This is a genomic window from Pseudomonas sp. YQ_6, assembly GCF_043103245.1.
GTDB lineage: Bacteria > Pseudomonadota > Gammaproteobacteria > Pseudomonadales > Pseudomonadaceae > Aquipseudomonas > Aquipseudomonas alloputida.
Map to the genome: position 1 here is coordinate 169,473 of NZ_JBICJR010000061.1, position 57,272 is coordinate 226,744.

Below are 57,272 nucleotides of genomic sequence, written 5' to 3' on the forward strand. Positions count from 1 at the left end.
GAGCCGGACGCCCGCTACCAGAGCGCGCGCGCCCTTGCAGTGGACTTGGCTCACTGCCAGCGGCAGTGGGCCGCCCACAAATCCATGGCACCCCTCACCCCAGGCTGCGCCGACCCGGTAGCGCACGGCCACGCGCGCCTGTTTGGCCGCAGCGCCGAGCAAAAGGCTATCACCCTGCTGCTCAAGGCCCTGCATCGCGACAGCAAACCACAAGCCCTGATCATCAACGGCGCTGCTGGCATGGGCAAATCGAGCCTGGTCGAAGCGGCTCTCAAGGACAACGCCGAAGGTTACTGGGCCGTCGGCAAGTGCAACAGCCACACCCAAGCAGTGCCCTACACGCCCTGGATCGAAGTACTCGGTGCCCTGACTACCCAGTTGCTGGCCAAGAACAGTCAGGACCTCGTCACCCTGCGCCGCGAAATCCAGCGCCGTATCAAAGGTCATGGTCGTCTGCTCGGCAAGCTGGCCCCGGACCTGCAACTTATTCTCGGCCCTCTGCCCCAATTACCCGCCAAGCCCACGCGCCTTGTGTTGCAGAAGGAACTGCACGCGATCATTGAATTCCTGCAGGTTTTCAGCCGACCTGGCCAACCGCTGGTGCTGTTCTTCGACGACCTGCAATGGGCCGACGACGCCACCCGGCACCTGTTGGCCCAACTGCTGGCTGAAGCGCCGGCCAACCTGCTGCTGATTTTCACCCGGTGCAACGATACGCCCACCACCAGCGCACCGCTGGCCATACCCGCAGCGGTGCGCAGCACCACGCTGAACCTGCGGCCGCTGGCCGTTGGAGCGGTGGCCGAGCTGATTGGCGAGCGCTTCCATGTTGCCCCCGAGGCCGCATTTCAACTGGCCGAACGGGTGCATGGCAAGACGGCGGGCAACCCGTTTTTCATCAACCAGATCCTCAGGGCCATGGTCGAAGACCAGCTGTTCATCTTCGACACCCAGGCCATGCGCTGGTCATGGTGCCTGCAGGCCGTGGCCCGGCACTGCTACTCCGACAATGTCGCCGACCTGATGGTCCACCGCCTGGAGCGCCTGCCGGCACCGCAACGCGACCTTTTGCGGGCCGTCAGCGCGGCAGGCAGCCACTGCGATGAACACCTGCTTCGGCTAGTGCTCGCCCAACCGCCAGGCGAACCCTTGAAAGCCTTGATTGGCGCCGGCTTCCTGCAACCGGGCCAGAACGGCCTGGGCTTTACTCATGACCGGGTGATGGAGGCCGCTTATGCACTCACGCCCGTGCACCAGCGCGCCTCGCTGCATGCACGTATCGCCCTGGCCATGCGCCGGGCTTGGCCAGGCCACATGCACGAGGTGCTGTTCGAGCTCGCCAGCCAGCTACAACGCGCCACCCCATGCGGGTTTGCAGCGGATGACTGCGAAGCGTTCCTGCGGCTTTTACGCGAAGCCGCATCACGCGCACGCGACGCCGGCACCTTCGAGCAGGCCGCTGGCTACCTGCACACCGCCGAGCAGTTGCTGCAGCACAGCGCCACGCTGGAAAGCCGCGCCACGCATGGCTTTGCCATCGCCTGCATGGCGACGGAGTGCGACATGCAACTGTCACGAACGCTCGCGGCCGAGGCCCGCCTCACTGAATGCCGCCAGCGTGCTCGCTCGGTGTTGGACCAGGCACGGGCGTGCCGGCTGCAGGCACTGCTGTACACCTTGCGAGGTGACTATCAGGCGGCCATCGACAGCGCCCTGGCCGGCCTGGACTTACTGGGTATCAGCCCGGTGCGGGGCCTCGACTGGCAACAGGTCAAGGCCAGTCATGCCCATGTGCAGGCGTTGATCGAACAGAAGGACCGGCATTGCCTGGAGTCACTGCCGCGCACCGACTCGGAGGAAGTGACGGTTGCCATCAGCCTGCTGGCCACTCTGTCATCATCATTCTTCGTGAAGGACGACATCAGCTTCCTGCACCTGGCCAAGCTCATGGAGTTGTCGCTACTGCACGGCGTTGCCCCTGGCAGCACCTACGGCATGGCCTGGTACGGCGTGATGATTGCCGAGCGTTTTGGCGCTTACCATGATGGCCATGCCTGTTGCCTGGCCGCGCTCAAGCTGATCGAACGGCACGGTTTCGACGCTGATCTAACCAGCGCGCTGCTGGCCCTGGACCAGGTCAGCGCCTGGACCTCGCCCATGGAATTCGCCCGACGTACCGCGCTGGACGCGGTCGACTCGACGCGCCTGAGCGGTGACCTGGCGATGAGCTGCTATGCCTGCAACCACCTGGTTTCAGATTCGCTGTTCATGGGCCGCTACCTGCCGGACGTGGTCGAGGAAGTGGCGCAAGGCCTGGCCACTGTGCGTCGCCACGGCTACGGCGATATCGAGCAGATCCTGCTGGCCCAGCAAGCGTTCGTCGCCAACCTGAGCGGCACGCCCTGCCCCGCCCCGGCCACCGCCTCGAAGTCGCCCACCACGCGGTTCTTCCAACACCTGTTCGCCGCCATGTGCGCCTTCTACATGGGCAATATCCCGAAGGCCATGCGCGACCTGGCATTGGCCGGCGACAATACCTGGGCCGCACCCGCGCACATCAACCTGGCCGACTATCACCTGTTCCGCGGCCTGGCCCTGGGCAGCCCCGAGGCCCACGGCAGCCTTGTCGACAAGCTGCGCGAGCTGCAGGCCCTGCGCGAGCGCTTCAGCCGCTGGGCCGGCTTCAACCCGGCCACCTTCCGCAGCAAGCAGTTGCTGATCGAGGGCGTCATCGCCAAGCTCGAAGGCGACGGCCTGGCCGCGATCCGCTGCTTCGACCAGGCGCAAATCGCCGCCACCGCTGCCGGCTTCATCCACGAGCAGGCGCTGGCCCATGAACAGCTGGCTGAGGTGTGCATCCCCAGCGGCCTGATCTCGGGCGCCAACCTGCACCTACGCATTGCCCGCGACTGCTTCCACATCTGGGGCGCGACCGGCAAGGTGCACCAGCTAGAGACGTTGCATCCGTTTTTGCGCACCCAGCCGATTCAGGAGACCTATCGCGCCACCCACCAGGCCAGGCTGGACCTCGAAGCCGGCATCGAAGCCGCGCGGGCGCTGTCCGAGGAAGTGCTGCTCGAAGGCCTGATCGAAACCCTGATGGGCCACCTGACCCAGCACTCCGGTGCCGACCATGGCGCGCTGCTGATTGTGAGCGGCGCCGAATTCCAGATGGCCGCCCTGGCCTACATCGACGATGCCGGGCTGCACGTGAGCATGGACAACTGCCAGAAGTTCATGACCCAGGCACCGTTGTCGGTCATCAACACCACCATGCGCACCCGCAAACCGCTGGTGCTCAACGATGCCCTCAGTGAGTGCCCGGAGGCCTTCCGCCAACAGCTGCAGGCGCGCAACGCCCGCTCGGTGCTGTGCCTGCCGCTGGTTATCCAGGGCGTGCTGATCGGCCTGGTGTACCTGGAAAACCGCCTCGTGCCGAACCTGTTCGGCAGTCAGCGCCTGGCCATGCTGGAAATCCTCGCCTCGCAGGCAGCCGTGTCGCTACAAACGGCCAAGTTCTACACGCGCCTGGCCGAGGAAAACCAGATCCGCACCCAGATGGAGGCTGAGTTGCGCCGCTCGCGTGCGGAACTGGCGCGCAGTGCGCACTTGCAGGCGATGAATGAGCTGTCAGCGTCCATCGCCCACGAGATCAGCCAGCCGCTCCTGGGCATCGCCTCCAATGCCGCGGCCAGCCTGCGCTGGCTGAAACGCGCCAAACCCGACCTGGAAGAAGCGATTGCCGGCCTGGAAGACATCCGCAACGACAGCGAACGGGCCGGCAACATCGTGCGGGCGCTGCGGTCCCTGGCCAAGCAGTCACCCATGCAACTCAAGGCGGTGAAGCTGGACGAGTTGATCCGCGAGGTGGTGCGCCTGACCTCGGCCGACGCCGCCAAGGGCAAGGTGGATGTGCAGACACGGTTGAAGGCCGGGGTGTGCGTGACAGCCGACCCGGTGCAGTTGCAGCAGTTGGTGTTCAACCTGATTACCAATGCCCTGGAAGCGTTGGCGGGGTATCGCTGTGACGGGGTGCTGAAGATTACGTCGGCGGTAGTCGAGGACGAGGTGGAGATCTGCGTGGACGACAACGGGCCGGGGATCGCGGCGGACGAGCGTGAGCGCGTATTCGATGCGTTTCATACCACCAAGACCGGTGGCATGGGGATGGGCTTGGCGATCTGCAGTTCGGTCGCTCAGGCCCACGGCGGGCAGCTGCAGGCGCTGGTGTCGCAGTTGGGTGGATGCCGGATTCGTTTCAGTCTGCCTGTGAGTCACGCATAGCCTGTGCCGGCCTCTTCGCGGTTTTACCCGCGAAGAGGCCGATTCAGGTTTACATCAACGGGAGGCCAGCGCTGCGTAGCTGTTCATTAGGTTGCGATAGTTGGGGATACGCTGCGACAGCAGGTTACCCAGCCCTTCGATGTCGTTGCGCCAGTCGCGGTGCAGTTCGCAGGCCACCGAGAACCAGTTCATCATCTGTGCACCCGCCTGGGTCATGCGTACCCAAGCTGCTTGCTGCACGGTTTCGTTGAAGGTACCCGAGGCATCGGTCACCACGAACACTTCAAAACCTTCCGCCAGCGCCGACAGGGTCGGGAAGGCCACGCACACATCGGTCACCACACCGGCGATGATCAGTTGCTTGCGGCCCGTGGCCTTGATTGCCTTGACGAAGTCTTCGTTGTCCCAGGCGTTGATCTGGCCGGGACGGGCAATGTACGGCGCATCCGGGAACATCTCTTTCAGCTCAGGCACCAGCGGGCCATTCGGGCCTTGCTCGAAGCTGGTGGTGAGGATGGTCGGCAGGCCAAAGAACTTGGCCAGGTCGCCCAGGGCCAGCACGTTGTTCTTGAATTCGTTGGGCGAAAAATCCTGCACCAGCGAGATCAGACCGGTCTGGTGGTCGACCAGCAGCACCACGGCGTCGTCTTTGTTCAGGCGCTTGTAATCGGGTTGGCTCATGGGGTGACTCCTTGGGTTGGGATAACGGGCCGGCACTGTCCGCAGGGGGTTATACCGGTGGATAGCTTCGGCTTAAGAAAGTACCTGCGCCTGCCGCCAGGCCTTGGGTGGCTGGCCGACCAGGCGGCTGAAAGCGCGGGTGAAATGGGCCTGGTCACAAAAGCCGCATTCCAGGCTCACGTGGGTGATAGGCGCCTCGGTGGCAAGCAAGCGCTTGGCCTTTTCCATGCGCGCCAGCAGGCGCCAGGCCTGCGGCGAAAGGCCGGTGTTGACTTTGAAGGCGCGGGAAAAATGGCTGCGGGTAAGGTTGCATACCGCGGCGATCTCGATGATCGACAACGGGCTATGCAACATCAGCTCCTTGGCCCGGCGCAGCCGCGCGGGCGTGAGTGCGCCGGGGGTTTGCAGCGGCGCTTCGGGCGTCCCAGGGTACATGGCGACTCTCCTGTTCAATACGGAAAGTCTCGCCCCCGGCACATGACGAAGTCCTGAGCCAAACCTGAATTGTTGTTAATTGTGTGCTGCTGGCCCTGGGCGTTTTGCCGATACCTTAAGATGCGTTTCGTATTCAGCTTCTGGCCGCTACCCGCGGCCGGCATTCAAGGCGAAAGAGGTATGCAGGAAAAACCCGCCCACCGCACCGTGGCCATGGTGCTGTTCAATGATGTGCTACTGCTGGATGTCACCGGTCCCATGGATGCATTCGCCATCGCCAACCGGTTCTTGCCTGCAGCACGGCAATATCGGCTGCTGACCTTGGCCGAGGGGCAAGCAGTGGTACGCGGCTCATGCGGCCTGAAGGTAGTGGCCGACCGGCGCCTGGAAGACTTGCCGGAGGCCGTCGACCTGTTGCTGGTGCCGGGCGGCCCTGGGGCCTATGACATCGCCCTGCCAGGGATCGAGCGCTGGCTGCCCAAGGCCGTGCGCCAGGCAAAGCGCTTCGGTGCCATCTGCACCGGGGTGTTCCTGCTGGGGCGGGCCGGGTTACTGAATGGCTATCGCTGCACCACCCACTGGAACTACGTGGAGCGCCTGGCACAGGCTTTTCCCGAAGCCAAGGTGGAGACCGAGCAGATTTACGTGATGGACCGCTGCCTGATCACCTCGGGCGGTATCACTGCAGGGATCGACCTGGCACTGGCGGTGGTCGCCGAGGACCATGGCAAGGCGCTGGCCCTGGAAGTAGCCAAGGTACTGCTGGTTGCCCGCCACCGTCAGGGCGGGCAGACACCCTACGGGCCGCTGCTGGCTGCGGTACCGCGCGATGACTCGCCGATTGCCCGGGTGCAAGCTTATATCGTCGATCACATCGAGCAGGCGTTCACCGTGCAGAAAATGGCCGAACTGGTGGCCATGAGCGGGCGTAACTTTGCCCGGACGTTTCTGCGCGAGGTGGGCATTACGCCGCTGCAGTACCTGCAGAATGCGCGCATCGATCGTGCACGCAAGCTGCTCGAATGCGGTGACCTGCCGATGAAGGTGGTGGCGGCGCAGTGCGGGTTTGGCAGTGACCGACACATGCGCAAGGTATTCTTTGAGCGAATTGGCATGACGCCGGCGCAGTATCGGGCACAGTTTGGTGGCGGTGAACAGTCGGATTAGCGCTGCCTTCTTCGCGGGCGCGCCCGCTCCCACAGAGATAGCACAGGCCTTGAGCCCAGGTAAGCGCCGGCACCGATTGTCACCCTGAACAGGACAATGTTTCTTCCCGTGAGATGATTGTCTGACGCCACCCTACCCCTCAGAATTGGCCGTCAAACTGTTCGAACGCTGCCCCGGCAGCTCATGGAGTAAGAGCCAATGCCACACGAAGGCAGCCTTCTACAAACCGCGGTGATCTTCCTGCTTGCCGCCGTCCTCGCCGTCCCCCTGGCCAAGCGCCTGCAACTGGGTGCCGTGCTCGGCTACCTGCTCGCCGGTGTGGTCATCGGCCCGCAAGCACTTGGCCTGATCCGCGACACAGAAAGCGTGGCGCACATTTCCGAACTGGGCGTGGTCTTGCTGCTGTTCATCATCGGGCTGGAACTGTCGCCCAAACGCTTGTGGCTGATGCGCAAGTCCGTCTTTGGTGTCGGCACTGCCCAAGTGGTGCTAACCGGCGCAGTAATCGGCGCCATCGCCTTGTTCGGCTTCAGCCAGACGCTACCAGCAGCCATCGTGCTCGGTCTGGGCCTGGCGCTTTCGTCCACCGCCCTTGGCCTGCAGAGCCTGGCCGAGAGCAAGCAGCTCAATGCACCGCACGGCCGTCTGGCGTTCGCCATCCTGTTGTTCCAGGATATCGCCGCGATTCCGCTGATCGCCTTGGTACCGCTGCTGGCCGCCACTGGCCCGGACACCAGCCAAGGCGACAGCCTGCAACACGGCCTGAAGGTATTCGCCAGCATCGCCGTGGTGATCATCGGCGGTCGCTACCTGTTGCGCCCGGTGTTCCGCACCGTGGCTCGCACCGGCCTGCCGGAAGTGTCTACTGCCACCGCACTGCTGGTGGTGATCGGCACCGCCTGGCTGATGGAAGAAGCGGGTATCTCCATGGCCCTTGGCGCTTTCCTCGCCGGCCTGCTGCTGGCCGACTCGGAATACCGTCACGAGCTTGAGTCGCAGATCGAACCCTTCAAGGGCTTGCTGTTGGGGCTGTTCTTCATCAGCGTGGGCATGGGCGCCAACCTGCACCTGCTGCTGGAAATGCCGCTGGTGGTGCTGGGCCTGACCCTGTTGCTGGTGGCCGTGAAACTGCTGTTGCTGATAGGCGTCGGCCGTTTGGTAGGTGGCCTGAACAGCGCCAGCGCCCTGCGCCTGGGCATGGTGTTGGCGGCCGGTGGCGAATTCGCCTTCGTGGTGTTCAAGCTGGGCAAGGACCAAGGCCTGTTCGATACCCAGACCTACGACCTGCTGCTGATGACCATTACCCTGTCGATGGCCATCACCCCGCTGCTGATGCTGGGTTGCGCCCGCGCCCTCAAACGCCCGCAACCGGCGCGTGAAGTGCCCGAGCAATACAAACAGATCCAGACGGATACACCGCGGGTGGTGATCGTCGGCATGGGCCGCATGGGCCAGATCGTCGCGCGCATCCTGCGGGCGCAGAAGATCCCGTTCGTTGCCCTGGAAACCTCGGTGGACACCATCGAGATGACCCGCATGTTCGAACAGGTACCAGTGTTCTACGGCGACCCGCTGCGCCCGGAGGTGTTGCACGCCGCCAAGGTGGGTGAAGCGGAGTATTTCATCATCACCATTGATGACCCTGAAGCCGCCATTCATACCGCCGCACGGGTGAAGCGCCTGTACCCACACCTGAAGGTGCTGGCCCGGGCGCGCAACCGCCAGCATGTGCACAAACTGGCGGATGTGGGCGCGGAGCCGATTCGCGAGACGTTCTACTCCAGCCTGGAAATGACCCGCCGGGCACTGGTGGGGTTGGGCCTGAGCGATGAACAGGCGGCGGACCGCATTGCACGGTTTACCCAGCATGACGAAGAGGTGCTGGAGGCCCAGGGGCAAGTGCGTGATGACCGGGCCAAGGTGATGCAGACGGCCAAGGAGGCGCGGGTGGAGCTGGAGCGGTTGTTTGATTCGGATGCAAACTGAGGCCTTTTGGCGCATGCCTTGAGGGTTGTAGTGCCTGTGAGATCGGGCGCCGCCCGCGCGGCGCTTCGCGGGTAAACCCGCTCCTACGTTTGTTTCGGGCCAGTTATTCCTGTGGGACGCGCACGCGAGCCCCCCTGGCGCACGCCTCGATATCGCGTCGTACAAACAAGGCAGTCGCGCGCGCCTGGCACAGGAGGGACTGGCCAGAAACAAACGTAGGAGCGGGTTTACCCGCGAAGCGCCGCGCGGGCGGCGCTCGATCTCATGGGCGCCCAAAAACTATCGCCAGGCACCTGGAAGCCATCCTGCAATTTCCTGACGTTCACCTCGCCGCCATTACGCGAACACACAAAAGCCATCACAAAATCGTCTAATTCTCAGCTGGGTCCTACTTCCCCGCGAACCATTTCCTACGTTCACGCCAATCCCAAGGAATTATCCTACACACCGTGTCGACGCCCGTCTGATTGTCCAGGGAAGGCCTGCTCTCTAGGCTGACCGGGTCGCTGTCGGTTCAGCGATCGGGTGTGGAAACCCGGCAGGTAATCGGAATGGCAGTTGTCATGGCAGCTGCACGCGGGAGGCCGAATGGCCTGCCGGGGTTCCGATAGCCCGGCTTTCCACCCCGCGTGCAGCCGCCACCCTTCGCGTGGAAACGGATGGTGCCGGCCAACCTCTATCGGAGTTTGGCTATGAAAAAGATTGTCCCCGATCCACCCCTCCCCAACACCACACAACGCTCTTTCAGCCGCTGCGATGCCGGCCATCCCCCATTGTTCACCGTAAACCCCGGCGTTTCCGCCCACGATGCCCTGGTGCATGTCGCCCAATACCTGCGCGGTGCCTACGACTGTGGCTACAAAGCCTTGGAGCATCTGGATGACACAGGCGAGAGCCTGTTCTGGAGCAACCTGAACGCACTCGAAATGGCAGAAGGGTTGGTTGAGGCATTGCTGGATGGGATTGAGTCACAGCCCATGAACTGAGTCGCCTGTATCGGCCTCTTCGCGGGTGAACCCGCTCCCACAGAGTCCTCGTCGACACGGGTGTCAGTACCAACCACAGAAAAGGGCCACTGTTTCCAGTGGCCCATCAGATGCTCGATATTCATATGCACACCTCAAGCCGGGGTGTGGAGGTCTCACCCTACACTGATGATTCAGCCATCGATGGGGTTCCTGATCCAGTTACTGCCGCTGAATGACAACTGGCTTCGCGCTCGGGTGAAACGCTAACAATGCCGCCAATACAGGTCAACGACTGGAACAAAGCGCAACAAAAAAACCGGCTCCCTACAGAGAGAGCCGGCCTTTGTGCGCGTTGCTGATGGTTGATTACTTACCCGCAGTCAGCGCGTTATAGCTGGTCATCAGATTGCGATAATCCGGAATGTGGTTGGAGCAAAGTGCAGCCAGCCCTTCGACATCGTTGCGCCAGTCGCGGTGCAGCTCGCAGGCCACGCCGAACCAGGTCATCAGTTGGGCACCCGCCTGGCTCATGCGGTCATGCGCGGCATCACGGGTCATCTCATTGAAGGTGCCGGAAGCATCGGTCACCACGAACACCTCAAATTCTTCCTCCAAGGCCGCCAGCGCCGGGAACGCCACGCAAACCTCGGTCACAACACCTGCAATGATCAGCTGCTTCTTGCCGGTCGCCTTCACCGCCTTGACGAAGTCCTCGTTGTCCCAGGCGTTGATCTGGCCAGGGCGGGCAATGTACGGCGCGTCCGGGAACAGGGCTTTCAGTTCCGGCACCAGCGGGCCGTTGGGGCCTTGCTCGAAGCTGGTGGTGAGGATGGTCGGCAGGTTGAAGAACTTGGCCAGGTCAGCCAGCGCCAGCACGTTGTTCTTGAACTTGTCCGGCTCGATATCGCGCACCAGCGACAGCAGGCCAGCCTGGTGGTCGACCAGCAGTACGGCAGCGTCGTCTTTGTTCAGGCGGTTGTAGGTGAATTTGCTCATGGTCTGTGCTCCTAAGGGTTATGAATTTTTCAGCAATCCGGGGTGTTTCGCGTTGATGGGCACAGATTAAAATCATCACCTTTGCGGCGGTAGTTAGCAGAATCTGGCTTTAGCGTTCTGATTTATGAACGATGGATTTGTAGGGGGCTGTGCCGGCCCTCTTCGCGGCTAAAGCCGCTCCTACAAGCGAAGAGGCCGGTACAGGCAACCAAATACCCGGAGACCGATCATTGGAAGACCTCAACTCCCTCTACTACTTCACCCAGGTCGTCGAACATGGCGGCTTCGCCCCGGCCGGGCGGGCGCTGGACATGCCCAAGTCGAAGCTCAGCCGGCGAATCGCCGACCTTGAAGACCGCCTGGGTGTGCGGCTGTTGAACCGCACAAGCCGTCACTGCTCGCTGACCGAAATCGGCCAGGCCTATTACAACCGCTGCCTGGCCATGCGCGTGGAGGCCGAGGGCGCGGCGGAAATCATCGAGCGCAACCGCAGCGAACCGCGCGGCTTGGTACGCATCAGCTGCCCGACCACCCTGCTCAACTCCTGGGTCGGGCCGATGCTGACCCGCTACATGCTCAAGTACCCGCAGGTGGAGCTGTTCATCGAAAGTACCAACCGCCGTGTCGACCTGTTGCACGAGGGCTTCGACATCGCCCTGCGGGTGCGCTTTCCGCCACTGGAGAACACTGACATGGTGATGAAGGTGCTGAGCAACAGCACCCAGTGCCTGGTCGGCCAGCCTCAATACCTGGCGCAACTGCCCAAAGGGTTTGACCCACAGCTGCTGGGCACACTACCCAGCGTGCATTGGGGCAGTGCCCAGCGCGAGTACCAGTGGGAACTGTTCCAGGGTGAAGACAACAGCCGCAGCATCGTCATCCCGCATACACCACGCATGGTGACTGATGACCTGTTTGCCTTGCGCCACTTCGTGGTAGCCGGAGTGGGGATCGCACACTTGCCGCGGGTGGCGGTGCGTGAGGACCTGGCGGCGGGACGTCTGGTTGAGCTGATTCCGGACTGGCACCCGCGTTGCGGCATCGTGCATGCGATCTTCCCATCGCGACGTGGGTTGCTGCCTTCGGTGCGAGCGCTGATCGATCATCTGGCTGAGGAGTTCGCCATCAGCGACATGGCGTGAGTGCCCGGCTGGCTGAGCCGGCCTCTTCGCGGGTATGCCCGCTCCCGCAGGTATTGCACAAGGCTCGGGGCCGGTGGTGGCCCTGTAGGAGCGGCTTTAGCCGCGAAAGGGCCGGTACAGGTAATGCAAATACCCACCCAGCACACCCTTACAAGACCTTCGGTCTACTCTTCTTCCACACTCCCGGATCATCCCCCGGAGCCCCTCATGATCCGCGCCACACACGGACCAGGCCGCGTCCTGCTCGCCACCCTCGCCCTCTGGCCGGCGCTGAGCCACGCCGAAGCGCCCGGCTGGTCGCTGCTCAGCCGCAACTATTTTCTGCACAGTGACTTCCGCTCGCCCTCCGGCAGCGGCCAGAACTACCGCCAGGAATGGGCCCAAGGCTTCATCGGCGAGGTGCGTTCCGGCTTCACCGAAGGCACTGTCGGCGTCGGCATCGATGCACATGGCTTTCTTGGCCTCAAGCTCGATGGCGGCCGCGGCCATAGCGGCACCGGCCTGCTGCCACGCGACAGCGATGGCCGCGCCGAGTCCGAGTACTCCAGCGCCGGTGCCGCGCTCAAAATGCAGTTAGGCAACACCCAACTGCGCTATGGCGAGATGATGGTGGAAACACCGGTGTTCGACACCGGAGACAAACGCCTGCACCCGGAATACGCCACCGGCTGGTGGGTGGAAAACACCGACCAGCCCGACTGGCGCCTGCAGGCCGGGCGTTTTACTGCCTTCAACAACCAGGACAACAGCTCCACCCACGACGATTTCAGCGGCTACGGCGCGACCACCCACAACCGGGCCATCAGCCTGGCCGGTGCCACCTTCGCGCCCAACGGGCCGTTCGGCGCCGCACTGTATGCCGGACAGCTGGAAAACACCTGGCGCCAGACCTATCTCAACCTGAACCTGGCCGAGGGCAACTGGCGCCTGGACGGCAACCTGTACAAAACCCACGACACCGGCAACGCCAGCGCCGGGGCGATCGACACCCTCGCCTATAGCCTGCTGGCCAAGTACAGCTTCGGCGCCCAGGCGCTGAGCCTGGCCTACCAGAAGGTCGAGGGCGACACCCCGTTCGACTTCGTCGGCGGCGACTCCATCTACCTGGCCAACGCGATCAAGTACGCCGACTTCAACGGCCCTGGCGAGCACTCGTGGCAACTGCGCTATGACCTGAACTTCGCCACCCTCGGCGCACCTGGCCTGAGCCTGATGGGCCGCTATGTCAGCGGCCGCGGCATCGACGGCAGCCATGCGCCTGCGGGCGGCGCCTATGTGAACCAGTACGGCGACGGCGGCAAGCACTGGGAGCGCGACATCGACCTGAAATACGTGGTGCAGTCGGGGGCTGCCAGGGACCTGAGCCTGTCGCTCTCCCACGTCAGTCACCGCGCCAACCAGGCCCAGGCGGGCGATGATATCGACCGCATCTACCTGATCATCGAATACCCACTCAAAGGCAGCTTCTGACATGAGCACATCCCCTTCAGGTGCCTGGAGCCCGTTGCGTAACACCACCTTCCGCATGCTGTGGATCGCCACCATCGCCTCCAACATCGGCACCTGGATGCACGAGGTAGGCGCCGGCTGGCTGATGACCACGCTGTCGGCCAGCCCGCTGCACGTGGCGTTGATCCAGGTAGCCGGCTCGCTGCCGATGTTCTTCCTGGCCCTGCCGGCCGGCGCAGCGGCGGACATCGTCGACAAACGCCGCTACCTGTTGCTGGTGCAACTGTGGATGTCTTGCGTAGCGGTTGTGCTGGCGGCCCTGACCTTGCTCGGGATGATGAACGTCACCTTGTTGCTGGTGCTGACCCTGGCACTGGGCATTGGTACAGCGCTGATGATGCCGGCGTGGAGCGCACTGACACCGGAACTGGTGGGCAAGGAGGACCTGGCCAACGCGGTGGCGCTTTCCAGTGTCGGCATCAACGTGTCACGGGCCATCGGCCCGGCACTGGCGGGGGTGGTGGTGAGCATGGTCGGCCCGTGGCTGACCTTTGCCCTGAATGCCATCTCGTTCGCGGGTGTGATCCTGGTGTTGTACCTGTGGAAGCGTGAGGTGAAGGAACCACTGCTGCCGGCCGAACGCTTCGTTGGCGCCATGCGCACTGGGCTGCGCTTTGCCCGCAGCGCCAAGCCTTTGCAGGCCGTGATGCTGCGCGCGTTGGCGTTCTTTTTCTGCGCCAGCGCCGGCACTTCGCTGCTGCCACTGATCGTGCGTGGCGAGATGCACGGCACTGCAGCGGACTTCGGCCTGCTGCTGGCGGCCATCGGTATTGGCGCAGTGGCGGGTGCCACCTTGCTGCCGCGTCTGCGTGAGCGCATCAGCCGTGACCGCCTGGTGTTACTGGCCAGCCTGCTGTATGCCCTGTTCCTGCTGGCCCTGGCGCTGGTGCGCAACTTTTATGCGCTGCTGCCCGCGATGCTGCTCAGCGGCGCGGCGTGGATCGCGGTGCTGTCCAACCTGCAAGTGGCTGCGCAGACTTCGGTGCCAGCCTGGGTAAGGGCGCGGGCTTTGTCGGTATACATTCTGATTTTCTTCGGTGCCATGGCCTGTGGCGGCCTGCTGTGGGGCACGCTGGCCAGCCATGCAACGCTCACCTTCAGCCTGCTGGTGGCCGCAGGCGGCCTGGCGCTGGGTACCTTGCTGACCTGCAAGGTGGCGCTGCCGGAAACCGAGGCAGAGGAGCTGACGCCGTCGCTGCATTGGCCGGTGCCGGTATTGAGCGATGACATGGACAAGGAAGTCGGACCGGTGATGGTCACCGTCGAGTACCACATCGCCCCCACCAAGGCCGAGGCCTTCCAGCAAGCGGCACGGGAGCTGGAAGCGATGCGCAAGCGCAATGGCGCATTGTCGTGGGGGTTGATGCGGGACAGTGCTGATCCGGCGTTGTGGCTGGAGTTCTTCTTCGAGGAATCGTGGCTGGAGCATCTGCGGCATCACCACCGGGTGACCCGTGGTGAACTGAAGATCGAGGCGCGGGTCAGGATGCTGCAGACTGATGGGGTTGAAGTGCGGATTCGGCATTTGTTGGCTGGCGGGGAGCATAAGGCTCACCATTGATGCTGGCCTTTGCGGCCCTTTCGCGGGTAAACCCGCCCGTAGGAGCGGGTTTACCCGCGAAAGGACCACAAAGCCCCCCGTAGGAGCGGGTTCACCCGCGAAAGGGCCGGCACTGAAGACACAAAAAAAGGGGCCAGTTATTGGCCCCCGTTCTTCACATCAGCTCACCTTAGAAAGCGAAGCACGAACAGCCCAGCGCACCCCAGAAGCCCTGGAAGTCATTGACCGGAACACTCGACTTACGCGCCTTGTCGTGGCTGTGTGCATGCACCCCGCACGGCCCCGAGCACTGGTGCACAGCGGCTGCCAACGATGGCGTACCAACGCGCCAGTGCCCAGGCACCTTGGTCACCGGCGACCACTCTGGCAACACCGGCACCTGCGGAGGGCCAAGCTTGTCGAACTCGCCAGCACCGTACACCACCTTGCCATCAACGATGGTCAGCACCGACTCGATACCCTTGATCGCCTCTTCATCGACACTGAAGAAGTCGAGCGACAACGCTGCCAGGTCAGCCAGCTGGCCCACCTTGATCTGGCCCTTCTTGCCTTGCTCGCTGGAGAACCAGGCGCTGCCCTGGGTGAACAGTTGCAGCGCGGTGTCACGGCTCAGGCCTTCCGGGTACAGCTCCATGCCACCGACCGTCTTGCCGCTGACCAGCCAGTACAGTGAGGTCCATGGGTTGTAGCTGGACACCCGAGTGGCATCGGTACCCGCGCCCACCGGCACGCCCATCTCGAGCATGCGTTTGATCGGCGGGGTCTGCTCGGCGGCCTTGGCGCCGTAGCGGTCGACGAAGTACTCACCCTGGAAGGCCATGCGGTCCTGGATGGCAATACCACCGCCCAGCGCACGCACGCGTTCGATATTCTGCGGGGTGATGGTTTCGGCGTGGTCGAAGAACCAGGGCAGGCCGTTGAATGGGATGTCGCGGTTGACCTTCTCGAACACGTCGAGCATGCGCGTGATCGATTCGTTATAGGTGGCGTGCAGGCGGAATGGCCAGCGCTGCTCGACCAGGTGGCGCACCACCGGCTCCAATTCTTCTTCCATGGTCTGCGGCAGGTCCGGGCGCGGCTCGAGGAAGTCCTCGAAGTCGGCGGCAGAGAACACCAGCATTTCGCCAGCGCCATTGTGGCGCAAGAAGTCGGTACCGCTGTGCAGCTTGACGCTGGAGGTCCACTTCTTGAAGTCGTCCAGTTCTTCCTTGGGCTTCTGGGTGAACAGGTTGTAGGCGATGCGTACGGTCAGCTGATTGTTGTCGGCCAGCTCCTGAATCACGGAGTAGTCGTCAGGGAAGTTCTGGTAGCCGCCACCGGCGTCGATGGCGCTGGTCAGGCCCAGCCGGTTGAGCTCACGCATGAACTGGCGAGTGGAGTTGACCTGATACTCCAGCGGCAACTTAGGCCCCTTGGCCAGCGTGGCGTAGAGGATCATCGCGTTCGGGCGGGCGATCAGCATGCCGGTCGGGTTACCGAACTTGTCGCGCTGGATCTCGCCACCCGGCGGGTTCGGCGTGTCCTTGGTGTAGCCGACGGCCTTGAGCGCGGCGCGGTTGAGCAGCGCGCGGTCGTACAGGTGCAGCAGGAACACCGGGGTGTCGGGTGCGGCCTGGTTGATTTCTTCAAGGGTGGGCATGCGCTTTTCGGCGAACTGGAACTCGTTCCAGCCACCGACCACGCGCACCCACTGCGGGGTAGGCGTGCGCGCAGCCTGGTCCTTGAGCATGCGCAGGGCATCGGCCACTGAAGGCACCCCTTCCCAACGCAGCTCGAGGTTGTAGTTCAGACCGCCACGGATCAGGTGCAGGTGCGAGTCATTGAGGCCCGGGATCACCGTGCGCTGCTTGAGGTCGATGATCTGCGAGGCGGCACCCTTGTGGGCCATGGCCTCGGCGTCACTGCCCACGGCGATGAAGCGGCCGTCCTTGATGGCGACGGCGGTCGCGGTGGGCTTCTCGCGGTCAACGGTGTGCAGTTTGCCGTTGAACAGAATCAGGTCGGCGGTCATGGAACCTCCTTGCGTGGATGCGTGAGCGGAACCGGCATGGCCGGTAAAAGGTAATGCGGACCAGAGCGCGCCAGCGGCACCGAGCACAGTGCTGGTGGCGAGGAACTGGCGACGGGTCTTGTCGTTGCGATCCTGGGACATGGGCTTCTCCGACTAGGGGCCGGCAGGGGGACTGCGAAGCATGCCGGTTGATGCAAGGCCTGGGCTTGGATGGATGTGCGGTGGGTTGAAGAAGGTTAGCCCTGGTTAAGCTTTTTGCTGCCTGGGCCGGCCTCTTCGCGGGTAAACCCGCTCCTACAACGTCTGTAGGAGCGGGTTCACCCGCGAATGTTTCCCACAATTACCGCTGAAGGAACGCCAGCAGGTCCTCATTCAGTTGCTGCGCATGGGTCACCGCAAAACCGTGCGGCGCCCCGGCATACACCTTCAGCTCGGCGCCGCGAATCAGCTCCGCGGCCTGCTTGCCGGTGGTCTCGAACGGTACGATCTGGTCGTCATCGCCATGGATCACCAATGTCGGCACATCGACCTTGGCCATGTCGGGACGGAAATCGGTCTCCGAGAAGGCCGTTACACAATCCAGGGTGCCCTTGATCGACGCCATCAGCGCAATGTTCAAAGTCTGCGTCTGCACACCCTGGGACACCTGCTGCCCATGGTTCAGGCCGTAGAACGGCGTGGCGAAATCGGCGATGAACTGCGCGCGGTCGGCACGCAGGCCGGCCCGGATGCCCTCGAACACCGACAGGTCGACACCGTCAGGATTATCGTCACGCTTGCCGAACACTGGCGTCACCGCGCCCAGCAACACCAGCCCGGCCACCCGCTCGCTGCCGTGGCGGGCGATGTAGCGGCTGACATCACCGCCCCCCATCGAGAAGCCCACCAGGGTGACGTCGCGCAGGTCGAGGTGCTCGATCAGCTGGGCAATGTCATCGGCGAAGGTGTCGTAGTCGTAACCGTTCCACGGCTGGCTCGAGCGGCCGAAACCCCGGCGATCGAAGGCGATGGCGCGGTAACCGCGGCTGGCCAGGAACTCCATCTGCGAATCCCACATGTCGGCATCCAGCGGCCAGCCGTGGCTGAACAGCACGGGCTTGCCGCTGCCCCAGTCCTTGAAATAGATCGAAGTGCCATCGCGGGTAACGAACGTGCTCATAGCGGTATCTCCTTGAAAGTGTCGAGATGAAGGCGTCGGCTCAGCCGCGCAGCCAGTTGGCGCAGCGGTGGGTTACCCAAGGCATGATGTAGAACACCACAGGCAGGATGACGAACAGGTTGACGATCAGGTTGCCGGTGATCACGCCGCCCAGCTGCGGAAAGCGCGCAAACAGCGGCGCCAGCAGTTGCGGGATGACCATGGTCATCGGGCAGATCACCAGGTAGGTCAGCAGTGCTTGCTTCCAGCGCGGCGGTTGCGCTGCCGGGGTGCCCGGCGAGCCATCAAGCACCTTGTGTTGCAGGCATACGGTCACCACTTCGCGGTTGTCATGGAGTGCGGTGTTCATCGGCGTTCCTTGGGATGAGCTTGCCCGCATCCACTGTGCAACGGCGGACGGGCGCTGGATTGGATAGGTGTGCTGCCCTGGGCGAGCACCGATTGGCGGTGCCCGCGGCGATTGGGCTTACTTGTTGGCGTTGAAGGCGTTGTAGCTGGTCATCAGGTTGCGGTAGTCCGGGATGTGGTTGGAGCACAGCGCGGCCAGGCCTTCGATGTCGTTGCGCCAGTCGCGGTGCAGCTCGCAGGCCACGCCGAACCAGGTCATCAATTGCGCACCCGCCTGGCTCATGCGGTCGTGGGCGGCGTCGCGGGTCATGGCGTTGAAGGTACCGGAGGCATCAGTGACCACGAACACGTCGAACTCTTCTTCCAAGGCAGACAGGGCCGGGAAAGCTACGCACACTTCAGTCACAACGCCGGCGATGATCAGTTGCTTCTTGCCAGTGGCCTTCACGGCCTTGACGAAGTCTTCGTTGTCCCAGGCGTTGATCTGGCCAGGGCGGGCAATGTACGGGGCGTCCGGGAACAGGGCTTTCAGTTCTGGCACCAGTGGGCCGTTGGGGCCTTGCTCGAAGCTGGTGGTGAGGATGGTCGGCAGGTTGAAGAACTTGGCCAGGTCGGCCAGGGCCAGCACGTTGTTCTTGAACGCGTCCGGCTCGATGTCGCGGACCAGGGACAGCAGGCCAGCCTGGTGATCGACCAGCAGTACGGCGGCGTCGTCTTTGTTCAGGCGGTTGTATTTGAAGTTGGTCATGGGGGTAGCTCCTAAGGGTTTTGATGTTCAGTAAGTTGGGTGTTTCGCGTTGATGGGAGAAGATTAAAACCATCACCTTTGGAGCGGTAGATAGCGGTTTTTGGCTTTAGCGTTCTGTTTTAGGAACGATAGGTTGGCGTTGGTTTTGCTGGCCTCTTCGCGGACTCGCCCGCTCCCACAGGGATCGCACAAGATTCAAAATCAGCGCTTTACCTGTGGGAGCGGGCAAGCCCGCGAAGGGGCCAGCACAGGCTTGCATTGCCTGCCCGGCAAACCTGCTCTATTACTACCCACAGCCCTCCCCTCACCCCCGAGACCACCATGCTGGCGTTCATCCAGTCGTCCCCGTTGTTGCTCGGTTGCGCCCTGATCCTGCTCGACCTCGTGCTTTGGCAACTGATCCCCATTCAGCGTCATGCCTGGCGCATCAGCGCGCGCCTGGTGATCTTCCTGCTGTTCAGCTCAGTGCTGATGGCCGCCGGCATGAGCCCGCTGCAACCACCGCCGTGGCCCGACGATGTCTCGCGCAACCTGATGGCCACGGTATTGGCCATCGGCTGGTGGCTGTTCGGTGCGCGCACGGTAACCGTGGTATTCGGCCTGTTGCTGGTGGCCCGTGGCAGCCATGGCGGGCGCTTGCTGCAGGATGTGCTGGGGGCGTTGATCTTCCTCGCCGCCGTGGTCGCGGCCGCAGGTTATGTGCTGCAACTGCCGGTGAAGGGCCTGCTGGCCACCTCCGGGGTAATGGCCATCGTCATCGGCCTGGCGCTGCAGAGCACACTGGCTGATGTCTTCAGCGGCATCGTGCTGAACACCACGCGGCCCTATCAGATTGGCGACTCAATCTCCATCGACGGCACCGAAGGCAAGGTCCTCGATATCGACTGGCGCGCCACGCGCCTGCTGACCGGTACCGGCAGCCTGGCGGTGATCCCCAACTCGGTAGCGGCCAAGGCGCGGCTGCTCAACCACAGTCGCCCGGCCGATGTGCACGGGGTATCGATCAGCGTGGTGGTCCCGGCCAAGGTGCGACCCAAGCGCGTGTTCGATGCGCTGGAAAAAGCCTTGCAGGGCGTCAGTGCCATCCTTGCAACCCCGAAGCCGAAGGTGACGGTAAAGGCCTCGACACTGGAGTCGGTGGAGTACGAGGCCAGCGGCTTTGTGGCCGATGCGGGCGTCAAGGGCGATGCACGCAACCAGCTGTTCGACCTGGCGCACCGGCACCTGGAGGCCAGCGGGGTGATGTGGAACGTCGACCTGGCCGTGCCGCCGCGCAGCCGCCAGCGCGAGGTGCTGGATGAGGTTCGAGTGTTCCGCTCGCTAAGTGACGAAGAGCGCGATGCGTTGAGCCAGCGCATGACTGCAGTCGAGTACCTGGCGGACCAGGTGATCCTGGGGGTGGGCGAGCATTCCGATCATCTGCTGGTGATTGGCAGCGGTGTGGTATCGGCCTCGGTGCGCGACGGAGACAAACTGTTGGAAGCCGGGCGCATGGGGCCGGGTGAGGTGCTGGGGATCGAGGGGATCATCGACGAAGAAGATTCGCTGGCCGAATTCCGCACGCTGACCAGTTGCGTGCTGTACCGGATCGACAAGGAACAGGTGAAGAGCTGTTTGCAGCAGCGTGGCGAAGTGCAGACGGCGTTGAGCAAATTGCAGCGGTTCCGGCGGCAGAGCCGGGAGTCGTTGTTGTTGCAGAAGCCGGCCCTGATCAAGAAAGGTGGCTTCCTCAGCTGGCTGCACAAGTAAGCCTGTGCTGGCCTCTTCGCGGGTAAACCCGCTCCTACAGGTTCACCACAGCCCTCTCAGGCGGTGAACAATTTGTAGGAGCGGGTTTACCCGCGAAGAGGCCAGTACTTACAACACAACCCTCAGGCACTGCCCCGCGTGGTACAGCGAGAAGCCAGACTCATAGAACGCGGTCCGCAGCGAAGGCGCGCTCACACCGCTCATCGGCGAAAACGGAATCGGCAGGCTGTCCGCCTCGCCCTTGAGCAGGAACTCGGCAAACGCACGCCCGATCACGGTGCCGGTGGTATTACCGCGCCCGTTGTACCCGGTCACCGCCACCAACCCAGGCGCCGGCTCGAACAGGCGCATCAGGTGGTCAGGCGTGAAGTCGATGCAGCCAGTCCAGTGCATTTCCCACTCGACCTTGCCCAGCTCCGGGTAATAGTGGCTCTGGATGCGATCGGCCCAGCTGCGCACGAACCAGGCTGGCTTGTTGTCGACCCGGCCCAGGCTGCCGAGCAGCAGGCGGCCCTGATCATCACGGCGGATGCTGCTGAGCACGGTGCGGGTGTCCCACGAACCTTGTCCATGTGGCAGCACCTTGTCGGCTGCGATGCCCTGCAGCGGCTTGGAGGCTACCTGATAGTAATAGCCGCGGAAGAACTGCTTCTGCAGGTTGCTCCAGTCGCCTTCGGTGTAGGCGCCGGTGGAAATCACCACTTTTTCGGCGCGCACAGCGCCACGCGCAGTCTTCACCCGCCAGCCATCACCTTCACGCTCCAGGCCTTCGACCGAAGACTGCTGGAAAATCTTGCCGCCCAGGCGCGCCACGGCAGCCGCCAGGCCCTGGGTGTAGCCCATGGGGTTGATGGTGCCGGCACGGCGATCAAGCAGCGCAGCGGAAATCTTGTCGGTACCGCAGTATTCCTGGCACTGGGCACCGGTCAGCAGCTCGACGTCGGCACCTCGGCGGCGCCATTGTTCGTGACGCGCTTCGAGGTCGGCGATACCGGTGGCGTTGTGCGCCATGTGCAGCGTGCCTTTGTGCTGGGCCTGGCAGTCGATGCCAAGGCGCTCGATCATGGCGAACACTTCAGCCGGGGCTTCGCCAAGCACCTTGTTCAGGCGGCTGCCTTGCTTCTGGCCAAGGGTGGCCTCGACGTCGTCGGGGCGGATCCAGGTACCGGCGTTGACCAGGCCGACGTTGCGCCCGGAGCCACCGTGGCCGATCTTCCAGGCCTCCAGCACGATCACCGACTTGCCCTGTTCGAGCAGGTGGATGGCCGCCGACAGGCCGGTAATGCCGCCGCCGATCACACAGACATCGGCCTTGTGCTCACCGGCCAGGGCCTGGGCGGCGACGGTCGGTTTGCTGACGTGTTCCCACAAGCATTGTTGACGCAGTTCGGACATGGCCGGCTCCAGCAATTTGTTCTTGTTGGGGCCGCAGGGCGGCCCTTTCGCGGGTAAACCCGCTCCTACAGGGGTCGGTGTCGCTTGGACGAACCCTGTAGGAGCGGGTCTACCCGCGAACCGGGGGCCAGGCCCCCGGCCATGCAGCATCAATACATCAGTCGAACACGATACCCTGCGCCAGCGGCAGCTCGCGCGAGTAGTTCACGGTGTTGGTCTGGCGACGCATGTAGCCTTTCCAGGCATCCGAGCCCGACTCACGGCCACCGCCGGTTTCCTTCTCGCCACCAAACGCACCGCCAATCTCGGCGCCGCTGGTACCGATGTTGACGTTGGCGATGCCGCAGTCGCTGCCCGAGGCGCTCTGGAAGCGCTCGGCTTCACGGATGTCGGTGGTGAAAATGCACGACGACAGGCCTTGTGGCACTTCGTTGTTCAGGCGCAGGGCCTCCTCGAAGTCGTCGTAGGCCAGCACGTACAGGATCGGTGCGAAGGTTTCGTGGCGCACCACGTCACTTTGAGCCGGCATTTCAGCAATGGCTGGCGAAACGTAGTAGGCGTTCGGGTACTGGTCGGCCAGCTGACGCTCGCCACCAAATACCTGACCACCTTCGTCGCGGGCCTTGGCCAGTGCACCCTGCATGGCGTCGAACGACTGCTTGTCGATCAGCGGGCCGACCAGGTTGTCTTTACGTGGGTCGCCGATACGCACTTTGCCGTAGGCGGCTTTGACGCGGGCAACCACTTCGTCCTTGATCGAACGATGCACGATCAGGCGGCGCAGGGTGGTGCAACGCTGGCCGGCAGTGCCGACAGCCGAGAACAGGATGCCGCGCACGGCCAGGTCCAGGTCGGCGCTCGGGGCCAGGATCATGGCGTTGTTGCCGCCCAGTTCCAGGATGCTGCGGCCGAAGCGGGCAGCAACGCGTGGGCCGACTTCGCGACCCATGCGGGTGCTGCCGGTGGCGCTGACCAGCGGTACGCGCGGGTCGTCGACCATGGCTTCGCCAGCTTCACGGCCGCCGATCACCAGTTGTGCCAAGCCAGCCGGAGCATCGCCGAAGGCTTTCAGGGCTTTTTCGAACAGCGCCTGGCAGGCCAGGGCGGTCAGCGGAGTCTTCTCGGACGGTTTCCATACCACCGAGTTGCCGGCCACCAGGGCCAGGGCGGTGTTCCAGGCCCACACGGCAACCGGGAAGTTGAAGGCGCTGATCACGCCGACCACACCCAGCGGGTGCCAGGTTTCACGCATGTGGTGGCCCGGGCGCTCGGAAGCGATGGTCAGGCCGTACAGCTGGCGCGACAGGCCAACGGCGAAGTCGCAGATATCGATCATTTCCTGCACTTCGCCCAGGCCTTCCTGGGTGATCTTGCCGGCTTCGATCGAGACCAGCTCGCCGAGGTCGGCCTTGTGCTCACGCAGCACTTCGCCGAACAGGCGCACCAGTTCGCCACGGCGCGGAGCCGGCACACTGCGCCAGGCTTCGAAGGCGCTCTGGGCCTGATCGATGCGGGCGATGGTCTCGGCCTTGCCGAGCAGTTTCACCGAGGCGATCTGGCTGCCGTCGATCGGCGTGTGAACAGGGTAGTCGCCCTGGGTGTAAGCCTCGGCGGCAACGCCAAGGCGCTCGAGCAATCCAGCAACCATTTGTGCATCTCCTACATCGGTGATGGGGTGGAAAAATGATGTGGATCAGTATTAATCCGATCACATAGGTACAACAAACGACCTTTATTCCGCATATCATTCCGTCAGGTAATGATTTGAGCCGCAGAGACCGCTATGTCAAAACGCCTGGTACCCTCCATGACCGCCCTGCAGTGCTTTGAAGCTGCAGCCCGCCATCTGAGTTTTACCCGTGCCGCCGAAGAACTGCACCTGACCCAGAGCGCGGTCAGCAAGCAGGTGGCGCAGCTGGAAGACATGCTGCGCCACCACCTGTTCCTGCGCATCCGCCGGCGCTTGCAGCTTACCCCGGCCGGCAGCCTGTACCTGGCGGAGGTCAACAAGATCCTCACCCAGGTGGATATGTCCAGCCGCTATGTGCTCACCTACGGCGAACAGACCGAGATACTGAAAGTAGCCACTCAACCGAGTTTTGGCGTGCGCTGGTTGATCCCGCATCTGAAAGGTTTTGGCAAACGGCACGGCAATATCCACCTGGACATTCGCAACGAGATGGAGCCGTTCGCCCTGCTGCAAGGCTCGGCTGATGTGGTGTTCTTCTATGGCCAGGGCACTTGGCCGGGGGCCACTTGCGTGGAGTTGTTCCGCGAAGAGGTGGTGCCGGTGTGTGCACCAGAGCTGCTGGCCGGGCGCAAGCTGGCCGGTGCCGAGGAGCTGGCCGAACTGGTGCTGCTGCAAAGCACCTCGCGGCCGGAGGCCTGGCATGAGTGGTTCCTGGAGCAGGACCTGCAGAGCGTCAGCGCCTACCACGGGCCGCGCTTCGATACGTTCTATATGGCATTGAGCGCAGCACAGGCCGGGTGCGGGGTAGCGCTGGTGCCGCGCTACCTGGCGGCGAAGGAACTGGCCGACGGTAGCCTGGTGGTGCCGTGGAACCATGCGATGCGCAGTGCCGGGGCGCATTACCTGGCGTATGCCGAGCATGCGGCGGAGGTGCCCAAGGTGCGGGCGCTGGTGGAGTGGATCCACGAACAGCTCCAGGCTTGAGGGCCTCTTCGCGGCTAAAGCCGCTCCTACGGGGCCCTGCGCAAGCCCCCAACCTTGCACGGTCCCTGTAGGAGCGGCTTTAGCCGCGAAAGGGCCGTCGAGGTCGATCAAAAAAGGAATGACACACTCACTTTTTTTCGCTTGTGAGCAAAGTGCATTCCCAGCTTTCATGTAAGCGTCCGAACCCAACCAGGAAGCTAGCGATGCCCGCCAACGATTTCGTCAGCCCAGACAGCATCCGCGCGCAGTTCTCTGCCGCCATGTCGCTCATGTACAAACAGGAAGTGCCGCTGTACGGCACGCTGCTGGAGCTGGTGAGCGAAATCAACCAGCAGGTGATGGCCCAGCAACCCGAAGTGGCCGAGGCCCTGCGCTGGACCGGCGAAATCGAGCGCCTGGACCAGGAACGTCACGGCGCCATCCGCGTCGGCACCGCCGAAGAACTGGCCACCATCGCCCGCCTGTTCGCCGTCATGGGCATGCAGCCGGTCGGCTACTATGACCTCAGCTCCGCTGGCGTACCGGTGCATTCCACTGCCTTCCGCGCGGTGCACGAGCAATCGCTGCATGTCAGCCCGTTCCGTGTGTTTACCTCGCTGCTGCGCCTGGAGCTGATCGACAACCCGCAGTTGCGCGAGCTGGCACAGGGCATCCTGGCCAAGCGCCAGATCTTCACATCCCGTGCCCTCGAACTGATCGCCCAGTGTGAGCGCGAGGGTGGCCTTGACGCCGCGGATGCAGAGACGTTCGTGCAGGAAGCGCTGCACACCTTCCGCTGGCACCAGGACGCTACCGTCACTGCCGAGCAATACCAGCAGCTGCACGACCAACACCGCCTGATCGCCGATGTGGTGGCCTTCAAGGGCCCGCACATCAACCACCTGACCCCGCGTACTCTGGATATCGATGCAATCCAGCTCGGCATGCCTGCCAAGGGCATTCCGCCGAAGGCCGTGGTTGAAGGCCCACCCACACGGCGCCACCCGATCCTGCTGCGCCAGACCAGCTTCAAGGCCCTGCAGGAAACGGTCGCCTTCCGCGACCAGCAAGGCCGCGAAGGCAGCCACACCGCGCGCTTTGGCGAAATCGAGCAACGTGGCGCGGCGCTGACGCCGAAAGGTCGCCAGCTTTACGACAAGTTGCTCGACGCTACCCGCGCTGCGCTGGGCGGCGCTCCGGCCGAAGCCAATGCCGAGCGTTACATGGCGCTGCTGCAGGCAAACTTTGCCGAATTCCCGGATGACCTGGCGCAGATGCGCGAACAAGGCCTTGCATATTTCCGCTACTTCGCCACCGAGAAAGGCCTGGCCGCACGCGATCAGGAAGGCCGCCCGACCACTCTGCAAGGCTTGATCGACGCGGGCCACGTGCACTTCGAGGCGCTGGTGTACGAGGACTTCCTGCCAGTGAGTGCGGCGGGGATCTTCCAGTCCAACCTGGGTGACGATGCGCAGGCCGAATACGGCAGCAACGCCAACCGCGAAGCGTTCGAAGCGGCGTTGGGGTTGCAGGTACAGGATGAGCTGGCGCTGTATGCGCAAAGCGAGCGCCGGTCGCTGCAGGCCTGTGCACAGGCATTGAACCTGGGCTCGATGTAAATCTGTACCGGTCTCTTCGCGGGCGAGCCCGCGAAGAGGCTGGTACAGGTGATCAAAGGCGCGGCAGGATTTCCACATCCGGCAAATCCATCGCCGCCACCTCGTCTTCCAGAAACGCACTCAAGCGCCGCAAACGCTCGCCACTCGGGCGAGTGCGCGGCCATACCAGATAGTAATCCATGCCGCTGGGCACCGCCGTCGGCCATGGCAGGCTCAAGCGCTTCTGCGCCACATCTTCGGCCACCATCAGCAGGTCGCCCATGGATATCCCGTAGCCCCGCGCCGCGGCAATCATGCCCAGCTCCAGGGTATCGAACACCTGGCCGCCCTTGAGCGACACCTGGTCGCCAAGCCCCATACGCTCCAGCCATTCCCGCCAGTCACGCTTGTCCACCGTGGGGTGCAGCAGTTCGACAGAGGCCAGCCTGCACACATCCCAGGGCTCCTCGTCGAGCAGGTCCGGCGCGCCGACCGGGATCAACAGCTCAGGGAACAGCTTGCGCACCTCCCACTCCGGCGGGAATACCCCGTCGCTGAGCAACACAGCGCAATCGAACGGCTCCTGGTTGAAATCCACATGGTCGACATCCATCCAGGCGCTGGTCAGCTGCACCTCATTGCCCGGCTGCAGATGCCGAAAGCGGCTAAGGCACGCCAGCAACCAGCGCATGGTCAGGGTCGAGGGGGCTTTCATACGCAGTATGTCGTCTTCACCACACAAGGTTTCACAGGCCCGCTCAAACGCCGCGAAACCCTCGCGCACGCCCGGCAGCAGTACCCGCCCCGCTTCGGTAAGTTGCAGGCTGCGGCCACTGCGCACGAACAGGCGGCAAGCAAAATGCTCCTCCAGCGTACGGATATGCCGGCTAATGGCGCTTTGGGTGATAGAAAGCTCTTCGCCTGCACGGGTGAAGGAACTTAGCCGCGCGGCAGCTTCGAATGCGCGCAAGGCATACAGCGGTGGTAGCTGGCGTGGCATGAGGCACCTGCAATATGGGCGTGTTAGGCAAATCTCCGAGAACCCTATATACATGAGTTCAACTCATGCCAACTATCGCATTTATCCTTTTGTGCAAAGTTGACCGAAGCCTCAGAATCGCCCTTCGTTGATCACCCCAGAATGAAGGACTGCCCCCATGCACGTCGCGCCCACCACAGAACTCAAGGCTTTGCTGCGCCTGGCCGGGCCGCTGATTGCCTCGCAGTTGGCGCACATGCTGATGGTGCTGACTGACACCCTGATGATGGCCCGCATCAGCCCTCAGGCTTTGGCGGGTGGTGGCCTGGGGGCAGCCAGCTATTCGTTCGTATCGATCTTCTGCCTGGGCGTGATCGCCGCAGTCGGCACGCTGGTGGCCATCCGCAAGGGTGCCAACGACATCGAAGGAGCCACCCGACTGGCGCAGAACGGCCTATGGCTGGCCTGGGCCTTGGCGCTGTTCGCCGCGCTGGTGCTGTGGAATCTTGAACCTGTGCTGCTGCTTTTTGGGCAGAAGCCCGAGAACGTGGCCTCGGCCGCCGAATTTCTCACCCTGCTGCCACTGGCCCTGCCCGGCTATCTGACCTTCATGGCCTTGCGTGGTTTCACCAGCGCGCTGGGCCGCTCGACCCCGGTGATGGTCATCAGTTTGTTCGGCACGGTGCTCAACTACCTGTTCAACGTGGCACTGATCGAAGGCATGTTCGGCCTGCCCAAGCTGGGCCTGATGGGTATCGGCCTGGTCACTGCAGTGGTGTCGATGGGCATGGCCATTGCCTTGGCGTTGTATATCCGCTGGCATCCGGCCTATACCGCCTACCCGCTGCGCAAGGGCCTGTCACGCCCATCACTGGCGGCCCTGCGCGAGCTGTGGCGGCTGGGCCTGCCGATTGGCGGTACCTACATGGTGGAAGTGGGCCTGTTCGCCTTCGCCGCGCTGTGCATGGGCGTGCTGGGCAGCACCGAGCTGGCGGCGCACCAGATTGCCCTGCAGATCGTGTCCACGGCATTCATGGTGCCGACGGGCTTGTCCTATGCGGTGACCATGCGCGTCGGCCTGTACTACGGCGCTGGCAACCTGCTGGCGGCGCGCAGCGCCGGCCGGGTGGGCATCGGGTTCGGGGCCATGATCATGTTTGCCTTCGCCGCCCTGTTCCTGCTGCTGCCCGAAGCGCTGGTAGGGCTGTTCATCGACCGTAATGACCCGGCCTTTGCCGCGATCTTCCAGGTGGCCGTGCAGTTATTGATGGTGGCGGCATGGTTCGAACTGTTCGACGGCATGCAGACGATTGCCATGGGCTCGATCCGTGGCCTGAAAGATGCCAAGACCACCTTCCTGATCGGGTTGGTGTGCTACTGGCTGGTGGGGGCGCCGAGCGCCTGGTTGTTCACCTTTACCCTGGGCGGTGGTGCAGTAGGGATCTGGTGGGGGCTGGCACTGGGGCTGGCGTGTGCGGCGGTGGCGCTGACCTTTGGCTTTGAGTGGCGGATGAAGCGGCTGTTGGGGAAGGCTTGGGCTGCCGGGAAGGCGACGGCTTCAGCCTGACGTGAGGCCTCTTCGCGGGTAAACCCGCTCCTACAGGACAGCCTCCAACTGGCGTCCGGGCGCCTGCAGCAAATACGCCATCAATTCCCCTATCGGTAGCGGTTTGCTGACCAGGAAACCCTGCACCTGGTCGCAGCCAAACCCGCGCAGCAACGCCAGTTGCTCTTCACTCTCCACACCCTCGGCCACCACCTCGAGGTTGAGGTTGTGCGCCAGGTTGATCATGGCGTGTACCAGCTTGCGGTTCTCTTCACGCATTTCCATTTCCGCAACAAAACTGCGGTCCACCTTGAGCAAGGTGATCGGCAGGCTGTTGAGGTGCACGAACGAAGAAAACCCGGTGCCGAAATCATCGAGCGAGAAGCGCACGCCCAGGCGGCCCAGCGCGTCCATGGTCTGGCGCACCACCTCGTTGCGGCGCATCACCGCCGTCTCGGTCAGCTCGAACTCAAGCCAGCGGGCATCCACACCGTGCTCGAGGATCAGGCGACTCAACGTGGCCAGTAGCTGGCTGTCCTGGAACTGGCGGAAACTCAGGTTGACCGCCATGTGCAGCGGCTCCAGGCCGCGTTCGCACAACGCCTGCATGTCACGCAGGGCACGGGAAATAACCCAATAACCCAAGGGCACGATCAGGCCGCTCTGCTCGGCCAGTGGCACGAACTCGCTGGGCGGCAGCAGCCCGCGCTCGGCATGGCGCCAGCGCACCAGCGCCTCCAGGCCAACAATGCGCCCGTCAGCCAGGTTCAGGCGGGGCTGATAGTGCAGTTCCAGCTCGTCGCGGCGCAGGGCGCGGCGCAACTCGCTTTCCAGGTCGGCAAGGCTGCGGGCATTGCGGTTGATGCGTTCGTTGAACACATGAAAGGTGCAGCCTTGGCTGCCCTTGGCCTGACGCATGGCGATGTGCGCGTGCCACATCAGCGGATCGGCGCCGCTCTGCGCGCGAGCATGTGCAAGGCCCAGGCTGCAGCCCAGCAGCAGGCTTTCGCCGTCGATCCAGTAGGGCTCGGCCAAGGCCTCGACGATGCGTTCGGCAATCCATTCGGCGCGATTGGCATCGCGACGGGTGTCGATAAGCAGGGCGAACTCATCGCTACCCAGACGTGCCAGCTGGTCGCCCGCCTCCAGCTGATGCTTCAGCCGTGCCACCACCTGCAGGATCAACCGGTCACCGCTCTGGTGGCCCAGGGCGTCGTTGACGTGGCGGAAGTTGTCCAGGTCCAGGTGGCCAAGCGCGACACCACGGCCTTCGTTTTCGGCCAGGCGTGCATTAAGCAAAGCCTGGAAGCCCTGGCGGTTGGCGATGCCGGTCAGCGGGTCCTGCTCGGCAAGGCGCTGCAAGGTGGCGACCAGCACCCCGCGCTCTCGCACATGGCGCAGTGAGCGGCGAAGGGTATCGGCGTTGAGCTGGTCGCGCACCAGCCAGTCGCTGACAGCGCTGGGCGCGGCCTCAGGCTCGTGGTCAAGCAGCAGGATGGTCGGCAGCTCGCATCGCCTGGGGGCAGGCTGCAAGCCTGGCGTTGCCAGCACGACGGCCTGGCGATCATGGCTGAACAGACTGTCGACCGCCTCCCAGTTTGGCGCAGTCAATAGCACGGCGCTGCCACCCAGTGCAGGCATGCACGCGTGCAACGAGGCAGCCCATTCCGGCTCATCGGCCAACAGCAGCAAACGCAGAGGTTCGACAGGCGTGGACAAGCGGGCTCCTTAGGGCTTGACGGTGCAACGAGATCTGGCGGGCATGCTACTGCATTCAATGAAAATGATTTTCACTTTTATGCATGTTTTTCGATCGTAGCATTCCGACGTATTTTGTCGTGCATCCTGCGCGAAACGAATCAAACCGGCAAATATGATTTTTTCAGCTACTAGCATTAGTGACACTAATAATTAGACGGACAAAAGTCTGACTCAGACGTCAGACGGTCGCGCCACAACGGCCCCATGCCTGTTAGAATGCGCGGCTATTTTCTGGCGACCCCCGGTTTCTAGCATGTCCCGACTCAATCCCCGGCAGCAGGAAGCCCGTGACTATGTCGGCGGCCCTCTTTTGGTGCTCGCCGGTGCAGGTTCGGGCAAGACCAGCGTGATCACGCGCAAGATTGCCCACCTCATCCAGAACTGCGGCATCCGCGCCCAGTACATCGTGGCGATGACCTTCACCAACAAGGCCGCGCGCGAGATGAAGGAGCGGGTCGCCACCTTGCTGCGCCCGGGGGAAGGCCGTGGCCTCACCGTGTGTACGTTCCACAACCTGGGCCTGAACATCATCCGCAAGGAACACGAGCGCCTGGGCTACAAGCCGGGTTTCTCGATCTTCGACGAGTCCGACATCAAGGCGTTGCTGTCGGACATCATGCAGAAGGAATACTCCGGCGACGACGGCATCGACGAGATCAAGAACATGATCGGTGCCTGGAAGAACGACCTCGTTCTGCCACCAGAGGCCCTGGAAAAGGCGCGCAACCCACGCGAGCAGACCGCCGCCATCGTCTACACCCACTATCAGCGCACGCTCAAGGCGTTCAACGCGGTGGACTTCGACGACCTGATCCTGCAGCCGGTCAAACTGTTCCAGGAGCACCCCGAGGTGCTGGAGCGCTGGCAGAATCGCGTGCGTTATCTGCTGGTGGACGAATACCAGGACACCAACGCCAGCCAGTACCTGCTGGTGAAAATGCTGATCGGCATGCGCAACCAGTTCACCGTGGTGGGCGACGACGACCAGTCGATCTACGCCTGGCGCGGTGCTCGCCCTGAGAACCTGATGCTGCTCAAGGAGGACTACCCCTCCCTGAAGATCGTCATGCTCGAGCAGAACTACCGGTCCACCAGCCGCATCCTGCGCTGCGCCAACGTGTTGATCGCCAACAATCCGCATGCGTTCGAAAAGCAGCTGTGGAGCGAGATGGGCGTGGGCGACGAGATCCGCGTGATCCGCTGCAAGAACGAGGAAGCCGAGGCCGAACGCGTGGCCATGGAAATCCTCACCTTGCACCTGCGCACCAACCGACCGTACAGCGACTTTGCCATCCTTTACCGCGGCAACTACCAGGCCAAGCTGATCGAACTGAAGCTGCAGCACCACCAGGTGCCGTATCGCCTGTCGGGCGGCAACAGTTTCTTCGGCCGCCAGGAGGTCAAGGACCTGATGGCCTACCTGCGCTTGCTGGTGAACCCGGACGACGACAACGCCTATCTGCGGGTAATCAACGTACCGCGCCGGGAAATCGGCTCCACCACCCTGGAAAAGCTCGGCAACTACGCCACCGAGCGCGGCATTTCGATGTACGCCGCCAGCGAGGAGCTGGGCCTGGGCGAGCACTTGGACGCCCGCTACACCGAGCGTTTGCAGCGCTTCAAGCATTGGCTGGATGGGGTGCGCCACAAGGTTGCCCTGGAAGACCCGATTGCCGCGCTGCACGAGATGATCCGCGACATCGACTACGAAAACTGGATCCGCCAGCAGACTGCCAGCGACAAGGCTGCAGAGTTCCGGATCAGCAACGTCTGGTTCCTGGTGGAAGCGCTGAAAAACACCCTCGAGAAGGACGAAGAGGGTGACATGACCATCGAAGACGCCATCGGCAAGTTGGTGCTGCGCGACATGCTCGAGCGCCAGCAGGAAGAAGAAGAGAACGCCGAAGGTGTGCAGATGATGACCCTGCATGCCTCCAAGGGCTTGGAATTCCCCTACGTGTTCATCATGGGCATGGAAGAGGAAATCCTCCCGCACCGCTCCAGCATCGAGGCCGACACCATCGAAGAGGAACGCCGTCTGGCCTACGTGGGCATCACCCGCGCGCGCCAGACCCTGGCCTTCACCTTCGCCGCCAAGCGCAAGCAGTACGGTGAAATCATCGATTGCACGCCCAGCCGGTTCCTCGACGAACTGCCTCCGGACGACCTGGCCTGGGAGGGCCTGGACGACGCGCCGGTCGAGGTGAAGGCCGCTCGCGGCAACAACGCCCTGGCCGATATCCGGGCAATGCTCAAACGCTGATCAACCATTACTCTTTAACTTTGCCGCTTTTAGCGGCCACGGTGGTTTGTATGGCCGATTTGAGCTCACAGATCGGCCATACAGACCACTATCTACATCGAGGAAATCACAGTGGAAGCACTGCATCAGAAGATTCGCGAAGAAGGCATCGTGCTTTCCGATCAGGTTCTCAAAGTCGACGCGTTTCTCAACCACCAGATCGATCCCGCGCTGATGCAGCTGATCGGTGACGAGTTCGCTCGCCTGTTCGCCGACGCCGGCGTGACCAAGATCGTTACCATCGAAGCCTCGGGCATTGCCCCGGCGGTGATGACCGGTCTGAAACTGGGTGTGCCGGTCATCTTCGCTCGCAAGCACCAGTCGCTGACCCTGACCGAGAACCTGCTGACCGCCTCGGTATATTCCTTCACCAAGCAGACCGAGAACACCGTGGCTATCTCGCCGCGTCACCTCAACAGCAGCGACCGCGTGCTGGTGATCGACGACTTCCTGGCCAACGGCAAAGCCTCGCAGGCGCTGATCTCGATCATCAAGCAGGCAGGCGCCACCGTGGCGGGCCTGGGTATCGTGATCGAGAAGTCGTTCCAGGGCGGCCGTGCCGAACTGGACAGCCAGGGCTACCGCGTTGAATCGCTGGCCCGGGTGAAGTCGCTGGAAGGTGGTGTGGTCAGCTTCATCGAATAAGGCCTCACCGCCCCGGCGTAGGAGCGGGTTTACCTGCGAATGCGATGGCAGATTCAATATCGCATTCGCGGGTAAACCCGCTCCTACACGGGGCCAGTGTGCGCAGGGGATTAACTTGTAGCCTGTAAGCCTGCCAGCAGTAGCCGCTGATAAAGCTCCTCTTTCAACCCTTGCGGAACCTCCAGCCCCATCCGCGCCAGATGTCGCTCATACCCCTCCGGCCCCGGCGCATCCAACGCTGCCTTGCCCAGCTCCAACACCTCGCTCAGCTTGAACTTGCTCTTCAACCAGTTCAGCGCCCGCAACAGATCCCGCTCCTCGGCCGTAAAGTCGGTGCCCATCGGATACTCCGGGAACAGCCGCGCATGCTGTGCCCTGATCGCCGCCAGGCGTTCCGGGGTATTGTCGGTAAAGCGCGCCTCCAGCTGAAAGTCGTCGGCCAGCTTGCCAGCTTCTTTTGCCTGCTTGATCAGGCCCGGCTGGAACCGCGAATCGCTCACCGCCAACAACCGCGCAATCACCTCGCTGTCAGTCTGCCCACGCAAGTCCGCAATGCCGTACTCGGTCACCACGATATCGCGCAGGTGCCGGGGAATGGTGCAGTGGCCATAGGTCCAGAACAGGTTCGAGGTCACCTCTCCGCCTGCCTCGCGCCAACTGCGCAATAGCAGGATCGAACGCCCGCCCTCCAGCGCATGGCCCTGGGCAACGAAGTTGTACTGCCCGCCCACGCCACTGAGCACGCGGCCGTCTTCAAGCTGGTCGGCCACCCCGGCACCGAGCAGGGTCATGCCGAACGCGGTGTTGATGAAGCGCGCATCACGACGTTGTCGGCGCTTGATTTCCTCCTGCCCATATAGCTCGTTGATGAAGCTGATACGGGTCATGACGAACTGTGCGCGCTGCTCCAGCGGCATCTCGCGCAAGCGCTGGTAGAACGCTTGCGGGCCGAGGAAAAAGCCGCCATGCAGTATTGCGCCCTGCTCGTCCGCCGGGCGTCGTAGCAGCCCTGCTTCAGCCAGCACCAGCAGGCCGTTGACGAACATCTCGCTGCAGCCGTACAAGCCATGAGCAAAGGTGTCCAGGCCCCCTTCTCGCTCGATCAATGCCTGCCACGGTCCGACATCCAGCGCCTTGAGCACCGCACGGTAACCGGCGTTGTCGCCCTGACGTGCCAGCAATGCCGCGGCAACCGCATCGCCCATGGCACCAATGCCGATCTGCAGCGTACCGCCATCGCGTACCAAGCTGCTGGCGTGCAGGCCGATGCAGTGGTCCTGGATGCCGACCGGCATGTTTGGCGTAGAAAACAGCCGACGTTGCTCGGCTTCGTCGAGCAGCAGGTCGAACGCATCGATAGGCAGCTCGGCATCGCCTGGCATATAGGGCAGTTCGGCATGCACCTGGCCCAGCATAAGGATGGTTTCGCCAGCCGCGCGGCGCTTGGCGATCATCGGCAGCAGGTCGAGGGTGATGTCTGGGTTGCAGGCCAGGCTCAGGTGCACGGGCTTCTCGGGGGTGGCGGCCACCAACTGGGCGATCAGGTTCAGGCCTTTGGCGTTGATATCCCGTGCGGCGTGGCTGTAGTTGCTGCTGACGTAGTCCTGCTGCGCCGATTCGCTGTGCAGCAGGCTACCGGGCTGCATGAAAAACTGTTCGACCCGAATATTGGGTGGCAACGTGTCGTTGCGCAGGTCTGCGAGGTAACTGAGCTCTTCGTAGTCAGCGAACGTTCGCTCGACGAAGGGTTCGAGAAAGCGCCGCTGCAGGCCATCGCCCAGTGGCGGGCGGCCGAGGGAAAGTGCGGTGTAGATGGTCAGGCGCCGTTCGGGCAGCTCGCGTACGCGGGCGTAAAGCGCGTTGACGAAGGCGTTGGGTTTCCCCAGGCCCAAAGGCAGGCCCATATGGATATGGGCTGGCAGCCGGGACAAGACCTGCTCGACAGCCTGGTCGATGGAGCAGAGGTGCATGGGGCCTCCTGAAACATCCGTGGGTTCAGGGGTTGGACATGAGCTCAAGCGGGTTGGTTGCCTAGGGCATACTCCGGTCAACCCCATCTTACTTTAAGCGTCTTACTAATTAAAAATGGAAATGCCACTTCTTCGCTCACATGAACCTTATGATAAGCGTTCTTTCCGATCACTATCGCATTTTTATGAGCATACCAATAGTCCTTACCGTTAACCCAGGACTCAGACTCATGCACATAAAACCCTACTATTGATCCATCCGGACCTGTATAGTTACTGGCCGCGTCTATATTCGTCGTGCCATAAACGTGCGCGCCGTAAGATCCATTCTTTGCATAGCGAGGATCAAGCCCGTTCAACAATGATTGAACATGCTTTTTCTGAGTGCCATGCACCATCCTCAATACATAGCCATCCGGCACACTTTTCGGCGATTTCACCACATTGATCTTGGTATGGGAAGGTATATTACTGTATGTCTTGGTAATTACTTCAGTTTCAAAAACAATCGCCCGGTGCAATTTACCAAGCGTCGTAGGCTTTATCTTTGGAAAAAAATACCTGAACAATCGCGAGATAGGTTTGAATAAAGAGAAATAACCACTCGGATCTTCCCGGTTTACCGGATCCCCTAGACAGTAGGCATATGAGTTCAGACCACCCGCTGCGAACGGGCTCATGCTGTCGGGGCTAATGAAGCGCATCAATGATGGGTTGAATGCTCGACGACCGTTACCCAGTAGATAACAGCCGGTAACAGGATCCTGTCGGCCACCATTAAAACCGAGCACGGCCTGGAAAATCGAGAGATAGCCATAAGGCGAATAGGCCAGATGCCGAAGGGCGCTGCCGGGGATCAGCTTTTGCGGCTGTGTTCGACCGGCTGCATGTTGCTCGGGACAGTTATCGCCCAGATCCATTGTTAGCCACCACCGCAATCAGAAGCGTCAGTGTTCTTCAGAACCCTGAAAAATAGAACTGGTAAAAATGCTAGTTCTCATGGAATCAGGCTCAGCCCGATCGGGGCTTCTGGAGACATCCATGGACATGGCTCTAGCGGGTTGGTTGCCTGTGCTGGACCTTTCGCGGGCACGCCCGCTCCCACAGGATAACCATAATCCTCAGATTCTGTGGGGGGCTTGTGGGAGCGGGCAAGCCCGCGAAAGGGCCAGCGCAGGCATCACAAAAACAAAGCCCGCCATCAACGGCGGGCCTCATGCAATTCAGCTGTAAATCACAGCCCGGACATTTTCTTGATCGCCCCTTTCAGGTCTTCATCCGAGCAGTCTGCACAGGTGCCCTTTGGCGGCATGGCGTTGATACCAGTAATGGCCTTGGCCAGGATGCCATCCAGACCACCCTGGTGGTCGGCGCGTTCTTTCCACGCGGCGGTGTCACCAATTTTAGGCGCGCCGAGCAAGCCGCTGCCATGGCAGGCATTGCAGTGCTTGGCGATGATTTCATCCGGTGTCTTGGCTCCCCCGCCACCTGCTGCAGCGGCCACTTCCATGCCTTTGCACTCCTGGCCCTGGACGCACACCTGGCCAACCGGCTCCAGGCGTTTGGCAATGTCGTCATTGGTCGCAGCGGTTGCGCTCATTGCCCAGAGGGCGAATACGGCTGCTGGTACGGCCAGCATCTTCTTGATTTGATTCACGCGAACACCCTCATGGTGGCTAATCACGCTCGCGGCCACGGATCGGCGAGCGTTGAAAAGTATAGCGGGAACCCAGAGGCCGTGAAACGACCCCACACAGGAAAGGGGTATTGCCGAATCAATGCACTGCGCTGGATCAAAAGTTTGAAGGCGTCGCCGCACTGATCAGCCGCGCCGGCTGGTCGAATGGGTTGCGGAAGCGGTGCGGGCGGGTGCTTTCGAAGTAGTAGCTGTCGCCTTCTTCGAGAACGAAAATCTCGTTGCCGACCACCAGCTCCAGGCGGCCTTCAAGCAGGATACCGGTCTCCTCGCCGTCGTGGGTGAGCATCTCGGCACCGGTGTCCGCACCTGGCGGGTACACCTCGGTCAGAAAAGCGATGGCACGGTTGGGGTGCGACTTGCCCACCAGCTTCATGGTCACCGCACCGTCCGAGATATCGATCAGCTCATGGGCCTTGTAGACGATCTGAGTGGGGCTTTGGGGCTCCAGCTCGACCGAAAAGAATTCGACCATGGACATGGGAATGCCGCTCAGCACTTTGCGCAGCGAGCTGATAGAGGGGCTTACGCTGTTCTTCTCGATCATCGAGATGGTGCTGTTGGTCACGCCAGCACGCTTGGCGAGTTCGCGCTGCGACAGGCCCTTGAGCTTGCGGATGGCTTGCAGTCGTTCGCCGACGTCCAAAGCTGGAGCCTCCTGAAACGGTAAAAGGGGGGTGGATGTGAACGATATCATGGCAATGCCGTTCAGTATTTACAACACACCGCCCCCAACCTGTCCGCTTCAGCGTCTCATTCGCCGATGTAGTCCCGTGGTACCCGCTTCAGGTTACAGAAGATCTGATAGGGAATAGTGCCCGCATGCGCGGCCACTTCACTGGCCAGCACCTGCTTGCCCCAGAATTCGACCGGGCTGCCGACAGTGGCTTGCGGTACGTCGGTGAGGTCGATGCTGAGCATGTCCATCGACACCCGGCCGATCAGCTGGGTGCGCTTGCCAGCGACCAGCACCGGGGTGCCGTTGGGCGCCTGGCGCGGGTAGCCATCGGCATAGCCCATGGCGACCACACCCACGCGGGTCGGCCGAGGGCTGACGAACTTGGCACCATAGCCAACCGGCTCGCCGGCAGGCAGCTCGCGCACGCTGATCACCCGCGATTGCAGGGTCATCACCGGTTGCAGGCGTGCGGCCTCGGCCTGCGCCACTTCGAACGGCGTGGCGCCGTATAGCATCAGGCCTGGGCGCACCCAGTCGCTGGGCGCTTGCGGCCAGCCCAGCACGCCGGGCGAGTTACGCAGGCTGCATTCGGCGGCCAGGCCCAGTCGGGCAGCTTCGAACACAGCGATTTGCTGGGAGGTAGCGTCAGCGTCCAGTTCGTCGGCGCGAGCGAAGTGGCTCATCAACACGATGCGCGAAACCTTGCCGCTGGCCAGCAGTCGCTGGTAGGCATCGTGGTAGTCCTTGGGGTGCAGGCCAACGCGGTGCATGCCACTGTCCAGCTTCAGCCAGACGTTGAGCGGTTTGTGCAGCGGGGTTTTCTCGATGGCTTCCAGTTGCCACAGCGAGTGCACCACGCACCACAGGTCGTGCTCGGCGATCAGCGCCAGTTCGCTGGCTTCGAAAAAACCTTCCAGCAGCAGTACCGGGGCTTTGATACCGGCGGCGCGCAGTTCCAGCGCCTCTTCGATGCAGGCCACGGCAAAGCCGTCGGCTTCGGCCTCCAGGGCCAGGGCGCAGCGCACGGCGCCGTGGCCGTAGGCATCGGCCTTGATCACGGCGAGGGCTTTGGCACCCGTCAGTTCACGGGCCAGACGGTAGTTGTGGCGCAGGGCCTGGAGGTCGATCAGGGCGCGGGCGGGACGCATGGCGGCTGCCTTATGGTGGTTCGGGTTGAAATCGGTGGTGGATTCTTCGCGGGCTTGCCCGCTCCCACAGGTAGTGCACAGCTTTCAAAAGCTGTGGTGTTCCTGTGGGAGCGGGCAAGCCCGCGAATGGGCCGGCACAGGCTATTACTGCTGGTGAACCGGCGCGCTTTGCCCGTGCTTGGTCGCTTCCCGGCTGTTGCCATAACGGGAGATATCCAGGCCTTCGGCACTGATCTGCGGCTTCTTGCGCGCAATCAGGTCGGCCAGCAGGCGGCCGGAACCGCACGCCATGGTCCAGCCCAAGGTACCGTGACCGGTGTTCAGGAACAGGTTGCGGAACGCTGTGGCACCCACGATCGGCGTGCCGTCCGGGGTCGCCGGGCGCAAGCCGGTCCAGAAGCTGGCCTGACTCAGGTCACCGCCGCGAGGATAAAGGTCGTTGACGATCATCTCCAGCGTTTCGCGCCGACGCGGGTTCAGCGACAGGTCAAAACCAGCGATTTCAGCCATGCCACCAACGCGGATGCGGTTGTCGAAACGGGTGATGGCAACCTTGTAGGTCTCGTCGAGAATGGTCGAAGTCGGGGCCATGTCGCTGTTGGTGATCGGCACGGTCAGCGAATAGCCTTTCAGCGGATACACCGGAGCCTTGATGCCCAGCGGCTTGAGCATCTGTGGCGAGTAGCTGCCCAGCGCCAGCACGTAGCGGTCTGCCGTCTCCAGCTTGCCGTCGATCCACACGCCATTGATGCGGTCACCGGCGAAGTCCAAGCGCTGGATGTCCTGGCCGAAGCGGAACTCCACGCCCAACTTCAACGCCATGTCGGCAAGCTTGGTGGTAAACAGCTGGCAGTCGCCAGTCTGGTCGTTCGGCAGGCGCAGGGCGCCGGCCAGGATATCTTTCACGCCGGCCAGGGCGGGTTCGACGCGGGCAATGCCGTCGCGGTCGAGCAGCTCGTAGGGCACACCGGACTGTTCGAGTACGGCAATGTCCTTGGCCGCAGCATCGACCTGGGCCTGGGTGCGGAACAGCTGGGTGGTGCCCAGGCTGCGGTTTTCGTAATTGATGCCGGTTTCGGCGCGCAGCTCGTCGAGGCAGTCACGGCTGTACTCGGACAGGCGCACCATGCGCTCCTTGTTCACCGCGTAGCGGCTGGCAGTGCAGTTGCGCAGCATCTGTGCCATCCACAGGTACTGGTCGACATCGCCCGTGAGCTTGATGGCCAGAGGGGCGTGACGCTCCAGCAGCCACTTGATGGCTTTGAGCGGTACACCAGGGGCAGCCCAGGGCGAGGCATAGCCGGGCGAGATCTGGCCGGCGTTGGCAAAGCTGGTTTCCATGGCCACCGCCGGCTGGCGGTCGACCACCGTGACTTCGAAACCTTGCCGGGCCAGGTAATAGGCACTGGCGGTTCCGATTACACCGCTACCAAGTACCAGAACTCGCATCGTTTTATCCCTCACACGCGGCGCGCCGCACACTTTTATTGAAATGGCATGAATGGGCGCAGTATAGGAATTTGAGACCAGTGCAATTCACTATATAAAAGCCTATTATTGGCGAGAATTCTCGGCAAAATCGCCTTTCACGGAGGGGCATCCCCTATGAGAACCCAGCACCAGACCAAGCGTGAACTGGACAAGATCGACCGCAACATCCTGCGTATCCTGCAGAATGACGGGCGTATTTCCTTCACCGAACTGGGCGAGAAAGTTGGGCTGTCCACCACCCCTTGTACCGAGCGGGTTCGCCGCCTGGAGCGCGAGGGCATCATCATGGGCTACAACGCCCGCCTGAACCCGCAACACCTCAAGGGCAGCCTGCTGGTGTTCGTGGAAATCAGCCTGGACTACAAGTCGGGCGATACCTTCGAGGAGTTCCGCCGCGCGGTCTTGAAGCTGCCCCACGTGCTGGAATGCCACCTGGTGTCGGGTGATTTCGACTACCTGGTGAAAGCGCGTATTTCGGAAATGGCCTCATACCGCAAGCTGCTCGGCGACATCCTGCTGAAACTGCCGCACGTGCGCGAATCGAAGAGCTACATCGTGATGGAAGAGGTGAAGGAGAGCCTCTGCCTGCCGATCCCGGACTGAGGCTACACCAGCACCTGGCGGGTGGTGGCAATGAACTGGTGGACCAACTGTTCAGCGGCGGGGTCGATCATCGGTTCAGGGCCACGACCACGCGGGCAGGCCATGCGCGGGGTGGTACCGAACAGCCGGCAGATCATCGGCCGCTCTTCATACACCGTGCAGCCGTGGGGGCCCAAGTGCACGCAGTCCAGACGCTCCAGAGCAGCGTCCTGCTCGGCTTGGGACTTGCGCGGCAGGCGGGCCATTTCTTCCGCCGAGGTGGTGACCGGGCCGCAGCAGTCGTGGCAGCCGGGCTCGCACTCGAAAGAGGGGATTAGTTCGCGCAGGAAGTGGATCTTGTGGCGGTTGCAGGACATGACGGGATACAAGCTGACAAAGTGATTGGATTATAGGCTTATTTGCGGGTTCACCCGCGAACGAGTATGAAGCCCTCGCTGGTTGCCCGGCCGCGATGGCACAGCTTATCCTCGTCCCCCCTCCATTTTTAAGGGCCGCCCCAATGATCCACAGCGCGCAGCACGCCGCCTCCTATTACGCCGCCAGCAGCGCGCCACACCCCGACCACGCCTTCCTGCAAGGCGAACACAACGCCGACGTGTGCATCATCGGCGGCGGCTACTCGGGCCTGAACACCGCCATTGAGCTGGCAGAGCGTGGTTTCTCGGTCATCCTGCTGGAAGCGCGCAAACTTGGCTGGGGTGCCAGTGGGCGCAATGGCGGTCAACTGATCCGAGGGGTCGGCCATGGTCTGGAGCAGTTCCTCCCGGTCATCGGCGAAGAAGGCGTGCGCACCATGAAACTGATGGGCCTGGAGGCCGTACAGATCGTGCGCGAGCGGGTAGAAAAGCATGCCATCGCCTGCGACCTGGCCTGGGGCTACTGCGACCTGGCCAACAAACCCGCCGAGCTGCTGGGCTTTGCCCAAGACGCCGAGGAGCTGCGCAGCCTGGGCTATGCACATGAGTTGCGGCTGGTCGGCAAGAACGATATCCACAGCGTGGTGGGTGCCGACTGCTATGTGGGGGGGCTGGTCGACATGGGCTCCGGGCATCTGCATCCGCTCAATCTGGCATTGGGTGAAGCCGCCGCAGCCGCCCGCCTGGGCGTGAAATTGTTCGAGCAATCCGAAGTCACCCGCATCGACTACGGCACTGAAGTGCAGGTGCATACTGCCCAAGGCCGGGTACGCGCCAAGACCCTGGTACTGTGCTGCAACGCCTACCACAACGACCTCAATCGCGAGCTGGGCGGCAAGGTGCTGCCGGCCGGCAGCTACATCATCGCCACCGAGCCGCTGGGCGAAGAACGCGCACGCGCCTTGCTGCCACAGAATATGGCGGTGTGTGACCAGCGCGTGGCGCTGGACTACTACCGTCTGTCCGCCGACCACCGCCTGCTGTTTGGCGGTGCCTGCCACTATTCTGGCCGCGACCCGAAGGACATCGCCGCCTATATGCGGCCGAAGATGCTCAAGGTGTTCCCGCAGCTTGCCGACGTGCGCATCGACTACCAGTGGGGCGGCATGATCGGCATTGGTGCCAATCGCCTGCCGCAGGTTGGCCGACTGGCCAGCCAGCCGAACGTGTATTACGCCCAGGCCTACTCGGGCCATGGGCTCAACGCCACCCACCTGGCCGCGCGCCTGCTGGGTGAAGCCATCAGTGGCCAGGAAAGCGGGCGCTTCGACCTTTTCAACAAGGTGCCGCACATCACCTTCCCTGGCGGCAAGCACCTGCGCTCGCCACTGCTGGCGCTGGGGATGCTGTGGCATCGCCTCAAAGAGCTGGCCTGAAAGTCCCCATCCTTGTGGCAGCAACTGTCTTGCTTAAAATCTAAAAGCTGACTAGCCCCCTGTGGGAGCGGGCGTGCCCGCGAACACGGGCGAAGCCCGTGCCATCCTCTGCGACGCCTGCTTCGCGGGCATGCCCGCTCCCACAGGGTCGGTGCAAGTTTCAAGTCTGGGGCACAACAGGCCCTCCAGCGACCACCGTGTCAGTCCTTCCAGAAGGGTTTCCGCCCTTCGATCCGGGCCTGCTCCCAGCTCAGCCCGACATCGCGCAACTCGTCATCGGTCAGCTGCAGCAACGCCCTGCGGGTATGCCAGCGATGCAGCATCAGCCCCCAACGCCCCAAACCCTCTGGCGCGTTGAACACCTTGGCCTGCTGCCCGGCTTCCAGTTCCTTGGCCAACAGTTGCAAGCGCACATCGCTCATGCCACCCATCACCGCATCCTCCCGTCCAGTTGTTACCGTGGAGAAAGCATGCGCGTCGGCACCCTCGACAATACAGATCCAATACAGCCTTATTATTCCCATACAGAATTGGCCGCTGGCCGACTGAATGCTGTATTTTCAGCCCAACTGTACCGGTCGCTATGCCAATGCAGCGCAGGAGTATGCCTTGACCCTCTACCTGAATCTCGCCGAAATACTCGGCGCCCGCATCGAGCAGGGCCTCTATCGCCCTGGCCAGCGCCTGCCATCTGTGCGCGCACTGAGTGAGGAACACGGGGTCAGCCTGAGCACCGTGCAGCAGGCCTATCGCATGCTCGAAGACAGCGGCATGGTCTCGCCGCGGCCCAAGTCCGGCTACTTCGTCAGCGACCAACGGCAGTTGCCGGCACTGCCCGCAGTCAGCCGCCCGGCCCAGCGCCCGGTGGACATCTCGCAGTGGGAACAGGTGCTGGAGCTGGTGCGCAGTACGCCGCGCCAGGATGTGGTGCAACTCGGCCGCGGCATGCCCGACATCGACAGCCCTACCCTGAAGCCGCTGCTGCGTAGCCTTGCCCAGTTGAGCCGGCGCCAGGACATGCCTGGCCTGTACTACGACAACATCCACGGTAACCTGGCCCTGCGCGAACAGGTGGCCCGGCTGATGCTCGACTCCGGCTGCCGCCTGGGGCCGGCCGACCTGGTGATCACCACCGGCTGTCATGAGGCGCTGTCATGCAGCATCCGCGCGGTCTGCGAGCCAGGCGACATCGTCGCGGTCGACTCGCCCAGCTTCCACGGCGCCATGCAAACCCTCAAAGGCTTGGGCATGAAAGCGCTGGAAATCCCCACCGACCCAGTCACCGGCATCAGCCTGGAGGCGCTGGAGATGGCCCTGGAGCAGTGGCCGATCAAGCTCATCCAGATCACCCCCAGCTGCAACAACCCGCTGGGCTACATCATGCCCGAGGCACGCAAGAAGGCCTTGCTGAGCCTCGCCCAACGCTATGACGTGGCGATTCTGGAAGACGATGTGTACGGCGACCTGGCCTATACCTACCCACGCCCACGCACCTTGAAGTCGTTCGACGACGATGGCCGCGTGCTGCTCTGCAGTTCGTTCTCCAAAACCCTCGCGCCCGGCCTGCGGATCGGCTGGGTGGCGCCCGGACGCTACCTGGAGCGCGTGCTGCACATGAAATACATCAGCACCGGCAGCACCGCCAGCCAGCCTCAGCTGGCCATCGCTGACTTCATCGCCGCCGGGCACTACCAGCCCCATGTACGGCGCATGCGCAGCCAGTACCAGCGTGGCCGCGACCTGATGGGCGACTGGGTGACCCGCTACTTCCCGGCGGGCACCCGGGTCAGCCGGCCCCAGGGCGGCTTCATGCTGTGGGTGGAATTACCCGAACATCTCGATACGCTTCGGCTGAACCGCGCTTTACTGGAGCAGGGCGTGCAGATTGCCGTAGGCAGCATCTTTTCGGCCTCGGGCAAGTTTCGCCACTGCCTGCGCATGAATTTCGCCGCCAGGCCAACGCCGCAAATCGAAGCCTCCGTGCGCAAGGTTGGTGAAACCGCCCTTCGTCTACTGGATGACGAAAGCGCCGACGCGTAACTTTGCGCCGCCCGTCACGGTCAAACCCCTAAAGCCCTTGCTGCACAGGACGGTCCACCCTTGAGACTCCAGCGAGCCTTGCCTCTGCTGCTGGTGTTGTTGCTCGGCCTTGCCGGTTGCACAAGCATCAGCGCACCCCGCGAAACCAGTCAGGCGTTGCCTGCCCACGAATCGGCCTTTGGCCGCTCGGTGCTGCGCCAGGCCGCGCCCTATGGCGGCCGCTCGGGCTTTCGCCTGCTGCCCAACAGCAACGAGGCATTTCGCGCCCGCGCCGAACTGATACGCAACGCCCAGGCGAGCATCGACCTGCAGTACTACATCGTCCACGACGGCCTCAGTACCCGCGCCCTTGTGCATGAACTGCTGCGCGCCGCCGACCGTGGCGTGCGCGTGCGTATCCTGCTCGACGACACTACCAGCGACGGTCTGGACACCGTCATGGGCACCCTCGATGCCCACCCGAACATCCACATTCGCGTGTTCAACCCACTGCATCTGGGGCGCAGTACCGGCGTTACGCGCGCCGTGGGCCGGCTGTTCAACTTGTCGCGCCAGCACCGACGCATGCACAACAAGCTGTTCCTGGTAGACAACAGCATGGCCATCGTCGGTGGCCGCAACTTGGGCGACGAGTATTTCGATGCCGAGCCCAACCTCAACTTCACCGACATCGACCTGTTGGGCGTGGGCCCGGTAGCGGAGCAGTTGGGGCACAGCTTCGACCAGTACTGGAACAGCGCCCTCAGCCGGCCGATCACCGACTTCCTCTGGCATGACCCGGATGCCAACGACCTGCGGGCCAGCCGCCAGCGCCTGGAAGTGTCGCTGGCCAAAGCCAGGACCCAGCGCAAGGCCCTGTACGACCGCTTGATGGCCTACCAGTCGCAACCGCGCCTGGATGTGTGGCGCAACGAGCTGATCTGGGCTCACGCCCAGGCGCTATGGGATGCGCCCAGCAAGGTGTTGGCCGAAGACGAACCGGACCCGCAATTACTGCTGAGCCAGCAACTGGCACCGGACCTGGCTAACGTGCACCGCGAGTTGGTCCTGGCATCGGCCTACTTTGTACCGGGCGAACCGGGGCTGCTGTACCTGACCGGCCGCGCCGACGCTGGCGTTTCGGTGAAGCTGCTGACCAACTCGCTGGAAGCCACCGACGTGCCAGCAGTGCATGGAGGCTATGCCCCCTATCGTCGTGCCTTGCTTGAGCACGGGGTGCAGCTTTACGAGCTTCGCCGCCAGCCAGGCGACCCCAGCGCGGGGCGATTGAGTTTCCGTGGCAGCTCGGATTCGAGCCTGCACACCAAGGCGATCGTGTTCGACCGGCGCAAGACCTTCATCGGCTCGTTCAACTTCGACCCGCGCTCAGTATTGTGGAACACCGAGGTCGGGGTACTGGTGGACAGCCCGGAGCTGGCCGAATACACCCGCGAGCTGGCCCAGCAGGGTATGGCGCCTGCGCTGAGCTATCAGGTGAAACTGATAGGTAACAAGCTGGTGTGGGCGACCGAGGACAATGGCCAACGGCACGTGCTGACGTCTGAGCCGGGCGGGATCTGGCGGCGCTTCAATGCCTGGATCAGCAAGGCGGTTGGCTTGGAGAAGATGCTATAGCGGCGATTCCGGGGCCTTGCGGCCCCCAAAATCATCAGGCAGAAACCGGCTCAAAGGCTCCGCGCCGCCGGGTCAATACCACCAACCCCGCAGCCCCGGCCGCCATCAGGAACAGCAACGCATGCCCGCTGATCCACTGGCTCCCCGCCCCCGCCAACAACGGCCCGAGCAAACAGCCAATGCCCCACAGCTGGGCCACGTGGGCATTGGCCCGTACCAACTCATCATCGCGGTAGCGCTCACCGATCAGCACCAGCGACAAGGTGAACAAGCCGCCGGCACTGGCGCCGAACAACACCCACAACGGCCAGATAACCGGGGTGTGCAACAGCAGCGGGATCGCCAGGCTGGACACCAGCAGGGTCACCGCACAGCCAGTGAACAGGGTACGTCGCGACATATGGTCGGCCAGCGCGCCGATGGGCAATTGCAGCACCGCATCACCCACCACCACGGTACTCACCATGAACAAGGCGATTTCGGTGCTGAAGCCCTGCTGCAGGCAATACACCGGCAGCAAGGTGAGGATCATCGCCTCGAACGAGGCGAACAGGGCAATGGCCCAGGCAATTACCGGCAAGCGCCGGCAGAAGGCGAACAGGTCGCCAAAGGTGACACTGCAGGCTTCCGTGCTCGGCGCCCCACCACGCCCCAGCAGAACCAGCGGCGCGGCCAGCAGCAGGCCGGTCGCCGCCCAGAAGCCGAAGTCGTCATCAGAGCCGAGGAAACCCAGCACCAACGGCCCGGCCAACTGGCTCAGGGCGTAGCTGCTGCCATACAGCGCCACCAACCGGCCACGCCACTGTTCGACCACCAGTTGGTTGATCCAGCTTTCGCCGAGGATGAACACCACGGTCAGGGACATGCCGATCATCAGCCGCAGCAGCAGCCATAACGGGTAACTAGGCAGCAGCGCGAGCAAGCCAATCGACAGCGCCCCGCCCCACAGGCACAGGCGCATCGCCGAAGGTACGCCAACCCAACCTGCCAGGCGGCTGGCCAGGCTGGCGCCGGCCAGTACGCCCAACGCCGGCATTGCCGCCATCACGCCGATGGCGAAGCTGCCGTAGCCCCAGGCCTCCAGGCGCAGGGATACCAGCGGCATGCTCACGCCAAGCGCCAGCCCGACACTGAGCACCGATGCCAGTACGGCGAAGTAGGTACCCCAACGCATTACAGCCTCCCAGCCAATATTTCCAGGGGCCCATTTGCGGGCAAGCCCGCTCCTGCAACGGTCACTAAGACCTGCAGGAGCGGGCTTGCCCGCGAAAAGGACCTACCGGGTTACAGCTTGATCCAGGTCGCCTTCAGCTCGGTGTACTTCTCCAGTGCGTGCAGCGACTTGTCACGGCCGTTGCCCGACTGTTTGAAGCCACCGAACGGCGCGGTCATGTCGCCACCATCGTACTGGTTGACCCAGACGCTGCCTGCACGCACGGCACGGGCGGTCTTGTGGGCCTTGGAAATGTCCGAGGTCCAGATACCCGCTGCCAGACCATACGGGGTGTCGTTGGCAATGGCCACGGCCTCTTCGGCGGTATCGAAGGCAATCACCGACAACACCGGGCCGAAGATTTCTTCCTGGGCAATGCGCATGGCGTTAGTCACGCCGTCGAAGATGGTCGGCTCGACGTAAGTGCCGCCGGTCTCTTCCAGGGTGCGCTTGCCGCCGGCCAGCAGCTTGGCGCCGTCCTTGTGGCCAGCCTCGATGTACGACAGCACGGTGTTCATCTGCTGGGTATCGACCAAGGCACCGACAGTGGTCTGCGGGTCCAGCGGGTTGCCTGGTTTCCAGCCCTTCAGGGCCTCTACCACCATCGGCAGGAACTTGTCCTTGATAGAACGCTCGACCAGCAGGCGGGAACCTGCAGTGCACACTTCGCCCTGGTTGAAGGCGATGGCGCTGGCGGCGGCCTCGGCGGCAGCTTGCAGGTCCGGGGCATCGGCAAAGACGATGTTCGGGCTCTTGCCACCGGCTTCCAGCCAGATGCGTTTCATGTTCGATTCGCCCGCGTAAACCATCAGCTGCTTGGCGATCTTGGTCGAACCGGTGAACACCAGGGTGTCCACGTCCATGTGCAGGGCCAGTGCCTTGCCCACGGTGTGGCCATAGCCTGGCAGTACGTTCAGCACGCCAGCCGGGATACCGGCTTCGATCGCCAGTTGGGCGATGCGAATGGCAGTCAGCGGCGATTTTTCGGACGGCTTGAGTACGACCGAGTTACCGGTGGCCAGTGCAGGGCCGAGCTTCCAGCAAGCCATCAGCAGCGGGAAGTTCCAAGGTACGATGGCACCGACCACACCTACCGGCTCGCGGGTAACCAGGCCAAGCTGGTCATGCGGGGTCGGGGCGACTTCGTCGTAGACCTTGTCGATGGCTTCAGCAGTCCAGTGAATGGCTTGGGCCGCACCTGGGATGTCGATGCTGGAGGAGTCGCCGATCGGCTTGCCCATGTCCAGCGTTTCCAACAGCGCCAGCTCTTCAACATTCTTGCGCAGCAGGTCGGCGAAGCGGATCAACTTGGCCTTGCGCTTGGCAGGGGCCAGCTGCGACCACACGCCGGAGTTGAAGGTGGCACGGGCATTTTCAACAGCGCGGTTGGCATCGGCCAGGTCGCAGCTGGCAACCTTGGCCAGGAAGCGTCCGTCGACCGGGCTCAGGCACTCGAAGGTTTCACCGGATACGGCATCGGTGTATTCGCCGTTGATGAAGGCACGGCCTTCGATCTTCAGTTGCTGGGCACGTTGTTCCCAGTCCGCACGGGTCAGGGTGGTCATACGAAACTCCTCCTCTTGTTTAGGTGCAACGCCGCACTGAGGACTCACAGGCGTTGTCAGAATTCTGGCCGGGCGCCACGCGCACACTGGCAAGCGATACCCTAAACCAGCCGGTGTAAACTATCAATATATTTGACACGAGAGGCTCAAAAGCCTACTGATGTTCATTTTATTAAACAACAACAGGAGCCGAACCATGAGTATTGATAGCATCATCGACTTCGCGCAGGTCATCACCGAAGCCGAACGCTACCGCCCGGCTGCAGAGAAAATTCTCAAGGGCGAGCCGGACCAGGCGGTCTACAACCATTATTCCAGCCCGTGCGGGCAGTTTGCCGCTGGCGTATGGGAAGGTGAGGTAGGCCAGTGGACAGTGAACTACACGGAGCACGAATACTGCGAGATCGTTCAGGGCGTTTCGGTGCTGCGCGACCAGGACGGTGGGGCGAAAACCCTGCGTGCCGGCGATCGGTTCGTCATCCCCGCCGGCTTCAAAGGCACTTGGGAGGTGCTGGAACCGTGCCGCAAGATCTATGTGATGTTCGAGCAGAAATAACTATGTAGCGCAGGAAGTTTGCAGGCATGCGTGAGGATGACCCTGCCCGTTTCGGGCCATTCAGCCTCACAAGGAAAATCAGCATGACCAACGAAGAAGTTCTGCAAACCCTCGCCTACCTGGTCGGCACCCGCTACGTGCCGGAGCTGAAGGAAACCATCCGCGCCCTCACAGGGCGCACTCGCGTTGTGGGCCCCAACGAGATATCCACCCGCGACTACGACGCCACGCGCATCCAGATCAAGGCCGACGCCGACCTGATGATCCAGAGCTTCAGCTTCAACTGACCCTGACAGCAGCTAAAAAAAAACCCGCCTCCTTTCGGATGCGGGTTTTTTTCAGGTCGCCGATCAATTACTTGATCTTGGCTTCCTTGTACACCACGTGCTTGCGAACAACCGGATCATATTTCTTGATCTCGATTTTGTCCGGGGTGGTGCGCTTGTTCTTGTCGGTGGTGTAGAAGTGGCCGGTACCGGCACTCGAAACCAGACGGATCAATTCACGCATGATGCTCTCCCTTAAACCTTGGCGCCAGCTTTACGGATGTCAACCAGAACGGCGTCGATGCCGCGCTTGTCGATGATACGCATGCCTTTGGCGGAAACGCGCAGACGCACGAAACGCTTCTCGGATTCAACCCAGAAACGGTGGTGCTGCAGGTTCGGCAGGAAACGACGACGGGTTTTGTTGTTTGCGTGGGAAATGTTGTTCCCGGTTACTGGACCCTTACCAGTAACTTGACAGACTCTCGACATGACTCAGCCCTCTAAAACCACATGCCCAACCCGGCATGGGTTGGCCGCTTAATCTCTCAGTCTTTGGCGCCTGGGCGCCGTGATTCTGGAGGCCTTATCGACCGGATCCGCTTATGCGACAGGCCGAGCCCCTAGAAAAGAGCGCTGCTTTATACCAGAAAGACTTGGCTGCAACAACAGTAGATGCACATTACCGCTAGCCAGAACGCGCCGGGCCAGCATAGCGGCAGGCCCCGCCAGTCGTCGACCGCTCGTCGCAAGATTTGCAAAAAAGGGTGTGGTCATTTGCCGGCGGGCGCACTAGGGTAGGCCTTTTACAGACTGCACTGGCAGATGGGCCACTGACAGCCAAGGAGCCACCATGCGTGCCGCCGCACTTTCCTTATTGTTCACCTCCCTGTTCGCCGCCGGCGTTGCCCAGGCCGCTCCGCTGAGCGTTTGCAGCGAGGCCAGCCCCGAAGGCTTCGACGTGGTGCAGTACAATTCGCTCACCACCACCAACGCCACCGCCGACGTGCTGATGAACCGCCTGGTGGAGTTCGATGCGGCGCAAGGCAAGGTGGTGCCGAGCCTGGCGACCAGCTGGACGGTATCGGCCGACGGCCTGGTGTATGACTTCACCCTGCGCGATGACGTCAAGTTTCACAGCACCCCCTACTTCAAGCCAGGCCGCAAGCTGAATGCCGACGACGTGCTGTTCAGCTTCCAGCGCATGCTCTACCCGGCCCATGCCTGGCACAAGACTGCACCGGGCGGCTACCCGCATGCCCAATCGCTGCAGCTGGGCAGCCTGATCAAGGCGATCGAGGCACCGTCGCCGAACACCGTGCGCTTCACCCTCAGCCACCCGGACGCCACCTTCCTGGCCACCCTGAGCATGGGCTTCGCCTCGATCTACTCCGCCGAATACGCCGACAAGCTGCTCAAGGCCGGCACACCGGAAAAGCTCAACAACCAACCGATCGGCACCGGGCCGTTCGTGTTCCAGCGTTTCCAGAAAGACGCCGTGGTGCGCTACCGCGCCAACCCGGACTACTTCGCCGGCAAGCCGGCGGTCGACCCGCTGATCTTCGCCATCACCACCGATGCCAACGTGCGCCTGCAGAAGCTCAAGCGTGGCGAGTGCCAGGTTGCCCTTTCGCCCAAGCCGTTGGACATTGTCGAAGCGGGCCAGGACGGTAACCTCAAGGTGGCCACCACCCCGGCATTCATGACAGCCTTCGTCGCCATCAACACCCAGCACCCGCCGCTGGACAAAGCGGAAGTGCGCCAGGCGATCAACCTGGCCTTCGACAGGCAAGCCTACCTCAAGGCCGTGTTCGAAGACTCTGCTGTGGCGGCCAACGGCCCCTACCCGCCCAACACCTGGAGCTACGCCAAGGACCTGCCCGGCTACCCGCTGGACCTGAAGAAAGCCAAGGCCCTGCTGGCCAAGGCCGGGCTGGCCGAAGGCTTCAGTACCACCATCTGGACCCGTCCCTCGGGAAGCCTGCTCAATCCCAACCCCAGCCTTGGCGCGCAGATGCTGCAAGCCGACCTGGCGAAGATTGGCGTGAAAGCGGAGATCCGCGTGATCGAGTGGGGCGAACTGATACGCCGCGCCAAGGCCGGCGAGCATGACTTGCTGTTCATGGGCTGGGCGGGCGACAACGGCGACCCGGACAACTTCCTCAGCCCGCAGTTTTCCTGTGCGGCGGTCGAGTCAGGGACCAACTTCGCACGCTTCTGCGACAGCCGCCTCGACCAGCTGATCAGCGCCGGCCGCACCACCAACGACCAGAGCGTGCGCAGCCGGCTGTACCAGCAGGCGCAGACACTGATCCAGCAGCAGGCGCTGTGGGTGCCACTGGCGCACCCGACGGCGGCGACCTTGCTGCGCCAAGGCGTCGAGGGGTACCAGGTGAGCCCGTTCGGGCGGCTGGATTTCAGCAAGGTGACAGTGACCAAGTAAGCCTGTACCGGCCTCTTCGCGGGTAAACCCGCTCCTACAGTGACAGCGCCAGCCTGGCAGTTGACGCTACCCTGTAGGAGCGGGTTCACCCGCGAAAGGGCCGACACTGGCGGCACAAGTTCCATAGGCTTCTTCAGACCACAATCCACCCATGCTCGACCATCGACAACGGCTCCCCATCACCAATGATGATGTGATCCAGCACCCGCACATCGATCAACGCCAGCCCCCGCTTCAACGACAGGGTCAAATGCACATCGTCCTGACTCGGTTCACTGATCCCTGAAGGATGGTTGTGACACAGGATCAATGCCGCAGCGTTGTGCACCAACGCCCGCCGCACCACCTCTCGCGGATAGACACTCGCCCGATCTATCGTGCCCCTGAACAGGATCTCAAATGCCAGTGGCCGGTGCTTGGTATCGAGAAACAGACACCCGAACACCTCGCTGGCCTCATGCCTGAGCATGGCTTTCAAGTAGCGTCGCACCGCTGCCGGGCTGTCCATGGCAGACTCCCGCTCAATCGACGTTGCAAGGTGCCTGCGGCCAATCTCAAGCAGTGCCTGCAGCTGGCTGTACCTTACCGGGCCCAACCCAAGCTCGCCGACGAAGGCCTCGCGGTCGGCCTCCAGCAACCGGCGCAAGCTGCCGAACTTCACCAACAAGCCTCGCGAAAGCTCCACGACATTACACCCACGTACGCCTGAGCCGAGAAAAACGGCCAGCAGCTCCGTATCTGTCAGGCTCCCTGCCCCTCGCTGCAACAACTTCTCCCTAGGCCGTTCTTCCGCCGGCCACTCCCTGATGTTCATTCCACCCCTGCCTTTGCTGCGGCCCATTTCGGCCCTGTGTTAATCTATTTCGCCTCGTACATGCGACGTTCCGCCGCAGGCATTTTCAAACGTCGCCGCCCGCTCTCACTGGAAAAAGGCAAGCCTATGCAGCGGCTGTATCGCAAGCGCATCGTTCTCGGCGTGGGTGGCGGCATTGCCGCCTACAAAAGCGCCGAGCTGATTCGCCGTCTCCTCGAGCACGGCGCGCAGGTGCGCGTCGTCATGACCCGGGGTGGTGCCGAATTCATCACCCCGCTGACCCTGCAGGCGCTGTCGGGCCACCCGGTGCACATGGACCTGCTCGACCCGGCCGCAGAAGCAGCCATGGGCCATATCGAACTGGCCAAGTGGGCGGACCTGGTGTTGATCGCCCCAGCCACCGCCGACCTCATGGCACGCATGGCCCAAGGCATGGCAGACGACCTGCTGACCACGCTGGTGCTGGCCACTGACGCCACCGTCGCCGTGGCGCCGGCGATGAACCAGGCCATGTGGCGTGACCCGGCCACCCAAGCCAACCTCGAGCTGCTCAAGAGCCGTGGCATTCAGGTGTTCGGCCCGGCATCCGGCAGCCAGGCCTGTGGCGACGTCGGTCTGGGGCGCATGCTCGAAGCCACCGACCTGGCCTGGTGCGCCGCGGAAAGCTTCAAGCGCCAGGCACTGACCGGCAAGCACGTGCTGATCACCGCCGGGCCGACCCAGGAAAACATCGACCCGGTGCGCTACATCACCAATCATAGCTCCGGCAAGATGGGCTTCGCCCTGGCCGAAGCGGCCGCCGAAGCAGGGGCTCGGGTGACCCTCGTCACGGGCCCTGTGCACTTGCCAACCCCTGACCGGGTCAGCCGCATCGACGTCGTCAGCGCGCGGGACATGCTCGCGGCCTGTGAAGCGGCCATGCCGTGCGACCTGTTCATTGCCTCGGCAGCGGTTGCGGACTACCGCCCCGAAGTGGTTGCCACACAAAAACTGAAGAAAGATCCTACGACCGGCGACGGCATGCTGCTGCAGATGGTGCGTAATCCCGATATCCTTGCCACCATTGCTGGCCGCGCCGACCGCCCGTTCAGCGTCGGCTTTGCCGCCGAAACCGAGCACCTGCTCGATTACGCCACGCGCAAGCTCAAGGACAAGAACCTCGACCTGATCGTCGCCAATGATGTGGCCAACCCCAGCATCGGCTTCAACAGCGAAGAAAACGCCTTGACCGTGATCGACCGCCAGCAGCACCAGACCCTCTTCGCGCAGACCAGCAAGGGCAAGATCGCCCGGCAACTGGTCGCCTTCATCGCCGAACGGCTCAACCAGGTTCAATAAGTTACATGCACGCTCTTCAAGCCAAGATCCTCGACCCACGCCTGGGCAGCGAATTCCCGCTACCCGCATACGCCACCCCCGGCTCCGCCGGCCTCGACCTGCGCGCCCTGCTCAAGGAAGACACCATCCTCGAACCGGGCCAGACCGTTCTGATTCCTACCGGCCTGTCGATCTACATCGGCGACCCGGGCCTGGCGGCAGTCATCCTGCCGCGCTCGGGCCTGGGCCATAAGCACGGCATCGTGCTGGGCAACCTGGTCGGCCTGATCGATTCGGACTACCAGGGCGAACTGATGGTGTCGTGCTGGAACCGCGGCAACACGCCGTTCACCATCGCGGTTGGCGAGCGCATCGCCCAGCTGGTGCTGGTACCGGTGGTGCAGGCTCACTTCGACATCGTCGAAGCGTTCGACGAAAGCCAGCGTGGCGCTGGCGGCTTTGGTCACTCCGGCAGCCACTGAGCCGGCAAATGACCGTTCAGGCCAAGGATGGCGAACTCTCTGGCGAAACCACCGTCCAAGCGTTCAGTTTGCGCCTGCCCAGAAAGCCTTTGACTAATGGAGCTTCCAGAGATGAACGACATGGCCCACCTGGTCCCCGCCGCATTGCCCGACAGCATTTTCCGCGCATATGACATACGCGGCGTGGTCGGCAAGACCCTTCACGCCGAAACCGCCTACTGGATCGGCCGCGCCATCGGCGCGCAAAGCCTGGCCCAGGGCGAACCGCAGGTTTCGGTAGGGCGCGATGGCCGCCTGTCGGGCCCGATGCTGGTGGAACAGCTGATCAAAGGCCTGGTCGATTCGGGCTGCCACGTCAGCGACGTCGGCCTGGTGCCTACCCCGGCGCTGTATTACGCAGCCAACGTGCTGGCCGGCAAGTCCGGTGTGATGCTGACCGGCAGCCACAACCCGTCGGACTACAACGGCTTCAAGATCGTCATCGCCGGCGACACCTTGGCCAACGAACAGATCCAGGCCCTGCTGACCCGCCTGAAAACCAACGACCTGACCCTGGCCCAAGGCCGCGTGGAAAAGGTCGATATCCTCGGCCGCTACTTCCAGCAGATCGTCGGCGACGTGAAGCTGGCGAAAAAACTCAAGGTGGTGGTGGACTGCGGCAACGGCGCCGCTGGCGTGGTTGCACCGCAACTGATCGAAGCCCTGGGCTGCGAAGTGATCCCGCTGTTCTGCGAGGTCGACGGCAACTTCCCCAACCACCACCCGGACCCGGGCAAGCCGGAAAACCTCGAGGACCTGATCGCCAAGGTCAAGGAAACCGGTGCCGATATCGGCCTGGCCTTCGACGGTGACGGCGACCGCGTCGGCGTAGTGACCAACACCGGCAGCATCGTCTACCCCGACCGCCTGCTGATGCTGTTTGCCCAGGACGTGCTGTCGCGCAACCCGGGCGCCGAGATCATCTTCGACGTCAAATGCACCCGCCGCCTGACCCCATTGATCGAACAGCACGGTGGCCGCGCCTTGATGTGGAAAACCGGCCATTCGCTGATCAAGAAAAAGATGAAGCAGACCGGTTCGCTGCTGGCAGGCGAGATGAGCGGTCACATCTTCATCAAGGAACGCTGGTACGGTTTTGACGACGGCATCTATAGCGCCGCGCGCCTGCTGGAGATCCTCAGCAAGACCGAGCAGAGCGCCGAAAACCTGTTTGCCGCCTTCCCGAACGATATTTCCACGCCGGAAATCAATATTGATGTGACCGACGAGGGTAAATTCAGCATCATTGATGCACTGCAACGCGACGCCGACTGGGGCGAAGCCAACCTGACCACCATCGACGGTGTGCGGGTCGACTACGCCAACGGCTGGGGCCTGGTACGCGCCTCCAACACCACCCCGGTGCTGGTGCTGCGTTTCGAGGCCGACAGCGACGCCGAATTGCAACGTATCAAGGATGTTTTCCGCACCCAGTTGCTGCGGGTAGAGCCTGAGCTGCAACTGCCGTTCTGACCGACTATCTGTTCCTTACAGGAGCCCTGCATGACCCTCGATCGCGATGCCGCTTCCCATGTAGCCGAGGTTTTGTCCGAAGCACTGCCTTACATCCGCCGCTTTGTCGGCAAGACCCTGGTGATCAAGTACGGCGGCAACGCGATGGAGAGCGAGGAGCTCAAGACGGGCTTCGCCCGTGACATCGTGCTGATGAAGGCTGTGGGCATCAACCCGGTGGTAGTCCACGGCGGTGGCCCGCAGATCGGTGACCTGCTCAAGCGCCTGTCGATCGAAAGCCACTTCATCGACGGCATGCGCGTCACCGATTCGGCGACCATGGACGTTGTGGAGATGGTGCTGGGCGGCCAGGTCAACAAGGACATCGTCAACCTGATCAACCGCCACGGCGGCAGCGCCATCGGCCTGACCGGCAAGGACGCGGAGCTGATTCGCGCCCGCAAGCTGA

At 62.7% G+C, this 57,272-nt stretch carries 46 protein-coding genes and 2 pseudogenes (2 of these 48 cut by a window edge); 24 read left to right on the plus strand and 24 right to left on the minus strand.

What is annotated here, in order from left to right:
- On the plus strand, positions 1-4,284 hold the 3' portion of the coding sequence (locus tag ACF8FG_RS21400) for an AAA family ATPase (RefSeq protein WP_392519190.1). 765 nt of this gene lie to the left of the window's left edge; the window shows 4,284 of its 5,049 coding nt (coding positions 766-5,049); its start codon lies off the left edge, out of view; its stop codon occupies positions 4,282-4,284.
- A gap of 54 nt (positions 4,285-4,338) precedes the next feature.
- Here the strand turns inward: ACF8FG_RS21400 and ycaC (ACF8FG_RS21405) are convergent, their stop codons facing one another.
- Together ycaC (ACF8FG_RS21405) and ACF8FG_RS21410 are read right to left on the minus strand one after the other, a co-directional pair.
- A complete protein-coding gene (gene ycaC / locus ACF8FG_RS21405) occupies positions 4,339-4,965 on the minus strand; it encodes an isochorismate family cysteine hydrolase YcaC (protein WP_003253573.1) in 627 nt (208 codons plus the stop codon).
- A 72-nt stretch (positions 4,966-5,037) separates the two neighbouring features.
- Positions 5,038-5,400 carry an AraC family transcriptional regulator gene (locus ACF8FG_RS21410; RefSeq protein ID WP_012054076.1) on the minus strand — a complete coding sequence of 121 codons (363 nt, stop codon included), beginning with the start codon at positions 5,398-5,400 and terminating at the stop codon, positions 5,038-5,040.
- A 180-nt stretch (positions 5,401-5,580) separates the two neighbouring features.
- On the opposite strand from ACF8FG_RS21410, the gene ACF8FG_RS21415 reads away from it, so the two are divergent.
- From ACF8FG_RS21415 to ACF8FG_RS21425, 3 genes are all read left to right on the plus strand, one after another.
- Positions 5,581-6,567, plus strand: a complete 987-nt coding sequence (locus ACF8FG_RS21415; protein WP_014592824.1) for a GlxA family transcriptional regulator — start codon at positions 5,581-5,583, stop codon at positions 6,565-6,567.
- Between the two features lie 198 nt (positions 6,568-6,765).
- Entirely contained in the window at positions 6,766-8,553 is a 1,788-nt protein-coding gene (locus ACF8FG_RS21420; protein WP_318078860.1) for a monovalent cation:proton antiporter-2 (CPA2) family protein, read from the plus strand.
- A gap of 692 nt (positions 8,554-9,245) precedes the next feature.
- Positions 9,246-9,539, plus strand: a complete 294-nt coding sequence (locus ACF8FG_RS21425; RefSeq protein WP_318078861.1) for a hypothetical protein — start codon at positions 9,246-9,248, stop codon at positions 9,537-9,539.
- Positions 9,540-9,887: 348 nt separating this feature from the next.
- On the opposite strand, the gene ycaC (ACF8FG_RS21430) is transcribed toward ACF8FG_RS21425, so the two are convergent.
- Positions 9,888-10,517 (minus strand): isochorismate family cysteine hydrolase YcaC, encoded by a 630-nt coding sequence (gene ycaC, locus ACF8FG_RS21430; protein WP_014592827.1) that lies wholly within the window; start codon positions 10,515-10,517, stop codon positions 9,888-9,890.
- A gap of 230 nt (positions 10,518-10,747) precedes the next feature.
- Here ycaC (ACF8FG_RS21430) and ACF8FG_RS21435 point away from each other — a divergent pair, with 230 nt between their 5' ends.
- The 3 genes from ACF8FG_RS21435 to ACF8FG_RS21445 all read left to right on the plus strand — a co-directional run bounded on the left by ACF8FG_RS21435 (position 10,748) and on the right by ACF8FG_RS21445 (position 14,729).
- Positions 10,748-11,659: a LysR substrate-binding domain-containing protein gene (locus ACF8FG_RS21435; RefSeq protein ID WP_010955764.1), complete on the plus strand. Its 912-nt coding sequence runs from the start codon at positions 10,748-10,750 to the stop codon at positions 11,657-11,659.
- 207 nt (positions 11,660-11,866) lie between these two features.
- Positions 11,867-13,129 carry an OprD family porin gene (locus ACF8FG_RS21440; RefSeq protein ID WP_053867757.1) on the plus strand — a complete coding sequence of 421 codons (1,263 nt, stop codon included), beginning with the start codon at positions 11,867-11,869 and terminating at the stop codon, positions 13,127-13,129.
- Between the two features lies 1 nt (position 13,130).
- A complete protein-coding gene (locus ACF8FG_RS21445) occupies positions 13,131-14,729 on the plus strand; it encodes an MFS transporter (protein WP_014592829.1) in 1,599 nt (532 codons plus the stop codon).
- Positions 14,730-14,898: 169 nt separating this feature from the next.
- On the opposite strand, the gene ACF8FG_RS21450 is transcribed toward ACF8FG_RS21445, so the two are convergent.
- The 4 genes from ACF8FG_RS21450 to ycaC (ACF8FG_RS21465) form a co-directional block, all read right to left on the minus strand.
- Complete coding sequence (locus tag ACF8FG_RS21450; RefSeq protein WP_162912021.1) at positions 14,899-16,740, minus strand: amidohydrolase; 1,842 nt, start codon at positions 16,738-16,740, stop codon at positions 14,899-14,901.
- Between the two features lie 340 nt (positions 16,741-17,080).
- The gene (locus tag ACF8FG_RS21455; protein ID WP_010955768.1) at positions 17,081-17,899 is read right to left on the minus strand and encodes an alpha/beta fold hydrolase; all 819 of its coding nucleotides are present in this window, start codon (positions 17,897-17,899) and stop codon (positions 17,081-17,083) included.
- Positions 17,900-17,939: 40 nt separating this feature from the next.
- Positions 17,940-18,248 (minus strand): hypothetical protein, encoded by a 309-nt coding sequence (locus ACF8FG_RS21460; protein ID WP_014592831.1) that lies wholly within the window; start codon positions 18,246-18,248, stop codon positions 17,940-17,942.
- 117 nt (positions 18,249-18,365) lie between these two features.
- Positions 18,366-18,995 carry an isochorismate family cysteine hydrolase YcaC gene (gene ycaC, locus ACF8FG_RS21465; RefSeq protein WP_014592832.1) on the minus strand — a complete coding sequence of 210 codons (630 nt, stop codon included), beginning with the start codon at positions 18,993-18,995 and terminating at the stop codon, positions 18,366-18,368.
- A 321-nt stretch (positions 18,996-19,316) separates the two neighbouring features.
- Here ycaC (ACF8FG_RS21465) and ACF8FG_RS21470 point away from each other — a divergent pair, with 321 nt between their 5' ends.
- Entirely contained in the window at positions 19,317-20,744 is a 1,428-nt protein-coding gene (locus tag ACF8FG_RS21470) for a mechanosensitive ion channel family protein (protein WP_014592833.1), read from the plus strand.
- 108 nt (positions 20,745-20,852) lie between these two features.
- On the opposite strand, the gene ACF8FG_RS21475 is transcribed toward ACF8FG_RS21470, so the two are convergent.
- Together ACF8FG_RS21475 and ACF8FG_RS21480 are read right to left on the minus strand one after the other, a co-directional pair.
- Complete coding sequence (locus ACF8FG_RS21475) at positions 20,853-22,139, minus strand: FAD-binding oxidoreductase (RefSeq protein ID WP_014860498.1); 1,287 nt, start codon at positions 22,137-22,139, stop codon at positions 20,853-20,855.
- 157 nt (positions 22,140-22,296) lie between these two features.
- On the minus strand, positions 22,297-23,787 hold the full coding sequence (locus ACF8FG_RS21480; RefSeq protein WP_003253547.1) for an aldehyde dehydrogenase family protein: 1,491 nt from the start codon (positions 23,785-23,787) through the stop codon (positions 22,297-22,299).
- Between the two features lie 135 nt (positions 23,788-23,922).
- On the opposite strand from ACF8FG_RS21480, the gene ACF8FG_RS21485 reads away from it, so the two are divergent.
- A complete protein-coding gene (locus ACF8FG_RS21485; RefSeq protein ID WP_019436537.1) occupies positions 23,923-24,813 on the plus strand; it encodes a LysR family transcriptional regulator in 891 nt (296 codons plus the stop codon).
- Positions 24,814-25,016: 203 nt separating this feature from the next.
- On the plus strand, positions 25,017-26,411 hold the full coding sequence (locus ACF8FG_RS21490; RefSeq protein ID WP_019436536.1) for a VOC family protein: 1,395 nt from the start codon (positions 25,017-25,019) through the stop codon (positions 26,409-26,411).
- A gap of 52 nt (positions 26,412-26,463) precedes the next feature.
- On the opposite strand, the gene ACF8FG_RS21495 is transcribed toward ACF8FG_RS21490, so the two are convergent.
- Positions 26,464-27,390: a LysR substrate-binding domain-containing protein gene (locus tag ACF8FG_RS21495; protein ID WP_020193762.1), complete on the minus strand. Its 927-nt coding sequence runs from the start codon at positions 27,388-27,390 to the stop codon at positions 26,464-26,466.
- A gap of 157 nt (positions 27,391-27,547) precedes the next feature.
- On the opposite strand from ACF8FG_RS21495, the gene ACF8FG_RS21500 reads away from it, so the two are divergent.
- The gene (locus tag ACF8FG_RS21500) at positions 27,548-28,936 is read left to right on the plus strand and encodes a NorM family multidrug efflux MATE transporter (RefSeq protein ID WP_014592837.1); all 1,389 of its coding nucleotides are present in this window, start codon (positions 27,548-27,550) and stop codon (positions 28,934-28,936) included.
- 30 nt (positions 28,937-28,966) lie between these two features.
- Here ACF8FG_RS21500 and ACF8FG_RS21505 read toward each other — a convergent pair whose 3' ends face one another.
- Positions 28,967-30,634: a bifunctional diguanylate cyclase/phosphodiesterase gene (locus tag ACF8FG_RS21505; RefSeq protein ID WP_318078862.1), complete on the minus strand. Its 1,668-nt coding sequence runs from the start codon at positions 30,632-30,634 to the stop codon at positions 28,967-28,969.
- Between the two features lie 295 nt (positions 30,635-30,929).
- Between ACF8FG_RS21505 and rep the strand changes: the two genes are divergently transcribed.
- Together rep and ACF8FG_RS21515 are read left to right on the plus strand one after the other, a co-directional pair.
- Positions 30,930-32,939 carry a DNA helicase Rep gene (rep, locus tag ACF8FG_RS21510; protein ID WP_003253537.1) on the plus strand — a complete coding sequence of 670 codons (2,010 nt, stop codon included), beginning with the start codon at positions 30,930-30,932 and terminating at the stop codon, positions 32,937-32,939.
- Positions 32,940-33,050: 111 nt separating this feature from the next.
- Positions 33,051-33,623 (plus strand): xanthine phosphoribosyltransferase, encoded by a 573-nt coding sequence (locus tag ACF8FG_RS21515; protein ID WP_003253535.1) that lies wholly within the window; start codon positions 33,051-33,053, stop codon positions 33,621-33,623.
- 110 nt (positions 33,624-33,733) lie between these two features.
- Here ACF8FG_RS21515 and ACF8FG_RS21520 read toward each other — a convergent pair whose 3' ends face one another.
- From ACF8FG_RS21520 to dadA, 6 genes and pseudogenes are all read right to left on the minus strand, one after another.
- Positions 33,734-35,593: an acetyl-CoA hydrolase/transferase C-terminal domain-containing protein gene (locus ACF8FG_RS21520; RefSeq protein ID WP_318078863.1), complete on the minus strand. Its 1,860-nt coding sequence runs from the start codon at positions 35,591-35,593 to the stop codon at positions 33,734-33,736.
- Positions 35,594-35,670: 77 nt separating this feature from the next.
- Positions 35,671-36,429, minus strand: a pseudogene (locus tag ACF8FG_RS21525) (RHS repeat-associated core domain-containing protein); the annotation flags it as partial.
- Positions 36,430-36,827: 398 nt separating this feature from the next.
- Positions 36,828-37,232 (minus strand): cytochrome c5 family protein, encoded by a 405-nt coding sequence (locus tag ACF8FG_RS21530; protein ID WP_033723760.1) that lies wholly within the window; start codon positions 37,230-37,232, stop codon positions 36,828-36,830.
- Positions 37,233-37,386: 154 nt separating this feature from the next.
- Entirely contained in the window at positions 37,387-37,935 is a 549-nt protein-coding gene (locus ACF8FG_RS21535) for a cupin domain-containing protein (RefSeq protein WP_003253526.1), read from the minus strand.
- Positions 37,936-38,042: 107 nt separating this feature from the next.
- Positions 38,043-39,116, minus strand: coding sequence for an alanine racemase (alr, locus tag ACF8FG_RS21540; protein WP_019436933.1), 1,074 nt, complete (start codon positions 39,114-39,116; stop codon positions 38,043-38,045).
- 144 nt (positions 39,117-39,260) lie between these two features.
- On the minus strand, positions 39,261-40,565 hold the full coding sequence (gene dadA, locus ACF8FG_RS21545) for a D-amino acid dehydrogenase (RefSeq protein ID WP_119713178.1): 1,305 nt from the start codon (positions 40,563-40,565) through the stop codon (positions 39,261-39,263).
- Between the two features lie 156 nt (positions 40,566-40,721).
- Here dadA and ACF8FG_RS21550 point away from each other — a divergent pair, with 156 nt between their 5' ends.
- The gene (locus ACF8FG_RS21550; protein ID WP_003253520.1) at positions 40,722-41,210 is read left to right on the plus strand and encodes an Lrp/AsnC ligand binding domain-containing protein; all 489 of its coding nucleotides are present in this window, start codon (positions 40,722-40,724) and stop codon (positions 41,208-41,210) included.
- Between the two features lie 2 nt (positions 41,211-41,212).
- On the opposite strand, the gene ACF8FG_RS21555 is transcribed toward ACF8FG_RS21550, so the two are convergent.
- The gene (locus tag ACF8FG_RS21555; protein ID WP_012054091.1) at positions 41,213-41,566 is read right to left on the minus strand and encodes a YkgJ family cysteine cluster protein; all 354 of its coding nucleotides are present in this window, start codon (positions 41,564-41,566) and stop codon (positions 41,213-41,215) included.
- A 143-nt stretch (positions 41,567-41,709) separates the two neighbouring features.
- On the opposite strand from ACF8FG_RS21555, the gene ACF8FG_RS21560 reads away from it, so the two are divergent.
- Entirely contained in the window at positions 41,710-43,002 is a 1,293-nt protein-coding gene (locus ACF8FG_RS21560; protein WP_014592843.1) for an FAD-binding oxidoreductase, read from the plus strand.
- Positions 43,003-43,202: 200 nt separating this feature from the next.
- On the opposite strand, the gene ACF8FG_RS21565 is transcribed toward ACF8FG_RS21560, so the two are convergent.
- Entirely contained in the window at positions 43,203-43,433 is a 231-nt protein-coding gene (locus ACF8FG_RS21565; RefSeq protein ID WP_003253515.1) for a DUF1127 domain-containing protein, read from the minus strand.
- A 178-nt stretch (positions 43,434-43,611) separates the two neighbouring features.
- On the opposite strand from ACF8FG_RS21565, the gene ACF8FG_RS21570 reads away from it, so the two are divergent.
- Positions 43,612-45,042, plus strand: coding sequence for a PLP-dependent aminotransferase family protein (locus tag ACF8FG_RS21570; RefSeq protein WP_162470263.1), 1,431 nt, complete (start codon positions 43,612-43,614; stop codon positions 45,040-45,042).
- A gap of 60 nt (positions 45,043-45,102) precedes the next feature.
- Positions 45,103-46,656 (plus strand): phospholipase D family protein, encoded by a 1,554-nt coding sequence (locus tag ACF8FG_RS21575; protein ID WP_014592845.1) that lies wholly within the window; start codon positions 45,103-45,105, stop codon positions 46,654-46,656.
- Between the two features lie 34 nt (positions 46,657-46,690).
- On the opposite strand, the gene ACF8FG_RS21580 is transcribed toward ACF8FG_RS21575, so the two are convergent.
- Both ACF8FG_RS21580 and ACF8FG_RS21585 read right to left on the minus strand, forming a co-directional pair.
- The gene (locus ACF8FG_RS21580; RefSeq protein WP_003253511.1) at positions 46,691-47,830 is read right to left on the minus strand and encodes an MFS transporter; all 1,140 of its coding nucleotides are present in this window, start codon (positions 47,828-47,830) and stop codon (positions 46,691-46,693) included.
- Between the two features lie 110 nt (positions 47,831-47,940).
- The gene (locus ACF8FG_RS21585; RefSeq protein ID WP_010955785.1) at positions 47,941-49,434 is read right to left on the minus strand and encodes an aldehyde dehydrogenase; all 1,494 of its coding nucleotides are present in this window, start codon (positions 49,432-49,434) and stop codon (positions 47,941-47,943) included.
- Between the two features lie 196 nt (positions 49,435-49,630).
- Between ACF8FG_RS21585 and ACF8FG_RS21590 the strand changes: the two genes are divergently transcribed.
- Both ACF8FG_RS21590 and ACF8FG_RS21595 read left to right on the plus strand, forming a co-directional pair.
- Complete coding sequence (locus ACF8FG_RS21590) at positions 49,631-49,990, plus strand: cupin domain-containing protein (RefSeq protein WP_003258971.1); 360 nt, start codon at positions 49,631-49,633, stop codon at positions 49,988-49,990.
- 83 nt (positions 49,991-50,073) lie between these two features.
- Positions 50,074-50,277 (plus strand): hypothetical protein, encoded by a 204-nt coding sequence (locus tag ACF8FG_RS21595; protein WP_041167114.1) that lies wholly within the window; start codon positions 50,074-50,076, stop codon positions 50,275-50,277.
- 67 nt (positions 50,278-50,344) lie between these two features.
- On the opposite strand, the gene rpmG is transcribed toward ACF8FG_RS21595, so the two are convergent.
- Positions 50,345-50,500, minus strand: a complete 156-nt coding sequence (gene rpmG / locus ACF8FG_RS21600; RefSeq protein WP_003253507.1) for a 50S ribosomal protein L33 — start codon at positions 50,498-50,500, stop codon at positions 50,345-50,347.
- 11 nt (positions 50,501-50,511) lie between these two features.
- Entirely contained in the window at positions 50,512-50,748 is a 237-nt protein-coding gene (rpmB, locus tag ACF8FG_RS21605) for a 50S ribosomal protein L28 (protein ID WP_003253504.1), read from the minus strand.
- 361 nt (positions 50,749-51,109) lie between these two features.
- Here rpmB and ACF8FG_RS21610 point away from each other — a divergent pair, with 361 nt between their 5' ends.
- On the plus strand, positions 51,110-52,699 hold the full coding sequence (locus ACF8FG_RS21610; protein ID WP_014592847.1) for an ABC transporter substrate-binding protein: 1,590 nt from the start codon (positions 51,110-51,112) through the stop codon (positions 52,697-52,699).
- A 133-nt stretch (positions 52,700-52,832) separates the two neighbouring features.
- Here ACF8FG_RS21610 and radC read toward each other — a convergent pair whose 3' ends face one another.
- The gene (gene radC / locus ACF8FG_RS21615) at positions 52,833-53,513 is read right to left on the minus strand and encodes a DNA repair protein RadC (protein WP_010955789.1); all 681 of its coding nucleotides are present in this window, start codon (positions 53,511-53,513) and stop codon (positions 52,833-52,835) included.
- Positions 53,514-53,639: 126 nt separating this feature from the next.
- On the opposite strand from radC, the gene coaBC reads away from it, so the two are divergent.
- The 4 genes and pseudogenes from coaBC to argB form a co-directional block, all read left to right on the plus strand.
- Complete coding sequence (coaBC, locus tag ACF8FG_RS21620) at positions 53,640-54,851, plus strand: bifunctional phosphopantothenoylcysteine decarboxylase/phosphopantothenate--cysteine ligase CoaBC (RefSeq protein WP_003253409.1); 1,212 nt, start codon at positions 53,640-53,642, stop codon at positions 54,849-54,851.
- Positions 54,852-54,856: 5 nt separating this feature from the next.
- Positions 54,857-55,312: a dUTP diphosphatase gene (gene dut, locus ACF8FG_RS21625; protein WP_014592850.1), complete on the plus strand. Its 456-nt coding sequence runs from the start codon at positions 54,857-54,859 to the stop codon at positions 55,310-55,312.
- Between the two features lie 144 nt (positions 55,313-55,456).
- Positions 55,457-56,824: pseudogene (locus tag ACF8FG_RS21630) on the plus strand (phosphomannomutase/phosphoglucomutase); the annotation flags it as partial.
- A gap of 30 nt (positions 56,825-56,854) precedes the next feature.
- Positions 56,855-57,272 carry the start of an acetylglutamate kinase gene (argB, locus tag ACF8FG_RS21635; protein ID WP_004575216.1) on the plus strand. The gene runs 488 nt beyond the window's last position, so 418 of the gene's 906 nt are visible here — the first part of the coding sequence; the start codon lies at positions 56,855-56,857; its stop codon lies beyond the right edge, outside the window.

What these genes read in the sequence shown, in the direction of transcription:
- ycaC (WP_003253573.1), bottom strand. Translation starts at nt 4,965, where the DNA reads ATGAGCCAACCCGATTACAAGCGCCTGAACAAAGACGACGCCGTGGTG.
- ACF8FG_RS21410 (WP_012054076.1), bottom strand. Translation starts at nt 5,400, where the DNA reads ATGTACCCTGGGACGCCCGAAGCGCCGCTGCAAACCCCCGGCGCACTC.
- ACF8FG_RS21415 (WP_014592824.1), top strand. Translation starts at nt 5,581, where the DNA reads ATGCAGGAAAAACCCGCCCACCGCACCGTGGCCATGGTGCTGTTCAAT.
- ACF8FG_RS21420 (WP_318078860.1), top strand. Translation starts at nt 6,766, where the DNA reads ATGCCACACGAAGGCAGCCTTCTACAAACCGCGGTGATCTTCCTGCTT.
- ACF8FG_RS21425 (WP_318078861.1), top strand. Translation starts at nt 9,246, where the DNA reads ATGAAAAAGATTGTCCCCGATCCACCCCTCCCCAACACCACACAACGC.
- ycaC (WP_014592827.1), bottom strand. Translation starts at nt 10,517, where the DNA reads ATGAGCAAATTCACCTACAACCGCCTGAACAAAGACGACGCTGCCGTA.
- ACF8FG_RS21440 (WP_053867757.1), top strand. Translation starts at nt 11,867, where the DNA reads ATGATCCGCGCCACACACGGACCAGGCCGCGTCCTGCTCGCCACCCTC.
- ACF8FG_RS21445 (WP_014592829.1), top strand. Translation starts at nt 13,131, where the DNA reads ATGAGCACATCCCCTTCAGGTGCCTGGAGCCCGTTGCGTAACACCACC.
- ACF8FG_RS21450 (WP_162912021.1), bottom strand. Translation starts at nt 16,740, where the DNA reads ATGACCGCCGACCTGATTCTGTTCAACGGCAAACTGCACACCGTTGAC.
- ACF8FG_RS21455 (WP_010955768.1), bottom strand. Translation starts at nt 17,899, where the DNA reads ATGAGCACGTTCGTTACCCGCGATGGCACTTCGATCTATTTCAAGGAC.
- ACF8FG_RS21460 (WP_014592831.1), bottom strand. Translation starts at nt 18,248, where the DNA reads ATGAACACCGCACTCCATGACAACCGCGAAGTGGTGACCGTATGCCTG.
- ycaC (WP_014592832.1), bottom strand. Translation starts at nt 18,995, where the DNA reads ATGACCAACTTCAAATACAACCGCCTGAACAAAGACGACGCCGCCGTA.
- ACF8FG_RS21470 (WP_014592833.1), top strand. Translation starts at nt 19,317, where the DNA reads ATGCTGGCGTTCATCCAGTCGTCCCCGTTGTTGCTCGGTTGCGCCCTG.
- ACF8FG_RS21475 (WP_014860498.1), bottom strand. Translation starts at nt 22,139, where the DNA reads ATGTCCGAACTGCGTCAACAATGCTTGTGGGAACACGTCAGCAAACCG.
- ACF8FG_RS21480 (WP_003253547.1), bottom strand. Translation starts at nt 23,787, where the DNA reads ATGGTTGCTGGATTGCTCGAGCGCCTTGGCGTTGCCGCCGAGGCTTAC.
- ACF8FG_RS21485 (WP_019436537.1), top strand. Translation starts at nt 23,923, where the DNA reads ATGTCAAAACGCCTGGTACCCTCCATGACCGCCCTGCAGTGCTTTGAA.
- ACF8FG_RS21490 (WP_019436536.1), top strand. Translation starts at nt 25,017, where the DNA reads ATGCCCGCCAACGATTTCGTCAGCCCAGACAGCATCCGCGCGCAGTTC.
- ACF8FG_RS21495 (WP_020193762.1), bottom strand. Translation starts at nt 27,390, where the DNA reads ATGCCACGCCAGCTACCACCGCTGTATGCCTTGCGCGCATTCGAAGCT.
- ACF8FG_RS21500 (WP_014592837.1), top strand. Translation starts at nt 27,548, where the DNA reads ATGCACGTCGCGCCCACCACAGAACTCAAGGCTTTGCTGCGCCTGGCC.
- rep (WP_003253537.1), top strand. Translation starts at nt 30,930, where the DNA reads ATGTCCCGACTCAATCCCCGGCAGCAGGAAGCCCGTGACTATGTCGGC.
- ACF8FG_RS21520 (WP_318078863.1), bottom strand. Translation starts at nt 35,593, where the DNA reads ATGCACCTCTGCTCCATCGACCAGGCTGTCGAGCAGGTCTTGTCCCGG.
- ACF8FG_RS21530 (WP_033723760.1), bottom strand. Translation starts at nt 37,232, where the DNA reads ATGCTGGCCGTACCAGCAGCCGTATTCGCCCTCTGGGCAATGAGCGCA.
- alr (WP_019436933.1), bottom strand. Translation starts at nt 39,116, where the DNA reads ATGCGTCCCGCCCGCGCCCTGATCGACCTCCAGGCCCTGCGCCACAAC.
- dadA (WP_119713178.1), bottom strand. Translation starts at nt 40,565, where the DNA reads ATGCGAGTTCTGGTACTTGGTAGCGGTGTAATCGGAACCGCCAGTGCC.
- ACF8FG_RS21550 (WP_003253520.1), top strand. Translation starts at nt 40,722, where the DNA reads ATGAGAACCCAGCACCAGACCAAGCGTGAACTGGACAAGATCGACCGC.
- ACF8FG_RS21555 (WP_012054091.1), bottom strand. Translation starts at nt 41,566, where the DNA reads ATGTCCTGCAACCGCCACAAGATCCACTTCCTGCGCGAACTAATCCCC.
- ACF8FG_RS21560 (WP_014592843.1), top strand. Translation starts at nt 41,710, where the DNA reads ATGATCCACAGCGCGCAGCACGCCGCCTCCTATTACGCCGCCAGCAGC.
- ACF8FG_RS21565 (WP_003253515.1), bottom strand. Translation starts at nt 43,433, where the DNA reads ATGGGTGGCATGAGCGATGTGCGCTTGCAACTGTTGGCCAAGGAACTG.
- ACF8FG_RS21580 (WP_003253511.1), bottom strand. Translation starts at nt 47,830, where the DNA reads ATGCGTTGGGGTACCTACTTCGCCGTACTGGCATCGGTGCTCAGTGTC.
- ACF8FG_RS21585 (WP_010955785.1), bottom strand. Translation starts at nt 49,434, where the DNA reads ATGACCACCCTGACCCGTGCGGACTGGGAACAACGTGCCCAGCAACTG.
- ACF8FG_RS21590 (WP_003258971.1), top strand. Translation starts at nt 49,631, where the DNA reads ATGAGTATTGATAGCATCATCGACTTCGCGCAGGTCATCACCGAAGCC.
- ACF8FG_RS21595 (WP_041167114.1), top strand. Translation starts at nt 50,074, where the DNA reads ATGACCAACGAAGAAGTTCTGCAAACCCTCGCCTACCTGGTCGGCACC.
- rpmG (WP_003253507.1), bottom strand. Translation starts at nt 50,500, where the DNA reads ATGCGTGAATTGATCCGTCTGGTTTCGAGTGCCGGTACCGGCCACTTC.
- rpmB (WP_003253504.1), bottom strand. Translation starts at nt 50,748, where the DNA reads ATGTCGAGAGTCTGTCAAGTTACTGGTAAGGGTCCAGTAACCGGGAAC.
- ACF8FG_RS21610 (WP_014592847.1), top strand. Translation starts at nt 51,110, where the DNA reads ATGCGTGCCGCCGCACTTTCCTTATTGTTCACCTCCCTGTTCGCCGCC.
- radC (WP_010955789.1), bottom strand. Translation starts at nt 53,513, where the DNA reads ATGAACATCAGGGAGTGGCCGGCGGAAGAACGGCCTAGGGAGAAGTTG.
- coaBC (WP_003253409.1), top strand. Translation starts at nt 53,640, where the DNA reads ATGCAGCGGCTGTATCGCAAGCGCATCGTTCTCGGCGTGGGTGGCGGC.
- dut (WP_014592850.1), top strand. Translation starts at nt 54,857, where the DNA reads ATGCACGCTCTTCAAGCCAAGATCCTCGACCCACGCCTGGGCAGCGAA.